The sequence below is a fragment of the Hyphomicrobium sp. genome (assembly GCF_035572195.1).
Classification (GTDB): Bacteria; Pseudomonadota; Alphaproteobacteria; order Rhizobiales; family Hyphomicrobiaceae; genus Hyphomicrobium_B.
Genome location: NZ_DATNBA010000056.1, coordinates 1 through 57,124, shown reverse-complemented (window position 1 = coordinate 57,124; position 57,124 = coordinate 1). Strand labels below are relative to the sequence as shown.

55 protein-coding genes (1 of these 55 cut by a window edge) are annotated in these 57,124 nt (G+C 61.2%); 34 read left to right on the top strand and 21 right to left on the bottom strand.

The window, feature by feature from the left end; all coding sequences use genetic code 11:
• From VN623_RS05730 to VN623_RS05695, 8 genes are all read left to right on the top strand, one after another.
• Positions 1-541 carry the final stretch of a M3 family oligoendopeptidase gene (locus VN623_RS05730; RefSeq protein ID WP_414653172.1) on the top strand. Its footprint begins 1,223 nt before the window's first position, so 541 of the gene's 1,764 nt are visible here — the last part of the coding sequence; its start codon lies off the left edge, out of view; its stop codon occupies positions 539-541.
• 182 nt (positions 542-723) lie between these two features.
• Complete coding sequence (locus VN623_RS05725) at positions 724-2,637, top strand: potassium transporter Kup (protein ID WP_325569029.1); 1,914 nt, start codon at positions 724-726, stop codon at positions 2,635-2,637.
• Positions 2,638-2,786: 149 nt separating this feature from the next.
• Positions 2,787-2,930 carry an aa3-type cytochrome c oxidase subunit IV gene (locus tag VN623_RS05720; protein ID WP_325569027.1) on the top strand — a complete coding sequence of 48 codons (144 nt, stop codon included), beginning with the start codon at positions 2,787-2,789 and terminating at the stop codon, positions 2,928-2,930.
• A 116-nt stretch (positions 2,931-3,046) separates the two neighbouring features.
• Positions 3,047-4,186, top strand: a complete 1,140-nt coding sequence (locus tag VN623_RS05715; protein WP_325569025.1) for a Re/Si-specific NAD(P)(+) transhydrogenase subunit alpha — start codon at positions 3,047-3,049, stop codon at positions 4,184-4,186.
• Between the two features lie 11 nt (positions 4,187-4,197).
• Positions 4,198-4,596 carry a proton-translocating transhydrogenase family protein gene (locus VN623_RS05710; protein WP_325569023.1) on the top strand — a complete coding sequence of 133 codons (399 nt, stop codon included), beginning with the start codon at positions 4,198-4,200 and terminating at the stop codon, positions 4,594-4,596.
• Positions 4,597-4,661: 65 nt separating this feature from the next.
• A complete protein-coding gene (locus VN623_RS05705; RefSeq protein ID WP_325569021.1) occupies positions 4,662-6,080 on the top strand; it encodes an NAD(P)(+) transhydrogenase (Re/Si-specific) subunit beta in 1,419 nt (472 codons plus the stop codon).
• A 117-nt stretch (positions 6,081-6,197) separates the two neighbouring features.
• The gene (locus tag VN623_RS05700) at positions 6,198-7,604 is read left to right on the top strand and encodes a YiiX/YebB-like N1pC/P60 family cysteine hydrolase (RefSeq protein ID WP_325569019.1); all 1,407 of its coding nucleotides are present in this window, start codon (positions 6,198-6,200) and stop codon (positions 7,602-7,604) included.
• A gap of 64 nt (positions 7,605-7,668) precedes the next feature.
• Complete coding sequence (locus tag VN623_RS05695; RefSeq protein ID WP_325569017.1) at positions 7,669-8,475, top strand: alpha/beta hydrolase; 807 nt, start codon at positions 7,669-7,671, stop codon at positions 8,473-8,475.
• Positions 8,476-8,667: 192 nt separating this feature from the next.
• On the opposite strand, the gene rpsU is transcribed toward VN623_RS05695, so the two are convergent.
• The 3 genes from rpsU to purE all read right to left on the bottom strand — a co-directional run bounded on the left by rpsU (position 8,668) and on the right by purE (position 10,837).
• Positions 8,668-9,030 (bottom strand): 30S ribosomal protein S21, encoded by a 363-nt coding sequence (gene rpsU, locus VN623_RS05690; RefSeq protein WP_325569015.1) that lies wholly within the window; start codon positions 9,028-9,030, stop codon positions 8,668-8,670.
• A 206-nt stretch (positions 9,031-9,236) separates the two neighbouring features.
• Positions 9,237-10,346 (bottom strand): 5-(carboxyamino)imidazole ribonucleotide synthase, encoded by a 1,110-nt coding sequence (locus VN623_RS05685; RefSeq protein ID WP_325569013.1) that lies wholly within the window; start codon positions 10,344-10,346, stop codon positions 9,237-9,239.
• Entirely contained in the window at positions 10,343-10,837 is a 495-nt protein-coding gene (gene purE / locus VN623_RS05680; RefSeq protein WP_325569011.1) for a 5-(carboxyamino)imidazole ribonucleotide mutase, read from the bottom strand. Before purE ends, VN623_RS05685 begins: the two co-directional genes overlap by 4 nt.
• Before the next feature lie 150 nt (positions 10,838-10,987).
• On the opposite strand from purE, the gene VN623_RS05675 reads away from it, so the two are divergent.
• Positions 10,988-11,662 (top strand): hypothetical protein, encoded by a 675-nt coding sequence (locus VN623_RS05675; protein WP_325569009.1) that lies wholly within the window; start codon positions 10,988-10,990, stop codon positions 11,660-11,662.
• Positions 11,663-11,672: 10 nt separating this feature from the next.
• On the opposite strand, the gene VN623_RS05670 is transcribed toward VN623_RS05675, so the two are convergent.
• The 3 genes from VN623_RS05670 to VN623_RS05660 are packed head-to-tail and all read right to left on the bottom strand — an operon-like array spanning position 11,673 to position 14,692.
• Entirely contained in the window at positions 11,673-13,406 is a 1,734-nt protein-coding gene (locus tag VN623_RS05670; RefSeq protein WP_325569007.1) for a cisplatin damage response ATP-dependent DNA ligase, read from the bottom strand.
• A gap of 2 nt (positions 13,407-13,408) precedes the next feature.
• On the bottom strand, positions 13,409-14,428 hold the full coding sequence (locus VN623_RS05665) for a ligase-associated DNA damage response exonuclease (RefSeq protein ID WP_325569005.1): 1,020 nt from the start codon (positions 14,426-14,428) through the stop codon (positions 13,409-13,411).
• Positions 14,429-14,485: 57 nt separating this feature from the next.
• Positions 14,486-14,692, bottom strand: a complete 207-nt coding sequence (locus VN623_RS05660) for a YdcH family protein (protein ID WP_325569003.1) — start codon at positions 14,690-14,692, stop codon at positions 14,486-14,488.
• Between the two features lie 265 nt (positions 14,693-14,957).
• Between VN623_RS05660 and VN623_RS05655 the strand changes: the two genes are divergently transcribed.
• The 5 genes from VN623_RS05655 to VN623_RS05635 all read left to right on the top strand — a co-directional run bounded on the left by VN623_RS05655 (position 14,958) and on the right by VN623_RS05635 (position 17,300).
• The gene (locus VN623_RS05655; RefSeq protein WP_414653171.1) at positions 14,958-15,134 is read left to right on the top strand and encodes a YdcH family protein; all 177 of its coding nucleotides are present in this window, start codon (positions 14,958-14,960) and stop codon (positions 15,132-15,134) included.
• Between the two features lie 219 nt (positions 15,135-15,353).
• On the top strand, positions 15,354-15,710 hold the full coding sequence (locus VN623_RS05650; protein ID WP_325569001.1) for a metalloregulator ArsR/SmtB family transcription factor: 357 nt from the start codon (positions 15,354-15,356) through the stop codon (positions 15,708-15,710).
• Positions 15,688-16,188, top strand: a complete 501-nt coding sequence (locus VN623_RS05645) for an SRPBCC domain-containing protein (RefSeq protein ID WP_325568999.1) — start codon at positions 15,688-15,690, stop codon at positions 16,186-16,188. The genes VN623_RS05650 and VN623_RS05645 overlap by 23 nt, the downstream gene beginning before the upstream one ends.
• A 58-nt stretch (positions 16,189-16,246) precedes the next feature.
• On the top strand, positions 16,247-16,726 hold the full coding sequence (locus tag VN623_RS05640; RefSeq protein ID WP_325568997.1) for an SRPBCC family protein: 480 nt from the start codon (positions 16,247-16,249) through the stop codon (positions 16,724-16,726).
• Positions 16,727-16,763: 37 nt separating this feature from the next.
• Complete coding sequence (locus tag VN623_RS05635; protein ID WP_325568995.1) at positions 16,764-17,300, top strand: SRPBCC family protein; 537 nt, start codon at positions 16,764-16,766, stop codon at positions 17,298-17,300.
• An 83-nt stretch (positions 17,301-17,383) separates the two neighbouring features.
• On the opposite strand, the gene VN623_RS05630 is transcribed toward VN623_RS05635, so the two are convergent.
• Positions 17,384-18,364, bottom strand: a complete 981-nt coding sequence (locus VN623_RS05630; RefSeq protein ID WP_325568993.1) for a catalase family peroxidase — start codon at positions 18,362-18,364, stop codon at positions 17,384-17,386.
• A 114-nt stretch (positions 18,365-18,478) separates the two neighbouring features.
• Complete coding sequence (locus tag VN623_RS05625) at positions 18,479-19,579, bottom strand: HWE histidine kinase domain-containing protein (protein WP_325568991.1); 1,101 nt, start codon at positions 19,577-19,579, stop codon at positions 18,479-18,481.
• Between the two features lie 148 nt (positions 19,580-19,727).
• Here VN623_RS05625 and VN623_RS05620 point away from each other — a divergent pair, with 148 nt between their 5' ends.
• Positions 19,728-20,081, top strand: coding sequence for a response regulator (locus VN623_RS05620; RefSeq protein ID WP_325568990.1), 354 nt, complete (start codon positions 19,728-19,730; stop codon positions 20,079-20,081).
• 207 nt (positions 20,082-20,288) lie between these two features.
• Positions 20,289-20,561 (top strand): hypothetical protein, encoded by a 273-nt coding sequence (locus tag VN623_RS05615; RefSeq protein ID WP_325568988.1) that lies wholly within the window; start codon positions 20,289-20,291, stop codon positions 20,559-20,561.
• 70 nt (positions 20,562-20,631) lie between these two features.
• Here the strand turns inward: VN623_RS05615 and VN623_RS05610 are convergent, their stop codons facing one another.
• Both VN623_RS05610 and VN623_RS05605 read right to left on the bottom strand, forming a co-directional pair.
• Positions 20,632-22,260 (bottom strand): acyl-CoA synthetase, encoded by a 1,629-nt coding sequence (locus VN623_RS05610; protein WP_325568986.1) that lies wholly within the window; start codon positions 22,258-22,260, stop codon positions 20,632-20,634.
• A 186-nt stretch (positions 22,261-22,446) separates the two neighbouring features.
• On the bottom strand, positions 22,447-23,202 hold the full coding sequence (locus tag VN623_RS05605) for a DUF1013 domain-containing protein (protein ID WP_325568984.1): 756 nt from the start codon (positions 23,200-23,202) through the stop codon (positions 22,447-22,449).
• Positions 23,203-23,445: 243 nt separating this feature from the next.
• Between VN623_RS05605 and VN623_RS05600 the strand changes: the two genes are divergently transcribed.
• The 9 genes from VN623_RS05600 (at position 23,446) to mutL (ending at position 35,658) form a co-directional block, all read left to right on the top strand.
• Positions 23,446-23,883, top strand: a complete 438-nt coding sequence (locus VN623_RS05600) for a MaoC family dehydratase (protein WP_325568982.1) — start codon at positions 23,446-23,448, stop codon at positions 23,881-23,883.
• A 24-nt stretch (positions 23,884-23,907) separates the two neighbouring features.
• A complete protein-coding gene (locus VN623_RS05595; protein WP_325568980.1) occupies positions 23,908-24,861 on the top strand; it encodes a bifunctional riboflavin kinase/FAD synthetase in 954 nt (317 codons plus the stop codon).
• Between the two features lie 232 nt (positions 24,862-25,093).
• Complete coding sequence (gene ileS, locus VN623_RS05590) at positions 25,094-28,222, top strand: isoleucine--tRNA ligase (RefSeq protein WP_325568978.1); 3,129 nt, start codon at positions 25,094-25,096, stop codon at positions 28,220-28,222.
• A gap of 5 nt (positions 28,223-28,227) precedes the next feature.
• Positions 28,228-28,728, top strand: a complete 501-nt coding sequence (gene lspA, locus VN623_RS05585; RefSeq protein WP_325568976.1) for a signal peptidase II — start codon at positions 28,228-28,230, stop codon at positions 28,726-28,728.
• Positions 28,729-28,792: 64 nt separating this feature from the next.
• Positions 28,793-29,263: a hypothetical protein gene (locus VN623_RS05580; RefSeq protein ID WP_325568974.1), complete on the top strand. Its 471-nt coding sequence runs from the start codon at positions 28,793-28,795 to the stop codon at positions 29,261-29,263.
• Between the two features lie 265 nt (positions 29,264-29,528).
• Positions 29,529-30,947, top strand: coding sequence for a M16 family metallopeptidase (locus tag VN623_RS05575; RefSeq protein ID WP_414653170.1), 1,419 nt, complete (start codon positions 29,529-29,531; stop codon positions 30,945-30,947).
• Positions 30,948-30,952: 5 nt separating this feature from the next.
• On the top strand, positions 30,953-32,371 hold the full coding sequence (locus tag VN623_RS05570; RefSeq protein ID WP_325568970.1) for a pitrilysin family protein: 1,419 nt from the start codon (positions 30,953-30,955) through the stop codon (positions 32,369-32,371).
• A gap of 101 nt (positions 32,372-32,472) precedes the next feature.
• Entirely contained in the window at positions 32,473-33,828 is a 1,356-nt protein-coding gene (locus VN623_RS05565) for a glucose-6-phosphate isomerase (RefSeq protein ID WP_325568968.1), read from the top strand.
• Between the two features lie 30 nt (positions 33,829-33,858).
• A complete protein-coding gene (gene mutL / locus VN623_RS05560) occupies positions 33,859-35,658 on the top strand; it encodes a DNA mismatch repair endonuclease MutL (protein ID WP_325568966.1) in 1,800 nt (599 codons plus the stop codon).
• A 157-nt stretch (positions 35,659-35,815) separates the two neighbouring features.
• Here mutL and bfr read toward each other — a convergent pair whose 3' ends face one another.
• From bfr to VN623_RS05540, 4 genes are all read right to left on the bottom strand, one after another.
• Positions 35,816-36,307 carry a bacterioferritin gene (gene bfr / locus VN623_RS05555; protein WP_325568964.1) on the bottom strand — a complete coding sequence of 164 codons (492 nt, stop codon included), beginning with the start codon at positions 36,305-36,307 and terminating at the stop codon, positions 35,816-35,818.
• A gap of 150 nt (positions 36,308-36,457) precedes the next feature.
• Complete coding sequence (locus tag VN623_RS05550) at positions 36,458-36,793, bottom strand: hypothetical protein (protein WP_325568962.1); 336 nt, start codon at positions 36,791-36,793, stop codon at positions 36,458-36,460.
• A gap of 269 nt (positions 36,794-37,062) precedes the next feature.
• On the bottom strand, positions 37,063-37,641 hold the full coding sequence (gene rsmD, locus VN623_RS05545) for a 16S rRNA (guanine(966)-N(2))-methyltransferase RsmD (protein WP_325568960.1): 579 nt from the start codon (positions 37,639-37,641) through the stop codon (positions 37,063-37,065).
• Positions 37,638-38,435: a pseudouridine synthase gene (locus VN623_RS05540; RefSeq protein WP_325568958.1), complete on the bottom strand. Its 798-nt coding sequence runs from the start codon at positions 38,433-38,435 to the stop codon at positions 37,638-37,640. The genes rsmD and VN623_RS05540 overlap by 4 nt, the downstream gene beginning before the upstream one ends.
• Positions 38,436-38,540: 105 nt before the next feature.
• On the opposite strand from VN623_RS05540, the gene VN623_RS05535 reads away from it, so the two are divergent.
• The gene (locus tag VN623_RS05535) at positions 38,541-39,005 is read left to right on the top strand and encodes a nucleoside deaminase (RefSeq protein ID WP_325568956.1); all 465 of its coding nucleotides are present in this window, start codon (positions 38,541-38,543) and stop codon (positions 39,003-39,005) included.
• Between the two features lie 3 nt (positions 39,006-39,008).
• Here the strand turns inward: VN623_RS05535 and VN623_RS05530 are convergent, their stop codons facing one another.
• Together VN623_RS05530 and purD are read right to left on the bottom strand one after the other, a co-directional pair.
• Entirely contained in the window at positions 39,009-40,004 is a 996-nt protein-coding gene (locus VN623_RS05530; protein WP_325568954.1) for a patatin-like phospholipase family protein, read from the bottom strand.
• A gap of 45 nt (positions 40,005-40,049) precedes the next feature.
• Positions 40,050-41,327 carry a phosphoribosylamine--glycine ligase gene (gene purD, locus VN623_RS05525; protein ID WP_325568952.1) on the bottom strand — a complete coding sequence of 426 codons (1,278 nt, stop codon included), beginning with the start codon at positions 41,325-41,327 and terminating at the stop codon, positions 40,050-40,052.
• Positions 41,328-41,467: 140 nt separating this feature from the next.
• Here purD and xseA point away from each other — a divergent pair, with 140 nt between their 5' ends.
• Both xseA and VN623_RS05515 read left to right on the top strand, forming a co-directional pair.
• A complete protein-coding gene (xseA, locus tag VN623_RS05520) occupies positions 41,468-42,877 on the top strand; it encodes an exodeoxyribonuclease VII large subunit (RefSeq protein WP_325568950.1) in 1,410 nt (469 codons plus the stop codon).
• Positions 42,878-42,984: 107 nt separating this feature from the next.
• Positions 42,985-43,215: a DUF2093 domain-containing protein gene (locus tag VN623_RS05515; protein WP_325568949.1), complete on the top strand. Its 231-nt coding sequence runs from the start codon at positions 42,985-42,987 to the stop codon at positions 43,213-43,215.
• A gap of 5 nt (positions 43,216-43,220) precedes the next feature.
• Here the strand turns inward: VN623_RS05515 and lpxK are convergent, their stop codons facing one another.
• Together lpxK and VN623_RS05505 are read right to left on the bottom strand one after the other, a co-directional pair.
• Positions 43,221-44,255 (bottom strand): tetraacyldisaccharide 4'-kinase, encoded by a 1,035-nt coding sequence (lpxK, locus tag VN623_RS05510; RefSeq protein ID WP_325568947.1) that lies wholly within the window; start codon positions 44,253-44,255, stop codon positions 43,221-43,223.
• A complete protein-coding gene (locus tag VN623_RS05505; protein ID WP_325568945.1) occupies positions 44,252-46,255 on the bottom strand; it encodes a glycosyltransferase N-terminal domain-containing protein in 2,004 nt (667 codons plus the stop codon). The genes lpxK and VN623_RS05505 overlap by 4 nt, the downstream gene beginning before the upstream one ends.
• A 335-nt stretch (positions 46,256-46,590) precedes the next feature.
• Between VN623_RS05505 and VN623_RS05500 the strand changes: the two genes are divergently transcribed.
• Positions 46,591-47,199: a fused DSP-PTPase phosphatase/NAD kinase-like protein gene (locus tag VN623_RS05500; RefSeq protein WP_325568943.1), complete on the top strand. Its 609-nt coding sequence runs from the start codon at positions 46,591-46,593 to the stop codon at positions 47,197-47,199.
• A 12-nt stretch (positions 47,200-47,211) separates the two neighbouring features.
• Here VN623_RS05500 and VN623_RS05495 read toward each other — a convergent pair whose 3' ends face one another.
• From VN623_RS05495 to ubiA, 3 genes are all read right to left on the bottom strand, one after another.
• On the bottom strand, positions 47,212-49,014 hold the full coding sequence (locus VN623_RS05495; protein WP_325568941.1) for an ABC transporter ATP-binding protein: 1,803 nt from the start codon (positions 49,012-49,014) through the stop codon (positions 47,212-47,214).
• Entirely contained in the window at positions 49,011-49,289 is a 279-nt protein-coding gene (locus VN623_RS05490) for a DUF4170 domain-containing protein (RefSeq protein ID WP_325568939.1), read from the bottom strand. Before VN623_RS05490 ends, VN623_RS05495 begins: the two co-directional genes overlap by 4 nt.
• 298 nt (positions 49,290-49,587) lie before the next feature.
• Positions 49,588-50,535, bottom strand: a complete 948-nt coding sequence (ubiA, locus tag VN623_RS05485) for a 4-hydroxybenzoate octaprenyltransferase (RefSeq protein WP_325568937.1) — start codon at positions 50,533-50,535, stop codon at positions 49,588-49,590.
• 120 nt (positions 50,536-50,655) lie between these two features.
• On the opposite strand from ubiA, the gene VN623_RS05480 reads away from it, so the two are divergent.
• From VN623_RS05480 to VN623_RS05460, 5 genes are all read left to right on the top strand, one after another.
• Complete coding sequence (locus VN623_RS05480) at positions 50,656-51,402, top strand: 16S rRNA (uracil(1498)-N(3))-methyltransferase (protein WP_325568935.1); 747 nt, start codon at positions 50,656-50,658, stop codon at positions 51,400-51,402.
• A gap of 100 nt (positions 51,403-51,502) precedes the next feature.
• On the top strand, positions 51,503-52,885 hold the full coding sequence (locus tag VN623_RS05475) for a glutamate--cysteine ligase (RefSeq protein WP_325568933.1): 1,383 nt from the start codon (positions 51,503-51,505) through the stop codon (positions 52,883-52,885).
• 635 nt (positions 52,886-53,520) lie between these two features.
• Positions 53,521-54,993: an FAD-binding oxidoreductase gene (locus VN623_RS05470; RefSeq protein WP_325568931.1), complete on the top strand. Its 1,473-nt coding sequence runs from the start codon at positions 53,521-53,523 to the stop codon at positions 54,991-54,993.
• 14 nt (positions 54,994-55,007) lie between these two features.
• Positions 55,008-56,231, top strand: coding sequence for an FAD-binding protein (locus VN623_RS05465; RefSeq protein ID WP_325568929.1), 1,224 nt, complete (start codon positions 55,008-55,010; stop codon positions 56,229-56,231).
• Positions 56,232-56,272: 41 nt separating this feature from the next.
• The coding region (locus VN623_RS05460) for a 4Fe-4S dicluster domain-containing protein (protein WP_325568927.1) at positions 56,273-57,124 on the top strand (852 nt) is incomplete at its 3' end.

Genomic DNA, 57,124 nt, shown 5'->3' with positions numbered 1-57,124 from the left:
GGCGTCCGTCTTCGGCGAGATGCTGACGTTCAAGGCGCTTCTTGCAGAAACCAAGGACAAACGCGAACGCAAAGCGATGCTCGCTGGCAAGGTCGAGGACATGATCAATACGGTCGTGCGCCAGATCGCCTTCTATAGCTTCGAGCGCAAGGTGCATGAGGAGCGGCGCAACGGTGAGCTGACGTCCGACCGGATCAACACGATCTGGCTGGAGGTACAGGGGGAAAGCCTCGGCCCGGCCATCGATTTGAAGTCCGGGTACGAAGTGTTCTGGACATACATCCCACACTTCATCCACTCGCCGTTCTATGTTTACGCCTACGCCTTCGGCGACTGTCTCGTGAACTCGCTCTATGGGCTCTATGCCGAGGCGGATCCCGGCTTCGTCGCGAAATATTTTGACCTATTGAAAGCCGGGGGGTCGAAGCACCATTCTGAGCTTCTGGCGCCGTTCGGCCTCGATGCTCGCGATCCCCAGTTCTGGAACAAGGGTTTGAAGGTCATCGAAGGTATGATCGACGAACTCGAAACGATGGGCTGACGGCCTATCTGACACGCCGCGGCTAAATAGCGACGAGGCGGCGCAACGAATCCGCTGGCTCTCGCATTGTCAAGCTGCTCCGGGGCATTTGGGGCCGATTTTGCCGCTTCCCAACGGCGTGTCCGGGGAGTAGAAGCCCGCCACTTTGCTGCATTGCAGCTTCGATAATTCGAGGTGCCTGAATGGCACAGCCGCAGGCCTCGCTTCAGACCGCCGATTTCGGCGCTGGAGAGGGGCAAGACAGCAAGAACTTCTGGGCGCTGGCGTTAGGCTCGGCTGGTGTCGTCTTCGGCGACATCGGGACGAGTCCTCTCTATGCGTTCAAGGAAGCGATTACGGCGGCAACGCAACGGGGGCTGACGGCCGCCGAGGCGACGCTCGGTGTCCTGTCTCTGATTTTCTGGAGCATGACACTCGTCGTCACGATGAAGTACGTGCTGCTTCTGCTCAGAGCCGACAACAAGGGAGAGGGCGGCATGTTCGCTCTCATGGCTCTCGGCCAGACCGTCGCGAAGCGCAGCGCCCCGCTGTTGGGCGCGCTCGGCATAGCGGGCGCATCGTTCTTCTACGGCGACGCGGTCATCACACCGGCAATTTCTGTCTTATCAGCGGTCGAGGGCCTCAAGCTCGTGGCGCCGCAATTTGAACAAGCCGTCCTTCCGGTGTCGATCGTCATTCTGACGATCCTGTTTTGGATGCAGGCGCGCGGCACGGACCGGGTCGCAAAATTTTTCGGTCCCGTCATGTGCGTCTGGTTCACCGTGCTTGCCCTCGGCGGGCTGATGCACATCTCGGACAATTTTCACGTGCTGAAGGCGTTGAATCCGCTGCACGGCATCTTGTTTGTTTACCACCACGGCATGATCGGGCTGACGGTCATGGGCCTCGTGTTTCTGGCCTGTACCGGCGCCGAGGCGCTCTATGCCGACCTCGGACACTTCGGCCGCCGCCCGATTACGACGGCCTGGCTCTATTTCGTCATGCCGGCGCTGGTGCTGAATTATTTCGGCCAGGGCGCGCTGGTGATGAGCAATTCGAATGCGATCGAGAATCCCTTCTATCTGCTCTATCCCGACTTCGCGCTGATCCCGATGCTCATTCTCTCAACCTTCGCAACGGTGATCGCCAGCCAAGCCGTCATTACCGGGGCTTTCTCGCTGACGCGGCAGGCCATTCAGCTTGGCTTGGTTCCACGATTTGAAATACGCCATACCTCCGAAAGCATCGCCGGCCAGATCTATATGCCGAGGGTCAACTGGCTGCTGTACGTTGCGGTCCTCGTGGCCATCTTTTCGTTCCGCACCTCCACCAACCTTGCCGCCGCCTACGGCGTGTCGGTCACCGCGGCGATGGTCATCGATACGATGATGGCCTTCTTCGTTATCTGGAAGTGTTGGCAATGGCCGCTCTGGCGCGTCTTCGCCGTCGTCGTTCCGCTACTGTTGATTGAGCAGGCCTTCTTCGCGGCAAACATTCTGAAGTTGCTCGAAGGCGGTTGGGTGCCGCTCGTGATCGCGGGATTTCTGGCTCTCATCATGTTTACCTGGGTGCGAGGAACGCGGGTTCTCGCCAAGGTAACGAAGCGCAACGAGGCGGACCTCGACTGGCTGGTGCGTAAACTCGAGGCGAAGCCTCCGCATCGCGTGCCGGGAACAGCAGTGTTCCTCACGGGCGATCCTTATGCGGCGCCGACGTCGATGCTCCATAATCTGAAGCACAATCGCGTTATGCACGAGCGCAACGTCATCTTGTCGATTCGCACCGAAGACACCCCGCGCATCGCCCGGCATGAACGCATAACGATCGATCGCATCTCGGATCGCTTCTTGCGCATCGTGGCGCGCTACGGGTTCATGGAAACACCGAGCGTTCCGAAAATTCTCGAGCATGCGCGGCGCAAGGACTGCAATATCGACATCGGCGCGACATCGTTCTTCGTGTCACGGCGGTCGCTGCGGATGACCGCCAAGTCAGAGCTGCCCCGCTGGCAGGAACGTCTCTTTATCGCGCTTGCGGCCAGCGCCGAGGACGCCACCACGTACTTCCAGATCCCAACCGACCGTGTCGTCGAGGTTGGTACGCAGGTCGCGATCTAGCTGGCACTTCATGCCCATTGTCTATCTTGGCTCGGGTAGCGCCGAGGGTCTCCGGCCCGGTGCATCAGTGTCAAATTGACCCGGAACACGTCTTAGGATACCTAGCCGTGCAGGAATTTTCGCAAACGACCTAATGGGGAGAAACAATCGTGAGTGTCGACACGTCAAACGGGCATCCCGCCATGGACTACGCAGAGCATACGAGGACCTACGCCGGTTTTCTGCGCGTCACGAAAATCGTCATCGTTTGTCTGGTTGTCTTGCTCGTCGGCATGAAGATCTTCTTGATTTGAGGCCCGGCTGGTCCAGGCCGCATCGGTGATCTCAAGCCAGTGCACCTCCTCCGCAGGGCCTGCCTCTTTCGTTCCGCCAGCGCCCGCTGACGGAAGTCACTCAATCGGACTGAGAAATGGTCACGATAGCTGTCACCAGTGAATCGGCGGACGAACCGCGTGTCGCGGTTTCACCCGATACGGTCAAGAAGTTCACCGGGCTTGGCGCCAAGGTCCGCGTCGAATCGGGAGCCGGCCTCAGATCGCGCTTTTCCGATGAGGCTTATCGCGCCGCGGGTGCGGAAACCGTCGGCCGCGCCGAGGCCCTCGCCGGTGCCGATATCCTTTTGAAGGTTCGCCGGCCAAGTATCGATGAACTGACAGCTTTGAAGCCCGGCGCCATCGTCGCCGGCATGATCGACCCCTTCGGCGATCGCGAGGCTCTCGATGCGCTTGCTGCAACGGGAACGACGGTTTTCTCGATGGAGTTCATGCCGCGCATCTCTCGTGCGCAGTCGATGGACGTGCTCTCGAGTCAGGCAAACCTTGCAGGCTACAAAGCCGTCGTCGATGGCGCGGCTATGTTCGGACAAGCGTTGCCGATGATGATGACGCCAGCCGGAACGGTCCCGGCGGCCAGAGCCTTCATCATGGGCGTCGGCGTTGCCGGCCTCCAGGCGATTGCAACGGCGCGCCGGCTCGGCGCGCAGGTCACCGCGACCGACGTTCGCCCCGCGACGAAAGAGCAGGTGCAGTCGCTCGGTGCCAAGTTCATCGCCGTCGAGGATGATGAGTTCAAGCAGGCACAGACCGCGGCCGGCTATGCCAAGCCGATGAGCGCCGAGTATCAGGCGAAGCAGGCCGAGCTCATCGCGAACCACATCAAAACGCAGGATATCGTCATCACCACCGCGCTGATTCCCGGCCGTCCCGCGCCGAAGCTCATCACGCGCGCCATGATCGAAAGCATGAAGCCCGGCTCGGTCATCGTCGATCTGGCGGCCGAGCGCGGCGGCAACACCGAACTGACGGAGCCCGGCAAGACGGCCGAGACGCCGAACGGCGTCAAGATCTATGCCCCCCTCAACCTCGCCGGTACGATCGCCGTCAACGCCTCAAGCCTCTATGCCAAGAACCTATTGGCTTTCCTCGACACGATGATCGACAAAAAAGAAAAGACGCTGGCGGTCAACTGGGACGACGATCTGATCAAGGGCACGCTGATCGCCAAGGACGGCCGCATCGTCCATCCAAATCTCGCAACCAAGAGCCCATAAGGAGCATCGTCATGCGCTTCGTTCAGCCGCTCTCGGCAGCGCTCGCGATCTTGCTGTTCACCGCGTCGACGGCTTTTGCCGCGGATGGCGAAACGATCAGCCCCTTCGTCTACGAGTTCATGGTGTTCGTGATCGCGGTGTTCGTCGGTTATTTCGTCGTCTGGTCGGTTACGCCCGCGCTACACACGCCGCTGATGAGCGTCACGAACGCCATCTCCTCGGTCATCGTCGTCGGTGCGCTGCTGGCGGTCGGAGTGGCCCTGACATCATCCGACAGCGGCGTTGCAAAGGTCTTCGGCTTCCTGGCGCTGACGATGGCATCGGTCAACATCTTCGGCGGCTTCCTCGTCACCAACCGCATGCTCTCTATGTACAAAAAGAAGGACGCGCCGCCGAAGAAATCCGGCTGACGCGCCGCCGCGTGCCGACCCCGATTTGAGACTTCGAAGCAGAACCAAGGCCCGGGAACGATCCAATGTCCGCAAATGTCGCCGCACTGCTGTATCTCGCCGCGGGCGTGCTTTTCATCCTGGCGCTTAGAGGCTTGTCGAGCCCGGCCACCTCGCGTCGCGGCAATATCTTCGGCATGGTCGGCATGACGATCGCCATCCTGACGACACTCGGGTTGGCGCAGCCGACGGCGATGTCGTGGATATTGATCCTAGCGGGCCTCTCTATCGGTGGGTTCATCGGCGCCAAGACGGCGCGCGAAATTCCGATGACGATGATGCCGGAACTGATCGCCGCGTTTCACTCGCTCGTCGGCCTCGCAGCTGTATTTGTCGCCGCAAGCGCACTTTACGCGCCATCCGCCTTCGGCATTCTCGCCAATCCGACTGAACCGTCACTCGGGATCAAGGGCGGTAGCCTGTTTGAAATGGCGCTTGGCGTCGCCATCGGCGCCATCACGTTTACCGGCTCCGTCATCGCGTTCGCGAAGCTCTCGGGCCGGATGTCCGGCAAGCCGATCCTGCTGCCGATGCGCCACGTCATCAATGCGGCGTTGGGATTATTCCTGATCTTCCTGATCTATAGCTTCATCCAGTCCGGCGGCTCGGCGTGGCTGTTCTGGTTGATTACGCTCTGCTCGCTGGTGATCGGCGCGCTGATCATCATTCCGATCGGCGGCGCCGATATGCCGGTCGTCATTTCGATGCTGAACTCGTATTCGGGATGGGCGGCCGCCGGTATCGGCTTCACGCTCGGCAACATCGCGCTCATCATCACCGGCGCGCTCGTCGGCTCGTCTGGCGCCATTCTCTCCTACATCATGTGCAAGGGTATGAACCGCCAGTTCCTGTCGGTCATCGCAGGTGGCTTCGGCGGCGAAGCAGCGGCAGCCGCTGCCGGTGGCGGCGAGCAGAAGCCGGTCAAGCTCGGCTCTGCGGAAGATGCGGCTTACGTGCTGAAGAACGCCGCCAAGGTCATCATCGTGCCGGGTTACGGCATGGCCGTCGCACAGGCCCAGCACGCGCTTCGCGAAATGGCCGACGCGCTGAAGAAGGCCGGCGTCGAAGTGAAGTACGCCATCCATCCGGTTGCCGGCCGCATGCCCGGCCACATGAACGTGCTTTTGGCGGAAGCCAACGTCCCTTACGATGAAGTCTTCGAACTCGACGACATCAACAGCGAATTCGCCCAGGCCGATGCCGTCTATGTCATCGGCGCCAATGACGTCGTCAATCCCGCCGCCGAGGACGACAAAACCTCGCCGATCTATGGCATGCCGGTGCTGCAGGTCTGGAAGGCCGGAACGGTGTTTTTCAATAAACGCTCGCTGGCATCGGGCTACGCCGGAATCGACAACCCGGTTTTCTACCGGGACAACACCGTCATGGTGCTCGGCGATGCCAAGAAAATGACGGAAGAGATCGTTAAGGCATTGGCGAATTAGCCGTCCCGACACCCCTTTTGGGGCTCGGATGCAACAGTCGGCCAGCCATCGTTGGTCTGGCGCGCGATCCGGGGCACGGTCTGTTATAACCGCGAGACATCGTGTCGAGGATCTTCCGTGCTGGCTCCTGTCGCGTCCGCGTCTTTTGAAAATGATCTGGAACGCATCGAGATTCTGGCTGCAACGCCGGTAACGAGCACGGCGCTGCTGGTCCGCAATCTCAGCGCCATCTACGAACGCGCCGCCAAGGCACGGTTCGCCGACTACGACGTCGCGGCAGTCGCCAAAGCTGCGCCAGCCCTGATGTACCGTCTCTTCGATCTTCGGGTCGCGTTACGGGGTCAGCTTGCCCATTACGAGATGCTGGGTCTGATGACGCCCGAGGTGGCGCAGAGCTTCCGCGATGTTTTCCGCGTCCTGCGCTACGTCTCCGATATGCTGGGGGAAATAGCGAGCGGCCATCCGCTTGCAGAGGGCAGCTACCCGCTGAGGGGCTTCACGGGACGTGATCACAATACTCTGATCAACTACGCCTATTACAGGAACAGCGCCGCGTTGGCGTTTCAATCGGGTGATGTTGTCCTGGTGCGTGGCCAAGCCCACAACAGCGCCGCCATCGCCCGCATCGGCGATGTCGACAGCCAGTTCAGTCACATCGGCATAATCCATATCGACGATGCCGGTGAGCATTCGATGGTCGAAAGTCTGATCGAAGACGGCGCCATCATCAATCCGCTCGCCAAGGCGCTCGAACATGGCATCGTGCGCGCCGTGCTCTATCGCAATCGTGATCGCGAACTTGCGGCGCGGGCGGCAAAGTGCATTTTCGATTACGTCGCCGCGTCGCGCAGTAAGGGCGGCAAGCGCATCCTCTACGATTTCTCGATGTGCGCCGACGATGGCAGCCGCAATCTCTTTTGTTCGAAGCTTGTCAGGCTGGCGTATCAGCAGGCGAGCGACGGCAAATATATACTCCCGGCCTATCCGACGCGGATCCTGATGAAAAACCGTGATTTCATCGATCGGGTCGGTGTTGCGACCGAATTGACGTTTGCACCGGCCGACATCGACATGGAGCCGGGCTTCGACCTCGTCGCGGAATGGCAGGACTACCGCGAAACGGCGAACATCCGGCTGCAAGACTTCACGATGGACAAAATCTTCGATTGGATGGATCGTTACAACTACCACTTCGAGGAAACCACCGCGATCAGGCTGGTGTCAGTTCTCGGCAGGTTCGCGTCTTATTTTTCCGATAGCGCCAAGGACATGCTGTCCTCCGCGTTCCCGCGCGTGCCGAGAAACATGCCGAGGAAAACGGTCGCCGTGGTCGCGATGCTGCACAAGACGGCCGAACCGATCTATCACGAGCTGCAGCAGCTCAATCAGGACTCCGTTGCCGAGACCGGCCTGCCGATGCACGGGCTTGAAATTTTGGCGGCGCTGGAAAAAATTCGCGAGCGGGAAGGCAACCGCATCGGTTACCTCGTTCGGCATCGGCTATTGGGCAAGCAGGCAGCCTGATCTTTTGGGCGAGCGATAATCGGCGGCATCGTCGGCTCCAGCAGCACCTCACGGGCTAGATCAGTTGCTCAAGACGCTCATCATCCTTGCTGTCGTCTTCTATGCGATCGCTGTCGCCGTCATGTATTTCGCGCAGCGGCGCTTCATCTATTTCCCCGATCCGACGCGCACCACACCGCGCGCCGCCGGGCTTGCGAACGTCGTCGAGCGCATCATCGCGACGCCCGACGGCGAAAAGATCGTCGCCTGGTACGGTAAGGCGGCGGTCGGCCAGCCGACGCTGCTTTACTTTCACGGCAACGGCGGAGCGCTTGAATTGCGTGCAGGGCGTATCGCCAGATACCTCGACCGCGGGCGCGGTATATTCATGATGTCGTATCGCGGCTACAGCGGCTCGACGGGGTCGCCGTCGGAGGCCAAAAACATCGCCGACGCCAAGCTCGCATATGAGGCGCTGGTTGCGGACGGCGTCAGCCCCGATGACATCATCCTGTACGGAGAATCGCTCGGCACCGGCGTTGCGATCGAGGTTGCTGCAGAAAAGAAGGTGGCTGGTGTCATCCTCGATAGCCCGTTCACGTCGATCGTCGAGCGAGCCGCGCAGCTCTATCCGTGGTTGCCCGTCCGCCTATTGCTGCAGGATCGCTACGAGTCGATCCAACGCATCCGTGACGTTCACGCGCCACTCTTCATCCTTCATGGCGAAGCCGACAACATCGTGCCTGTCGAGATGGGACGAGAGCTGTATGAGGCTGCCAATGAGCCGAAGGAGATCAAGACGCTACCCGGCGCTGGGCACGCCGATCACAATGACTTCGGGTCGTTCGAAATTATCAATCGCTGGATCGACAGGCTTCGAGCCGCACGTTGAAACTCCCGTCGTCATCCTCGGCCGAGCGGGCCAGTGGCGCGTCGAAGGCCGGGAATCCAGCGCAAGGGTCGCCGAAGGCGCAAGCGTCTCTCTTCACCGCAACATGACGCTACGTGAGATCGCAAAACAAAAGGCCCGCGACGTTTCGCAGGCCTTTTAAAAATCTCATGAGTAGAGCTTAGCGCGAACGCCTCAGAAGCCGCTGCCGCCGCCGCTACGGAATCCGCCACCGAAGCCGCCGCCACCCGTGCTGCCGCCTGCGGCACCACCTGCGCCACCGCCCGGACCGCGACCGCCACCAGGGCCACCTCTGCCGCCGGGACCACCACGCGCAACGACCGGCTTGCTTGGCAGCAGGCCTTCACGCTGCAATTTCTTGCGAGCCAGCTTGCGGGCGCGGCGGATGGCCTCGGCCTTTTCGCGCGCTCTCTTTTCAGATGGTTTCTCGAAATGTCCGCGTAGCTTCATCTCGCGGAATACGCCCTCGCGCTGTAGCTTTTTCTTGAGCGCTTTGAGTGCCTGATCAACGTTATTGTCGCGAACGAGAACCTGCAAGCGGTTGTATCCTCTCAAAAAATCCGGTGATTTGAATGCACAAAAACACCAGCTCCGATGGCCATGCCTTCGGAGCCCGCGTTCATATCTTGCTCCGCTTGTAGCAAACACAGTGAAGATTGGCAATCGGGGGAAGATGTTAATGCGGTAGCGGTCGGCCCGATGCCGTGGACGATCACAAGCCCAGAAAGCCGAGACGCGCCGGCTCAGCGCGGTGTTTTCGTCAGAAGCCGGTTGACGTGGCCCATTTTGCGGCCGGGCCGGGCGACCTTCTTGCCATAGTGATGCAGAAACGCCCCGGGCTCCGCCGCGATTTTCTGCCAAGCCAGAATATCGTCGCCGATCAGATTTATCATTTCTGCCCCTGGCGCCTTGAGCTGCGTCGATCCCAGCGGCCAGCCGGCGACAGCGCGAATGTGCTGCTCGAATTGCGACGTCAGCGCCCCGTCCATGGTCCAGTGGCCGGAGTTGTGAACGCGCGGGGCCATCTCGTTGACGTAGAGGCGATCGCGGCCATTTTCGGGGACGACGAAAAATTCGATGGCGAAGACACCGATGTAATCGAGGCTCTCGGCGATTTTTTGCGCAGCCGCGATGGCTTCAGCCGCCACGTCGGCCGCCAACCGGGCCGGCGCGACGGAGCGGTGCAGAATATGATCGCGATGCTCGTTTTTGGTCACGTCGAAAGCTTTGAAAGTACCATCGCTCGCACGCGCCGCGACGATTGAAACTTCAGCGCGGAAATTGACGAAGCTTTCGAGGATCGAGGGTCGATCGCGCATCGCCGCCCACGCGGCCTCAGCGTCGCTGCGCTTCAGAATTTTTGCCTGACCTTTGCCGTCGTAGCCGAAGCGCCGCGTTTTCAACACTGCGGGAACTGCGAAACCGCCGTCGAGAGCTTTGATAAGTGCTTCGAGACTATCGATCGGCGCGAACTCGGCGGTCATGGCGCCGAGCTGGCGCGCCAGCATCTTTTCGTTGATCCGATCCTGCGCGCATGCGAGCGCTTTGGCGCCGGGCCGAACCGGAACCCGCTTCGACAAGAATTCAACAGTTGGGACCGGAATGTTTTCGAATTCGTAAGTCGCCACCCCGATTGCTTCCGCAAACGCCGCGAGCCGCACTTCGTCTTCGTAGGCGCCAATCGTATGCGCCGCGGCGACATCGAAGGCCGGGCTATTCGCGTCCGGCGCATAGATGTGTGATTTGAGGCCGAGTCGCGCTGCTGCCATCGCAAGCATGCGGCCGAGCTGTCCGCCACCCAGAATACCGATGGTCGAGCCGGGAGGAAGCGCCGTCATCGCCTTTTCGGTCATCCTTGAACTGGCGTTTCTGCGACTTCCGACGAATGTCGCCGTCGCCAATCCTCGAGCCGGTCGGAAAGGGCGTTGTCGGATAGCGCCAGGATTTCGGCCGCAAGCAGCCCGGCGTTCTTGGCTCCGGCTTCACCGATCGCGAGCGTGCCGACAGGTACGCCGGCCGGCATCTGTACGATCGAATAGAGGCTATCCTGACCTTTGAGGGCTTTGCTTTCGACCGGCACGCCGAGCACGGGCAGCGTCGTCATCGAAGCAGTCATGCCGGGAAGATGCGCCGCGCCGCCGGCGCCTGCGATGATGACTTTCAACCCCGAGCCCTTGGCGCCCTTGGCATAGGTATAAAGCCGCTCGGGCGTTCGGTGCGCGGAGACGATCTTGGTTTCGTAGGCGACGCCGAGCTCGGTCAAGATATCGGCCGCGTGCTTCATCGTCGGCCAATCCGACTGGCTGCCCATGATGATACCGACGAGGGGTTTGGCGGTGGCCATGTGAATCGGGCGCTTTCCCGTGAGAAACGCGGGATTTAGATGGTTGAGAGGCGAAGCGCAAGGGCGGCTTGTTCGCCTTAAGCATTATCAGTTGACGATGGATTTACTCTGGCTACGTACGAATTCATCGATCAGTCGGAGAGTTATGCGATGGGTCACGAGAAATATCGACGGCGTTTGGCTCATTGGTTGGGCGGGCTTGTTGCCTTCATTCTGCTATTTCCCTTCTTCGTCTATGCTTTGGTCACGTTGACGTGCCACCCCGGGACGGGTGCCTGCGGTGCCTTAGCCGCGGTTGTCGGCATGACCATAAAACCGCTAGGAATTGCCGTTATCTTGGTCGGACTGACAGTAATCGCTTGGAAGCGGATGCGCGCCGCCGATCTCGGCGTCCCGTGGTTCATCGCAATCGTTCTCTGGTCGATCGCATCGGTCAGCTTCCTTGTCGGTTTCGGGAATTTCTGGGGCGCGAATTTCGGCATGGGGCTCCTCTTTGGTGGCTTTCCCATCATAATTCTTTTTCTCCTCGCGTTCCTGATGCTCCTCGCAACGAATTTCGATAGCGCGCCTATTCGGGTCGAGATGACCGGGGCTGCGTGGAAGGTCGCGGCAGGCGCCGCCGCACTCGGTCTGCTGCTTTCGGTGCATCAAATCGTCATGGGGATCAGACTGCTCCCTTACGTCGGATGGTGGACTGCTGACCTGTTCTTCAGTGTGATCAGAGCCATGCCGCCAGCGGCGAGAGATTTGGTGTTCGGAATGCCCCGGGCGGATTATTCTTTGGGCCGACTTGGCAATCTTCATAGCGGCTCTATTCGCCATTAGCCGAGGTTCGTCATCTGATGCTGACGCTTGCGCCGATGTCGGCGCCCCCAATTAATCGCTTGACCGTCTCGAGCGTTTCGGCTTCCGCGGCGGGCTTGTCCCAACGGATGCGGTGGATACGTGGGAACCGCATCGCGACGCCTGACTTGTGCCGCGTCGAGGTCTGCACGGCGTCGAAGGCGACTTCGAAGACGAGGCCTGGCTCGACGGCGCGAACCGGACCGAATGTTTCGGTCGTGTGGTTCCTGATCCAGCGATCGAGCAGCAGTAGCTCTTCGTCCGTGAAGCCGGAATAGGCCTTGCCGACCGGCACAAGCTCCGGCTCGCCGCCATCGCCGGCACGCCAGACGCCGAATGTGTAATCGGAGTAGTAGGACGAGCGTTTGCCCGAGCCGCGCTGAGCGTACATCAGCACGCAGTCGAGCGTCAGCGCCGCACGTTTCCATTTGAACCATTCGCCTTTGATTCGGCCAGCCTGATAGGTGCTGTCGCGTCGCTTCAGCATCAAACCTTCAATGCCCTCGGCGCGGGCCGAAGACCAGAGCGTGCCCAGTTCGCCGAACGTCGCAAACGAAACGAGCGGCGACACGTCGGTCAACGGAGGATGATGTTCGGCGTGCCACGCCTCGAGCCGGGCGCGGCGCTCGCTGAAGGGAAGCGCGCGCAAGTCCTCGTGGTCGTCGAAAAGAAGATCGTAGAGGCGAACATGCGGCGGATATGCCGACATCATTTTCGCCGTCACCGTCTTGCGGTTGAGGCGCTGCTGCAAGTCGTTGAACGGCGCGATCTCGCCATTGCGCATAACCAGCAGCTCGCCGTCGGTAACGCAATCCGCGCCGATAAACGCCGCGCGGATTTCCGGAAAAGCCGCCGAGATATCGTCGCCCTGGCGCGAGAACATGCGCACGTCACTACCGCGCGCGGCAACCTGGACGCGGATGCCATCCCATTTCCATTCCGCCATGAAGTCTTCAGGCAAAAGCCGCGGCCAGTCATCTTCCTCGATAGGATGCGCCAGCATCACCGGTCGGAAAACGGGTTTGGAGCCTGGGTCGGGACGGTCGGACTTGCCGTCGAGCCACGCGAAAAGCTCGAGGTAGGGTGGCTCAAGCGCGTGCCAGATCTCTTCGATTTCGGAGACGTCTCGGCCGTAGCACTCGGCCAACGCAGTACGAGCGAGACGCGCCGAAACGCCGACGCGCGGCGCTCCGCCAAGAAGTTTCAAAAGTGCCCAGCGGCCAGAGGCATCGAGCTGATCGAGAAGCCGGCCCAAGCGTTCCGTGCGCTCAGCGGTGGTGCCGTCCGACATTGCGTTGATGACCCGGCCGAGGGTAAGCGCGGTCGGCTGGCACTCTCCATTGCTTATTTGCGACGGCGGGAGGGCAGGGGGGGTAAGGTCCAGGCTCAGCGTTTCGGACTTATCGCCGACGTCTTCATCGCTCCGCGTCGAGACGAGGGAAGAGACGGACGAGTCATCAGGCCAGAGCAGCGCCACGGTCTCGGCCGTGTCACCGACGTAATCACGCGACAGGCGATAAAGAACCGGATCGATGAAGCGGCTGACGAGGTCCATCAGCATGCGCCGAAGAGGCAGCCGCACCGGAACGCCGTCGGTCAACGCCGCCAGCGCCCATCCGCGATCCGGGTCCGGTGTCGCTCTGAAATAGCGGCCGAGTAGCGCCACCTTGCGATTGCGGCTTTGCGTGTAAACGAGACAGTCTAGGAGACGGGCGAAGGCACGCATCGCTATTCGCTCCCCTCGTCGCGGCCGACGAGCGCCAGCGCCCGCGCCTTGCGTCCGAGCGTCGCGAGATAGTGGACAAGCGCGTCCTCGCGCCCGTGCGTCACCCAGATTTCTTCGGCGCCGGTTTCGGAAATGGTTTGGATCAGCTCCGGCCAATCGACGTGATCGGATACCACAAGCGGCAGTTCGATGCCGCCCTGGCGGGCCCGGCCGCGAATGCGCATCCAGCCGCTGGCGAACGCGTTGACCGGATCGCCGAAGCGGCGCGACCAGCGATCGCCAAGCGCCGAAGGTGGACACATCACGATGCCGCCGAGCATCGATTTCTGGTCGGTGCCGGCAACCGGGCGCACGTCGCCGAGATCGATGCCGAGCTTCTGGTAAAGTTCAGTCAACGCCATGACGGCGCCGTGCAGATAGATCGGCTTGTCGTAACCGGCGTCGCGGATGACGCGGATCATCCGCTGGCACTTGCCGAGACCATAGGCGCCGATCAGATGCGTACGGTCCGGTTCGGCGGCCATCGAGGCCAGAAGTTTCTCAACCTCGTGGTGGGCTTTCTCGTGCCGAAAGACAGGAAGCGCAAAAGTCGCCTCGGTAACGAACACATCGCACCTCACAAGCTCGAACGGCGCGCAGGTCGGGTCGCTGGCGCGCTTGTAATCGCCGGAGACGACGGCCCGGCGGCCCGCCCACTCGATCACGACCTGGGCCGAGCCCAGAATGTGCCCGGCCGGCACGAGACGCACGCCGACGCCGTTGATCGACAGAGTTTCCCCGAGCGGCCGCTGTTCGAATGTGCCGGCGCAGTCGGCGCCATAACGCACTTTCATGATTTCGATTGTCTCGCGCGTCGCAAGCACGGCGCGGTGGCCCGATCGCGCGTGATCGCCGTGGCCATGCGTGATCACGGCGCGGTCAACCGAGCGATGCGGATCGATGTAGAAATCGCCTGGCTCGCAATAGAGTCCGGCTTCGGCCGGGTAGAGCCAGGTATCGACGGTGGGTGCCAGCGAGGTCATAGGCTACTAACGCGCAAGGTCCGGAAACGGTCTTGCGAGCCAGTGCCGCAATGCCGATCAGGCAATGATATCGGGAAGCAGCTTGTCCTCGATCTGCGTGATGCGATCTTTCAGGGCGAGTTTTTTCTTTTTAAGCCGCTTGACGAGAAGTTGGTCAGCCGAAGGGTCGGCTTCAAGAGCCACGATCTCGCAATCGAGCTGGCGATGCTGCGCCCGCAAGCTCACCAATTCGTCTCTGAACTCGCGCTCGTCGCGCCGTTCCATCGCAATGCCTACCCCACTGCCCGGCCCAGTGACCGATCGATTGCAGCGTTTTGAAAGATTGCCCTTAATCTGGCAACAGGCAAAAGCGCCATCGGCGATAACCTCTCTAATCGTATGCTATTCCTTGAAAAAGTTCTAATGCGAGCAATTTGGGCCTGCGGTGCAATGTAGCTGAAACCCGGCCAAAATGCCGTTCGGCGTGTTGGACAATGCCTTAAACGTGTGGCACGATTTCAATGTCTGCAATCTCTTTAGGAGGCAACTGATGGCAATTACGGCTCATCTTGCAGAACTCGCAGAAAAGCACCGGGCGCTGGAAGAACGGATCGGTAAAGCAGCGGCCCAACCCGGAATTGACGACATAGAGATCCGGCGGTTGAAACAAGAGAAGCTGAAGCTGAAAGACGAGATCGAGCGATTGAGGCGAGAGACGCGCCACTAGATTTTCATAGACGAAGTTCAGATCGAGAGCCCTGCCCGCGCGCATCGTGATTGCCGCAGAGCGGGGCTTTTATGTTTGCAGCTCGAGTTGCCCGGGCCGGCCATTCCCGTTTCACGTTCATTCGTTTTCATCGGCAATCGCCTCGCGAGTCGGGCTTGACTCGCCACCCCGCCGCCTGTATTTAACCAAAAGGTTATTTAACCAACGGGCTTAATTCAGATGCCAGCCGATCGTCTCAGCGAAACATTCGCCGCCCTCGCGGATCCGACGCGCCGCGCCATCCTGGCGCGACTGGCGCTTGGCGAAACGTCTGTCACCGAGCTCGCCGAGCCATTCGACATGAGCCTGCCGGCCGTCTCGAAGCATCTCAAAGTTTTGGAACGGGCCGGTCTTGTCGCGCGTGGCCGTGAGGCGCAGTGGCGGCCATGCCGCCTGGCGCCGGCGCCGCTCAAAGACGTCGACGATTGGGTCGAGCAATACCGCAAATTCTGGGAGCAGAGCTTCGATCGGCTCGAAGAGTACCTACGTGAGTTGCAGGCGAAGGAAAAAAAGCGTGGCCCAAAGAAAGGCAAGTAAAGCGCAAGCCGGTGGCGCAGCGACGCAGCTCGAAATCGTCCGTATTTTCGACGCGCCCCGCGCCCGCGTCTTCGAAATGTGGAGCACGCCGGCGCATTTGCAAATGTGGTCGGCGCCGAAGGGTTTCACGATACCCGAGGCGCGAATGGATTTTCGCGAGGGCGGAAGCTGGTACGCCCATATGCGCTCTCCTGACGGTGAGGATCACCGCGTGCAGGGCATGTATCTGGAGATCGTTGACGGCACGCGGATCGTCATGACTCACGCCTGGCTCGATGAGCACGGCGATGCCGGTCCCGAGACAACCGTGACCGTGACGTTCCAAGATCACGGCAATGAAACCTACCCGAAGACCAAAATGACGTTCCTGCAGGAAGGCTTCGCGTCGAAAGCGTCGCGCGATGGCCATGCCGGCGGTTGGAGCCAGTGCTTCGACCTTCTCGAAGCATATCTTTCAAGCGTTGCGAAATCACTCTGAGGTGCGCCGACACGTTCACCTGCCCTCGCCGACCGCTGATATTGAAAAGGACATTCGCATGGTTGCCAAAAGCACGATCGCCGACACTTCTCCGGAACTGGAATTCGCATTCACGCGCCTGATCGATGCGCCGCGCGAACTTGTCTTCGCGGCGTTCAAGGATCCGCATCACATCAGCCAATGGTGGGGGCCGAACGGCTTCACGACGACGACCTACGAGATGGACGTGCGCGTCGGTGGTCAGTGGCTCTTTACGATGCACGGGCCGGATGGCACCAACTATGAAAACCGGGTCCGATATACCGAAGTCAAAGAGGCGGAACTTCTAGCCTACGATCATGACGGCGGCGACGGCGCCGATCGCATGCACAGTTTTAAGGCGGTCATCACGTTCGCGGACGAAGCACGAAAAACCCGCGTGACCCTGCGGCTCGTCTGCTCAACGAAGGAACAGCGCGAGATGATGGCGAAGTTCGGAGCCATCGAAGGTGGCCATCAGACGCTGAGCCGGCTCGACGATTACCTCACCAACGCATGACCGCATGGACCGGCCCCGTCGAGACCAGGAGGAAACTATGTCAGCCACCGAACGAAAGCCGGCGATCGAGCCCTTCGTCATTTCGCGCGTATTCGATGCGCCGCGCGAACTCGTCTTCAAGGCGTTCACCGAGCCCGAGCGGTTGAAGCAGTGGTGGGGCCCGAAAGGCTTCAAGGTGGTTGCCCAGAGCATGGATCTGCGTCCGGGCGGCATGTACCATTTCGAGCTCCGGGCGGCGGACGGCAACACGATGTGGGCCCGGTTCGTCTATCGCGAGATCGCGGCGCCAGAGCGTATCGTCTACGTCAATTCCTTCTCCAATGAAAAGGGGGGCCTGACGCGCCATCCGATGAGCCTCGATTGGCCACTCGAAATGCTGACGACGCTTCTTTTCGAAGACGTCGGCGAAGGCCGCACCAAATTGACGGTCACATCGATCGCGATCAATGAGAGCGATGACGAGCGCGCGACGTTCGATGCGGCTCACCCCAGCTTGACGCAGGGTTGGACCGGCCAGCTGGACAAGCTGGATGTCTATCTCGCAGACGTCAAAAATCAGAAAGCAACGGTTTGAGGCTCAGCAAGAGACCCGGGACCCAGCGGTGAAACTGGGTCCCGGGTCTCGCGAGAAAGCTCGCGCGGAATGACAAGTCCCGGTTACTTGGCGCGCCGCGAAAACGACACGGCGTAAGCCTGCGAGCGCATCGGGAAGATCTTGTCGTTCTCCGGGCCTTCGATGCCATCGACGACGTTGGTCGGATCGAACACGCCGGCGTCACAGGTCGCGTTGTCTTCTAGAGCCGAAATCGAGATCGTGCCGAGCTTGACCGATTTGCGCTGGTCTTCGGGCCAAAGTGTCGTCGGATTGTCGGTCGGATCGCCGGGTTCGCCGAGGATCGCCGTCAGCGTGAATTCCGCCGGACCTTTGGCCAGCCGGTCCTTGAGTTCGGGGCTGTAAAAATCCGGCGCTTTGGCTTTGGCCTCGTCATCCGAAAGCCCGGTTTCGCCGCCGACAGGAAGCGCCTTGTATTTCACGACGTGCTTTTCGCCCTTGGCGTTCGTGAACGTGAAGGCATGAACGCCCCAATAGTTCACGCTTGTGTAGCTCGCAGGAACCGGGCGCGCATTGAGGAAATTCGCCTGCCCCGTCGATTCCGGATTGGCTTTGAAGAATGCGCCGATCTTGTCCTTGTCTTTCGTCGCGACAGCCGTCAGCAGGGCGAGAAACTGGTCTGGATCTTTGGCGACGAAAATCGGCGCTGAAATCATGACGAGATCCGTTGTGTTGTCCTTGTCGAAGTTGAAATGCAGCGCCAAGCCGCGCACGTTATCTTTCTGCGTGTTGGGCGCGGCCGGGTCACCGCCACCCATGGAGAAGCGGCCGATGACGGGAAACGGACCGGGGCGTGAAAAGTGCGGAGCTTTGGACAGGCTCGCCGCTTCTGGCGTCGGCGTGAAAGAACCTTTGACGCAAATGCCGTTGGTGTGGGCGGCGCGCACGCCCTCGTGCTTGCCGAAGACGGAGTTCAAGGCATTGATGAGGCTTTCCGCGTCGGCCTCGGCGTAGGCGCTCGAGACAGGCACGACGAAGGCAGCAGCGACGAAGGCTGCAGCAGCGATGAGCCGGGTGGGAACCATGGGCAATTCCTTCAGATGAATTGACTGACTGCCGCGAAGCTGCAGAAGCTTCAGGGGGCGCTCGTCTTTTAGCGGCTATGCCGTGGTATATTCAAATATTGCATTTGAAGACATTCAATCCACCAAAGAAAACCCTAGTGTGACGGTTAATCCATCGGTCGCCCACGCCGTCGAAGTTTGGCCGCCGAGTTGACGTGCAGCTAATTCCAGCAGTCTGCTGCCGAAACCGGCGGGTGCCGACTGTGTGACGACGGCCAGCGGCTCGTGCCAATTCAATAGAATTTGCTGATTACCGGCATAGTCCCATCTGATGGAGACGCGCCCGTCGTTTCGGAAGGCGCCGTACTTCGCGGAGTTGGTCGCCAGCTCATGCAGGAAGAGGCAGACCGGCGTGACCTGTTGGTGGCGCAAACTTATCGGCGGACCCGAGACGTCGGCAGTCGAGCCGGGTTGGCAGTAGGGCTGCAGTAGTCGCGCAGCGAGGCCTTCCAAGTCGACGTCATCACTCGTCGCGATCAGCGCGTCGTGTGCGCTGGCAAGAGCCGACAAGCGGTTGCTTGCTTTGGAGATGACATCGTCGATCGATGTCGCGTCCCTGCCGGAGAGATTGACCAGCGCCGCCGATACGGCCAGGGCATTCTTGACCCGATGATGATATTCGCGAGCCAGGACCGCATTTTCTTGGGCCAGCGTCGTCGCCTTACGCGCCTGCTCTCGCAATGCGATCTCGTCCTCGACGATGCGGGCGAGATCGATCATCAACGCGACGTCGCTCTCCGACCATTCCCTCGGCTCCAGGTTGGTGGCGCAGAGCGAGCCGATGACTTCGTCACCCGTGCCTCGCACTGGAATTCCGAGATATGAAATCACGCTCAAATCGGAGACCGCACCGTTATCCGCGAGCATCGGTATCTTGCGGGCATCGCTTACGATAAGTGGCTGCTTGGAAGAAACGACATGCTTGCAGAACGAATGAGATAAGGGCGTTTCGCGGCTGGTCGCGTAGGGTTCGCCGAGACCGCACTGGCTTTTGAAGAATTGGCGATCGGCGTCGACCAAACTCAGCAGCGTCGTCTTGCTGCAGAGCAGACGAGCCGCAAGTCGCGTGATGCGATCGAAATAGCATTCGGGGTCTGTGTCTAGGAGCGCGGCGCGTCCTAGAGCAAATAATCGAGCAGGCGAACGGATTTCGGAATCGTCGAACGCTGAAACCATGCGTGCTGTGATACTTAACTCGGGCGTTGTGGGGAGTTCACTTTGTGTTTCATAGAACAAGCACAGATTTTACGCAACGATCGCGACCTTCGGCTGTTCTTCTATCGGACGAGGAGCCCCGACATTGCGTAGATCCATCCCGGTACTGGTGGTTGAAGACGATTTGATCGTTCGAATGGACATCGTCGATAGTTTGGAAGAAGCGGGGTTTAAAAGCGTCGAGGTAGGGTCGGCCACGAAAGCCATTAGCGTGTTGGAGAGCAGATCCGACATCAGGGTCGTTTTTACCGACATCGAGATGCCGGGAAAGATGGATGGATTAGCATTGTCCCATTACGTCCGGCGTCGCTGGCCGCCGACGATCGTTGTGATCAGCTCGGGTCAGCAAAAGCCACGCCGGGATGAAATGCCCGCGAACGTCGAATTCATCTCCAAGCCTTATCATTCGACGCAACTGGCCAATATCCTGCAGGGCATCAAACGCCAGTTGGGCCAAGCATAGACGGCTGGTAACGGCGCGCTCCAAGCGCCTTCACCTCGCGCACTTCGCATCGCAGCAAATTAATTCAATCGCCGCCTCGGCGATCGCGGGCGGACTTACGCTGTCGTTGGCAGGTTCAATTCTTTTTGCGGAAGGCATCGTTTGTCTTGTCATCCAATGAGTCGCAGCTTAGCTTAATTACAAAGACGTTATCCCACGGTGAGTGCGATGACAGAAATCGCTACCCAAGAAATATCGAAGGCCGAAGTCGACAAGTTTTTATTCGGCAAACACATCACAGGCTGTCCCGTCTGCGGACGGTTTCGCTCCCAATGCGACGTTGACGTGCACACGCTGACTTGCCAGCGGACAGATCCGTCATCCACCGCGCCGGTCCACGTTCTGATGATCGTCTGCCAGAATTGCGGGGCGATCCAGTTCCACGACCGCAGCGTTATTGCCCAGTGGCTGTTGTGCCAGAAGCGCGTCTGGGTGAAGTAAGAACGCCGCCGGTCGGATCGTGATTGGCCGGCGTCGGCTTGTCTCGTGGCCGCTTGCGAACCTGCGCCGGTCACACTTCTTTCGCCATTTCACGCAGCTTGAACTTCTGAATTTTTCCCGTCGATGTTCTCGGTACATCGGCAAAAACGACATGCCGCGGAACCTTGAAACGCGCCAGCCCCGAGCGGCACCATGCGATGATGTCTTCCGCCGTCGCGCTCGTGCCGGGCTTCAACTCGATGAATGCGCAGGGGGTCTCGCCCCACTTCTCGTCGGGTTTCGCGACGACGGCGCAGAACCCGACCGAAGGATGCTTATAGAGCACCTCTTCGACCTCGATCGACGAGATGTTCTCGCCGCCGGAAATGATGATGTCCTTTGAGCGATCCTTGATCTGGATGTAGCCATCGGGATGCATGACGCCGAGGTCGCCGGAATGAAACCAGCCGCCGGCGAAGGCTTCCTCGGTCGCCGTCGGATTCTTGAGATAGCCCTTCATTACGATGTTGCCACGGAACATGACCTCGCCCAGTGTCTCGGCGTCAGCCGGAACCTCGGTCATCGACTCGGGCTCCATTACGGTCAGGCCCTCGAGCGCCACGTAGCGAATACCCTGTCGAATTCTTTTGGCGCTGCGCTCGGCGGCGGGAAGATCGTCCCATGCCGCGTCCCATTCGTTGATCGTCGCGGGACCGTACGTTTCGGTCAGACCGTAGAGATGCGTCAGGCTGAATCCCGCGTCCGTCATGGCGGCGATGACGGCTGCCGGCGGTGGGGCGGCGGCATGGTTGAACGCCACGACGTGCGAGATCGGCCGCTTCTCGTCTTCGCTGGCGTTCAAGAGGGCCGCCATCACGAACGGGGCGCCCGAAAGATGCGTGACCTTGTGGTCGACGATCGCATCGTACATGGCCTTGGCGCGCACCCAGCGAAGGCAGACGTGCGTACCGGCGGCGAGCGTCACCGACCACGGGAAGCACCAGCCGTTGCAGTGAAACATCGGCAGCGTCCAGAGGTAGACGGGAAAGCGCGTCATGCCGGTTGAGATCGTGTTCGCGTAGCACATCAGCGCGGCGCCGCGATGATGGTAGACGACGCCCTTGGGATTGCCCGTCGTGCCCGACGTATAGTTTAGCGAGATCGCTTCCCATTCGTCTTCCGGCCATCGCCAATCGAAACCTGGATCGCCGTTGGCGATGAAGGCTTCGTAGTCTGTCGATGATAGTGGCTTGCCGGTCTGCGGAAATTCCGGGTCGTTGTAATCGATGACGGCCGGCTTCACTTTTGCAAGCTCCAGCGCGGCCTTCATATTGTCCGAGAATTCGCGATCAGTGATCAGCAGCTTGGTGTCCGCGTGATCGAGCTGGAAGGCGATGACGGCCGGATCGAGACGCGTGTTGATCGTGTGCAGCACGGCGCCGGTCATCGCGACGCCGAAATGTGATTCGAGCATTGGCGGCGAATTGGCGAGCATCACCGATACGGTATCGCCCGGACCAATGCCGGCGAGGCTCAATGCCGAACCGAGCCGCCGGCTGCGGGCGTAGAATTCGGCATAGGAATAACGCGCGTTCCCATGAATGATCGCCGTGTGATCGGGTGAGGCGAGTGCCGTGCGCGAAAGGAACGACAGAGGCGTCAGAGGTTGATAATTGGCCGGGTTCTTCGCGAGGTTTTCGTCGTAAGGATTCGACACCATCGCCTTGCCTGCCTCCAGCTATCGAGCGCTCCGCCGTTTGAGCCTCCGACGCTAGCGAATGCGAACTAACCCAGCAACCGCCGATTTGATACTCGCCGATTGGCCGTTAGTCGCCCCGCGCGCCGGCATCGTTTCGCGCCGGCGCTTCGCCCCCAGGGCTGGTTGAGCCTGTGCCGGACCAGAATTCTATTTCGTCTCGCCGTCTTCGTCTTTGTCCTTGGAGGTCATACCCTTCAGCTTCGCAAGCACGCGCGCCTGTTCCTGCTCGGGCGTTTCCTCCGGAGCTTCTTGGGCGGCCTTCGGAGCCAGAATCTCGGCCATCGCCGGAGCCGCCGCCGTCGTCTCGGCAGTGGATAGCAAAGTCCCAGCCTTGTCGTGATCCTTGCCGCTTTCCTTGCGCTCACGTTCCAGGCGCCGCGCCGCTTTCTTAACCTCGGCGTCGAGGTCGGTCTGCGAGCAAAGTCCGAGTGTCACCGGATCCTGGGGCGTCAGCTGTGCCGAGTTCCAGTGCGTGCGGTCGCGAATCTGCGCGATCGTCGGCTTCGTCGTTCCAACGAGCCGCATCAGCTGGCTGTCCTTCAGCTCCGGATGATTGCGCAGCAGCCACAGCACGGCATTCGGCCGGTCATGACGACGCGAAACCGGCGTGTAGCGCGGACCCTTGCGGGTCTGCGGCAGCGGCGGCAGCTGAACTTTGCTCTCGGCCAGCTGGAGCTTCTGGGACCCGTCCTTCTCGGCGCGGGCGATCTCCTCGCGCGTCAGCTGACCGTTGGACACCGGGTCCATCCCCTTGATGCCCTGCGCGACCTCGCCATCGGCGATACCTTTGACTTCGAGTGGATGCAGTCCGCAGAACTCGGCGATCTGGTCGAAGGACAGCGCCGTATTTTCCACAAGCCAGACGGCTGTGGCTTTCGGCATCAGGGGGCGGCGATCGCTCATGGGGGTCCTCTTTCGGTCTTCGCGGGCGCGCCGCGAAAGCCACTGCAAACGATAAATTAAGGGAATAACGCCTTATAACGCGTCGACCAGTCGGTGCGCAAGGCTTAGGCGCTGGCTCATCCTGCAACTAGGCCGCAGCCGGAACCGGGTCGCTGCGGTTGCAGCCAGTTCTTATGAGGGTTTAGTGTTAAAGGTATAGGCCGGATGGCACTTCCGGCTGGGGGTGACGCATTGAGGACGACTATGCTTGCAACTGCCGGTAGGACCAAGTATTTCGAGGACTTAGAGGTAGGCCAGGAAGCCTCTATGTCGCGCATTGTCAGCGAGGCCGACATCGTCGCCTATGCAGCCCTCTCGGGTGACTACAACCCGGTGCATCTCGACTCCGAATATGCCGCCAAAACGATATTCAAAGAGCGAATTGCTCACGGCATTCTGTCCGCCGGATATATCTCGGCGATCTTCGGAATGAAGCTGCCGGGGCCCGGCGCCATCTACGTCTCGCAGACACTATTCTTCAAAGGCCCGGTCAAGATCGACGACCGCGTCGAAACGATCGTGCGGATCGTCGAACTCATTCCCGACAAGAAGCGTGCTCGGTTTGATTGCATGTGTACGGTCGTGGGCAAGCCCGTGCTGACCGGCGAAGCAGTGCTGATGGTTCCACCGCGGCCGAGATAAGCGCAACATCGGCGTAAGCGATTCTTGAAGACCGACGAGGTCCGCGCCGGCATGAATGTCATCCACGGCCACACGCACGTACCACTTGAATTTCGCGGCTCAGCCGTAGCCATTGGCAATTTTGACGGCGTCCACCGCGGTCATCGCGCCTTGATCGCGGAAGCCAAGGCGCAGAGCCGCGCAAGGCGCGTACCCTCCGCGGCCATGGTGTTCGAGCCGCACCCCCGCGAATTTTTCCAGCCCCATGAGCAGCAATTTCGATTGACGCCGTTGACGCGAAAGCTGGTGCTGTTCGAGGAACTCGGGCTCGATGTGGCGTTCGTCGAGCCGTTCAACGCCGAGCTGGCGGCCATTCCCGCGCAAGCCTTCATCGAGCGCGTGCTCGTAGCGGGGCTCGGAGTCGGACACGTCGTCATCGGCTACGATTTCTATTTCGGCAACAAGCGTGGCGGCAATCCGGAACTGATGGTGCGGGCAGGCGAAGAACTGGGCTTCGGCGTAACCGTGATGCCGCCGGTCGCCGAGAGCGGCGAAGCATTTTCATCTTCCGCCATACGCTTGCATCTTGCACAAGGCGACGTCAAAGGAGCGGCTTATATGCTTGGCGAGCCCTGGCGCGTGCGAGGCAAGGTCGTCGGCGGTGCGAAGCGTGGAACGAATCTCGGTTTTCCGACCGCAAACATCCCAATGCCGAAGGGCACGACGCTCGGGCATGGCATCTACGCTGTTCGCGCCCACTTCGACGGCAGCGCTCACGACGCCGCCGCCTACCTCGGCACGCGTCCGACGTTCGACGACGGCATGCCGGTGCTGGAAATATTCCTGTTCGATTTCACAGGCGATCTTTATGGCCGCGACATCCAGATCGAGTTCATCGACTTCATACGCGGCGACCGCAGGTTTGGCTCGGTCGAGGAACTGGTTGCGCAAATGGACAAAGACATCGCCAAAGCGCGAGCGATTTTGGCGAAGAACTAATTCACCGTCGTCATCCCGGCCAAAGCGAAGCGGAGAGCCGGGACCTAAAGGCAACGTCCCAGGATGAATCCTGGGTCCTGGGTCTCACCGCGAGCGCGGCTCGCCCGGGATGACAAGGGGGCGTCATCCCAGCCTTCGACGCACTCGACCGAGGAGGCGTCTTCTCCGGACTTTGCTAACCGACAGGGCAATTGCTAGAACGCCCCAAGATTTGAGGACGAAAGATCACCTGATGTCGAAAGACCCTAAGGCTTCGGCCAAGTCGAGCGTCGCCGAGGCTGCGCATCCGGCCGTCGCCAGTGGCCGCGACTGGAGCAAGACGCTTTTCCTGCCGCAAACGGAGTTTCCGATGCGCGCTGGATTGCCGGAACTCGAGCCAAAATTGCTGAAGCGCTGGGACGAAATCGGGCTCTACGAGAAGCTGCGAACCCAGTCGAAAGGCCGCGTGAAATTCACGCTGCATGACGGGCCGCCCTACGCCAACGGCAACATCCACATTGGGCACGCGCTGAACAAGATCCTGAAGGATCTCGTCGTCAAGTCGCAGCAGATGCTCGGGCACGATTCAAACTACGTGCCGGGCTGGGACTGCCACGGCCTGCCGATCGAATGGAAGATCGAGGAGCAGTACCGCGCCAAGGGCAAGGAGAAGCCGAACTTCCTCGATCCGGTCGCTATCAACGCGTTCCGCGACGAGTGCCGGAAGTTCGCAGGCCACTGGCTCGACGTGCAGCGCGAGGAATTCAAGCGCCTCGGCGTCATCGGCGACTGGGCGCATCCCTATTCGACGATGGACTACAATGCCGAAAGCATCATCGCGCGCGAACTGATGAAGTTTGCAGCCACGGGGCAACTCTATCGCGGCTCGAAGCCGGTCATGTGGAGCGTCGTCGAGAAGACCGCGCTGGCCGAAGCCGAGGTCGAGTACCAGGACTACCAGTCGGACATGATCTGGGTGAAGTTCCCAATCAAGAAGCTGGGAGATTTCAAGGTCCCAACGTCGATCAATAATTTTGACCTTTGGTATGATGCACTCGTGAACGCATCGGTCGTCATTTGGACCACGACGCCATGGACGATCCCCGGAAATCGCGCGATCAGCTTTTCGTCCAGGATCCAGTACGGTCTATACAAGGTCACGGCAGCGCCGGAAGGTAACTGGGCGAAGGTCGGCGACTGTTATCTACTCGCCGAAAAATTATCCGCCGACGTCTTGAAGGCCGCAAAGGTCGAAGCCGCCGAGTACCTCGGTGAAGTTTGGCACGATACGCTTTCGCAAATGGTTTGCGCGCACCCGCTCGCCGACCTTGGCTACGACTTCAATGTTCCGTTGCTCGACGGCGATCACGTTACCGACGACACGGGCACCGGCTTCGTGCACACCGCCCCCGGTCATGGTGCCGACGACTACAACATCTGGACCAAGAACCAAAAAGCGCTGCGTGACCGCGGCATCGACACGGAAGTCCCTTTCACCGTCGATGCCGACGGCGTCATGACGAAAGCCGCGCCGGGCTTTGAAGGCAAGCGTGTGCTGAAGGAGAACGGCGACAAGGGCGACGCCAATGATGCGGTCATCAAAGCGCTTGCCGCCGCCGGCAACATCATCGCGCGCGGACGCCTGAAGCATCAGTATCCGCACTCGTGGCGCTCGAAGAAGCCGGTCATCTTCCGCAACACGCCGCAATGGTTCATCAGCATGGATCGCGCGCTCGGCGGCCGGCTCCCCGCGGGGGAGTCGCCGAGCGCCAGCAAAAGAGGGGGCAATTCCCCAACTCTTCGCCACATCGCGCTCGACGAAATCAAACGCACCGAATGGGTGCCCCCAGCAGGCGAAAACCGCATCACCGGCATGATCGAAAACCGGCCCGATTGGGTCGTGTCGCGTCAGCGTGCCTGGGGCGTGCCGATCACCGTTTTCCGCAACCTCGAAACCGATCAAGTCATCCCGGGCCCGGACTTCGGCAAGTCGGAGGAACTCGCCGCGCGCATCGAAAAGGCGTTCGCCGAAAGCGGTGCCGACGTCTGGTTCGAGGCGGGTGCGCAAGAACGCTTCCTGAAAGGCATCGTGACCGACGCCGAACTTCCAAAGTGGGAGCAGGTCAAGGACGTGCTCGACGTCTGGTTCGATTCAGGCTCGACGCACGCCTTCACGATCGAAGACCCGGTCGCGTTTCCAGGCTTCAAAGGGCTTCGCCGCAAACGCGACGGCGGCCAGGATCGAGTAATGTATCTCGAAGGTTCCGATCAGCATCGCGGCTGGTTCCATTCCTCGCTGCTCGAAAGTTGCGGCACGCGCGGCGAGGCGCCCTACGATGTCGTGCTGACGCATGGCTTCGTCCTCGACGAAAAGGGGCAGAAGATGTCGAAGTCGCTCGGCAACGTCGTCGCGCCGCAGGACGTGATGGCGAAATCCGGCGCCGACATCCTGCGGCTTTGGGTGGCGGCCTCCGATTATTCCGACGATCTGAGGATCGGTGCCGAAATCCTCAAGACCTTTTCGGAAACGTACCGCAAGCTGCGTAACACGCTCCGCTGGATGCTTGGCGCACTGGCGCACTTCAAGCCGGGCGACACCGTTGCGTTCAACGATATGGGACCGTTCGAACTCGAGCGGCTGATGCTGCACCGGCTCGCCGAACTCGATCACGAAATCCGCAAAGCCTACGAGACTTACGATTATCGCAAGGTGGTCGGCCTGCTCACGCAATTCATGAACACCGAGCTCTCGGCGTTCTATTTCGACATTCGCAAAGACGCGCTTTATTGCGAACCGCCGTCGAGCGTGAAGCGTAAGGCGGCGCTGACGGTGATCGATCGGCTATGCGATGCGCTGCTGAAATGGCTCGCGCCGATCCTGTCATTCACGGCCGAAGAAGCCTGGCTGCTTTATCGTCCGGAGGATGACGACAGCGTGCATCTGACCGGGCTTCCGAAAATTCCGCACGAATGGCGCGACGACAATCTTGCGGCCAAATGGGATCGCGTGCGCGAGGTTCGCGCCGTCGTAACCGGAGCGCTCGAGATCGAGCGCGCCAACAAGAAGATCGGCTCGTCGCTTGAAGCCGCACCGGAAGTCTACATCACGGATGCCGATCTGATGGCCGGTCTCGACGGTGTCGACATGGCCGAGGTGTGCATCACGTCGGATATTTCGGTTCGTGGCGACGCCGCGCCGGCGGGCGCCTTCATGCTGCCGAACGAGCCGGGTGTCGGCGTCGTCGTCAAGCGCGCCGAGGGCATGAAGTGCGCGCGCTCGTGGCGCATCACGAAGGATGTCGGCTCTGATCCGGCCTACCCTGATTTGTCGGCGCGCGACGCCGCGGCCGTTCGCGAAATCGACGCGGCGGTGGCGGCATGATGACAATGGCAAAGCCTCGCAGCCTCGTTTGGAGCCGGTGGGCGCCGCTCGCGCTTACTATTGTTGTCGCGACCGTCGCCATCGACCAGGTGAGCAAATGGTGGATGCTGTCGGTCTACGACATTGCGAGCAAAGGGCGCGTCGAGGTCTTGCCGTTCCTCGATCTTGTGTTCGTGAAGAACATCGGCATCAGCTATTCGCTGTTCAATCAAGAGAGCGTTCTCGGCCAATATCTGTTGGCGGCCTTCGCGTTCGTCGCGAGTCTGGCGCTCTGGGCCTGGCTCAACCGGTCGAGTGCCAACCGATTGATGGCCGTCAGCCTGGCGCTGATCATCGGCGGGGCCATCGGTAACGCCATCGACCGCCTCAGAATTGGCGGCGTCGCCGACTTTTTCTCACTGCACGCCTATGGATACTATTGGTACGTCTTCAACATCGCAGATGTGGCCATCGTTGCTGGCGTTGCAGGGCTATTGTATGAGTCCCTGCTGGGCGAGTCGCAATAGCGCCGTAAATTTCGGCGTATTATCGGCTTCGGGGGCGTGTCACGTTGAAGGCACGGGGAATTTGATGTCGTTGAAAACAATCGCGAAAAGCGCGTTGCTGGCGGTTCTCGCCGTGGCATTGCCGGGGCTTGCGGGCTGCAGCATGGACGACATCCAGCTCAACGGCAAAGTTTTCGATGCCATGGGCATGAACACAACCGGCTCCGTGAAATCGGGCGATCCGAAAATGGCGGTTCGTGAGCCTCTGGTCGTACCGCCGGGCCTCGACTCGTTACCGCCTCCAGGAAGCGGCAAGGACGCACAGCCGACACTGGCCGAAATTCAGGACCCGGATCACAAGCTGAAGGTCTCAAAGGCCGAACTCGAGAAGCAGCAAGCCGAATATTGCAAAGTCCATTATGATCAGGCCTCCGCTCAAGGCGATAACAACGCCGATTTGGCAGTTGGACCGCTAGGGTCGTGCCATCCTTCGATATTCTCGGCGGTCAAGAAGTGGAACAGTGGCGACGAAGGCGAAGACGGCCAGACCGAGTGACCGCCCGGCTAATTGCCCGATAATCAAAACTTTTCGAGCACATAAAAGTGTTGATCGGCCCGCAGCTTACATGGGTCGAGATGAACGCCTTGTCATTTGACTTTTGCTTCCCACGTCCGCTGATAGCGCTGACTTCCCGCGATGGCGCTCCGGCTTGCCGAAGCGCTTTTTTAGCGAAGAGTAGTCCCCGCGCTTCGGCCTCGGGCTATCATCCCAACGGGTAGGCAGCCCAAGTGACGCTGCCTACGGTTCAAGGACCGACGACATGCGTCTCATGACGTTGACCCGACTTAGTCTTTTAACCATTTTGGCGCTCCTCATGCTCGCAGTGAACCCCCAAGCCAACGCTACCGATACGGGCGTCCGCGCCTCCGAGTTCAAGCTGTCCAACGGCATGGATGTCGTGGTCATTCCCGACCACCGCGCCCCCGTCGTCACCCACATGGTGTGGTACCGGGTCGGAGCCGCCGACGAGAAGCGCGGAAGTTCCGGCATCGCCCACTTCCTCGAACATCTGATGTTCAAGTCGACCGACAAGATCCCGGTCGGCGAATTCTCCAAAATCGTCGGACGCCTCGGCGGCCAGGACAATGCCTTCACCGGCCAGGACGCGACCGCATACTTTCAGCGCGTCGCCAAGGATCGGCTTGGCACGATGATGGAGATGGAAGCCGATCGCATGGTCAATCTGCGGCTCGACGAAAAAGAGGTGCTGACCGAGCGCGACGTCATTCTGGAAGAACGCCGTTCGCGTATCGACAATAATCCGGCCGCTTTGCTGAACGAGCAAATGAACGCGGCGCTGTATCTCAACGATCCCTACGGCGTGCCGGTCATTGGCTGGTACCACGAAATGCAGAAGCTCTCGCGCCAGGACGCGTTGACGTTCTACAAGCACTATTACGCACCGAACAACGCCATCCTCATCGTTTCTGGGGATGTCACGGCAGATGAAGTAAAAAAGCTCGCCGAAGCGACTTACGGCAAGATCCCCGCCAATCCGGATATCAGCCCGGTCCGTCACCGGCCCACCGATCCGCCGGCGATTGCTCCCCGGCGCATCGAACTCAAAGACCCGCGCGCCGGCAATTTTTCGCTGCAGCGCTATTACATCGTGCCGAGCTACGTCACCGCAAAACCGGGCCAGGCGGAAGCACTCGATCTGTTGATGAAGATCGCGGGCTCGGGCTCGACCAGCCGGCTCTATAAAAAGCTGGTGGTCGCATCGAAACTCGCATCGAGTGCCGGCGGCGACTATTCCGGATCCGGATTGGACGGCGGCAACATCTCGCTCTACGCGGTGGCCGCCGACGGTGTGCCTCTCCCCAAGGTCGAGGCGGCGATAGATGAGGTCCTCGCCGATATAGCCAAAAACGGCGTCACGGACGCAGAACTGGCTCGGGCAAAAAGCAGCTTCCTCGCCGATTACATCTACGAAAGCGACAACCAGGCGACGCTGGCTCGTCGCTATGGCTGGAGCTTGGCGGTTGGCCGCACCGTCGCCGATGTTGAATCATGGCCGGATGCGATTTCGAAAGTTACGGCGGACGACGTGAAAAAGGTCGCGGCCCAGTACTTCGATTTGCGCCTGTCGGTTACGGGCTATCTCGTTCCCGACCAGACGGGTGTGGCGCAAAGCGAAGAAGACCTGCCTCCTCCCTCATCGGACAGCGTATTGAGGTGACGTCGATGCACAGTTTTTTTTGCCGGATCGCCGCGGCGTCTAAAGTCGCGAGCCGATCGGCACTTGCCGTGACTGTAGCAGCGCTCAGTCTCATTCTCACCATTTCAACCAGCAATCCGGCCGCCGCTATGAACATTCAGAAGATCAAGACGCCCGGCGGAATTGAAGCTTGGCTCGTCGAAGAGCACAGCGTTCCGATGATGGCATTGCGATACGCTTTCGACGGCGGCAGCAGTCAGGACCCTGTCGGCAAGGAAGGCGTCGCCAACTTCCTCACCGCGATGATGGATGAGGGCGCCGGCGATCTCAAATCCGAAGACTATCAGGAGCGCATGGAAGAACTCGCCATGCGCATGCAGTACGAGGACAGCAAGGACGCCATCTACGGGTCTTTCGAAACGCTGAGCGTCAACCGCGACAAGGCGGTCGAGCTGTTGAAGCTCTCGGTGCAGAGCCCACGCTTCGATACCGACGCGGTCGTCCGCATCCGTCAGCAGCTGTTGGCAAATCTCGCCTATGCCGACAAGGACCCCGATAAAGTCGCGCAGCGCGAATGGTATGCGCAGGCCTTCGCCGGCCACCCCTACGCCCGTTCGTCGAATGGGACGATGACGACGGTCTCGAGCATCACGCACGATGATCTCGCGGCCTATCACAAGCGAACGTTTGCCCGCGATAACCTCAAAATCGTTGCCGTCGGCGATATCACGCCGGCCGAACTCGGAAAGCTCGTCGACGACGTCTTCGGCGGCCTGCCTGCAAAAGCCGATCTCATTCCCGTCACCAAAACGCAGCCGTTGACCGGCGGCGGTCAGCAGGTGATCGAGATGGGCGTGCCGCAGTCCGTGGCCGTGTTCGGTCTCGGCGCCATGCCGCGCAAGGACCCGGACTTTCTGACGGCTTTCGTCGTCAACCACATCCTCGGCGGTGGCGGGTTCTCGGCCAAGCTGATGGAGGAGGTGCGCGAGAAACGCGGCCTTGCCTATTCGGTCTACACGTACCTTCAGCCTTATCAGCACACCTCGATCATGCTCGGCAGTGTCGCGACGAAAAACTCAGCGATGGCCGAAAGCCTCGATATCATCCGCAAGGAATTGAAAAAGATGGCCGACGAGGGGCCAACAGCCGACGATCTCGCTGCCGCCAAATCGTATCTTACAGGGTCCTACGCATTGCGTTTCGATACCGACTTGAAGATCGCCGCGCAGCTCCTGGGTCTCATGCAGGAAGGCTTCGGCCCCGAATACGTCGAGAACCGCAACAAGCTGATCGATGCCGTTACGCTCGAAGACGCAAAGCGGGTGGCGGCTCGGTTGCTGAAGCCCGATAACCTGATCGTGACGATCGTCGGCAAGCCACTTGGACTGAAGTCGGCGAGGCCGGCGACGGTGCAGCCGGCGATGGCCGTACCAGGGCGCGGCTAAGCGTCTCCGGCCTGAGCTTTTCGGATCGGCCCACAGCCCTTGGCCGTTGCGGTCAAATGGGCTAGGCCGGAGCCTGGATTTTCCAGGAGCGTTTGTACGACATGCAGGACGGCCAGAAGCACGATGGCAGCGTGTTCAATCAGAATATCGACGGCTGTCTGGAATCGGCGATCGGCAAATACGGCCTGTCGCGTTCGCAATACGACGCTTGGATCGAGCGCGCCGGTCCCCACGTCGAGGCGCTGAAAGGCGATTACCGCAACAATCGTCTCGCATTGCTCCGCATCGCGGAAGAGGTTTCCGACATAGCCGAGGCGGAAGCCGCGCTGGCTCGGCTTAGCGTTGGGGCCAACACGCTTGTATTCTACGGCACCGGCGGTTCTGGCCTCGGCGGGCAAACGCTGGCGCAGATCGCCGGCTGGAAAATTCCAGGCGTCGCCAATGAGGCGCAGCGGGCCCGGCCGCGAACGCGCTTCTACGACAATCTCGATGGCGGCACGCTCGAAGGCGTGTTGAAGACGCTCGATCTTGCAGAGTCACGTTTCATCGTCACGTCCAAATCGGGCGGCACGGCGGAAACTCTCGCGCAGGTGATCGCGACGCTGTCGGCCGTCAAGGCGGCGGGCCTCGAAGCTCAAATCCCGAAACTCTTTCTCGGCATCACCGAGCCGGCGCAGCCCGGCAAAAGCAACGGCCTAAGGACGCTGTTGGCGAAGTTCGCCATCCCGATGCTCGAGCATCACACGGGCATCGGCGGCCGGTTCTCGTGCCTGACCAATGTCGGCCTGATGCCGGCACTGGCACGCGGCCTCGACGCGCGCGCAATCCGCGCCGGCGCGAAAACCGTCATCGATGCGCTTCTCGCAGCCAAGACGCCGCAAGACTTCGCTCCGGCCGTCGGCGCCGCAACGGCCGTCGCCCTCGCCAAGGAGAAGGGCATCAGCAATCTCGTGATGATGCCTTATGCCGACAAGCTGGGCCGGTTCTCTGCTTGGTTCGTGCAACTCTGGGCCGAAAGCCTCGGCAAGGGCGGCGAAGGCACGACTCCGATCGGCGCGGTCGGGCCGCTCGATCAGCACAGCCAGTTGCAGCTTTTCATGGACGGCCCGCGCCAGCACTATTTGACGATACTGCGCGTCGCCAGCGCCGGCACGGGCCCGAAGATCGACGCGGAACTGGCGGGCATCGCGGGCGCAGGGATGCTCGGCGGCCACACCGTCGGCGATGTCGTTGCAGCGCAGGCCCACGCAGTTCCGGAGGCTTTGGCGCGCGCCGGGCGTCCCGTGCGTACAATCGACGTTGCAAAACTCGACGAAAAGGCGCTGGGCGCGCTGCTGATGCACTTTATGATCGAGACGATTCTCGCGGGCCGCCTGCTCGGTGTCGATCCGTTCGACCAACCGGCGGTTGAGCTTGCGAAAGTTTTGACCCGGGAGCGCCTCGCCAAAGGCGCTTAACAGCGCTTTCAAGACGAGGAGACGGACGCCGTGGCGATCCGCCAGCTCAGCCCAGAGACGATCAATCGTATCGCAGCTGGCGAAGTCGTCGAGCGGCCGGCGAGCGTCGTCAAGGAACTCGTTGAGAACGCCATCGACGCCGGCGCGACGCAAATTGAAATCGTCGTCGTGGGCGGCGGCCTGTCGCTGATCCGGATAACCGACGACGGCTCGGGCATGAGCGCTGAGGACCTGACGCTTTCCGTCGAACGGCACGCCACTTCGAAACTCGACGAAGAAGACTTGTTCGCGATCCGCTCGCTCGGGTTTCGCGGCGAGGCGTTGCCGTCGATCGGCTCGATCGCGCATCTCGAAATCAGGTCGCGGGCGCGAGAGGCCGAGCAAGGTTTCGCCGTGCTGGTGATTCGGGGTGCGAAGTCGCCCGTTCGACCGGCCGCCGTCAATCCGGGGACCATCGTCGAGGTTCGCGATCTCTTTTCGGCGACGCCGGCGCGCCTCAAGTTTCTGAAATCCGAACGCTCCGAGGTCATGGCCGTCACCGATGTCGTGCGCCGCCTCGCCATGGCGCATCCCGATATCGGTTTCACGCTGCAGACCGGCGACAAGAAGCCCATGACCTACGCCCGTGGCGAGAGATCGTCTGCTGCGTGGCTCGAACGTATCGGCGCCATCATGGGCCGCGACTTCTTCGCGGATGCGCTGGAAGTGTCGGGCGGTGGAAGCGGCGCGTCGGCGCCGATGCGCGTCTTCGGCTTCGCAGGCCTTCCGACGCTGCACCGGCCCGACAGCACGCAGCAGTTCCTTTTCGTCAACGGACGGTCGGTGAAGGACAAGCTGCTGATCGGCGCCGTGCGGGCGGCCTACGGCGATCTTATTCCGCGCGGGCGGTCACCGCTTCTGGCGCTGTTCCTCGACGTCGCGCCGGGCGATGTCGACGTCAACGTGCATCCGGCGAAGGCCGAGGTTCGCTTTCGCGATGCTGGCCGCGTCAGGGCGCTGATGGTCGGCGCGCTGCGCCAGTCGTTGGAAGCGGCCGGGCACCGGGCATCGGCGCGCGGCGGCGTGCTGACGGTCGAAAATTTCTCAGCCGGAGTGCTGCCCAACGCCGAGGCGTCTTCGTCGTTCGGCTTCGACAGCGCTGGGCTTGTAAGCGGTTTCAGCGAGGCAGCGCAGGCGCCGTTTGCCGTTCTCGACGCGCCAAGCGGCGATGTTCGCGCGATGGAGGGGGCAGCGGCGGAGGCGAGCCTCGACCGCCCGCTGGGTGCTGTCCGCGCCCAGGTGCATGAGAACTACATCGTGGCGCAGACTCGCGACGGCCTGGTCATCGTCGATCAGCACGCTGCGCACGAGCGCCTTGTCTACGAAAAGCTGAAGGCGGCGCTGGCCAATGGTGGCGTCGCGACCCAAGGATTGCTCATCCCGGCGATCGTCACGCTCGATGCCGATGATGCCGAACTGCTTCAGGGCAGCGCTCAGGAGCTTGCCGAACTCGGGCTCGTTCTCGAAGGCTTCGGCGAAGGCGCAGTCGCGGTCAGAGCCACGCCGGCGCTGCTCGGTGAGACGGACATCGAAGGCCTCGTCAAAGACCTCGCCGCCGAATTGCGCGCTAACGGCACGGCGCGAACGCTGAAAGACCGTCTCGACAGCGTCGCCTCGCGTATGGCCTGCCACGGTAGCGTGCGCTCAGGCCGGCGCCTGACGGCCGAAGAGATGAACGCGCTGCTCCGGCAAATGGAAGCGACGCCCTATTCGGGTCAATGCAATCACGGACGCCCTACCTACGTCGCGCTGAAACTATCAGACATCGAGCGCCTGTTCGGACGGCGTTGAACGCGGCCGAGCAGGCCGTCGTCATTCTCGGCCGAGCGCGGGTGCGCGGCCGGGGATCCAGCGCAAAAAGCGCCGAGGGCTCAAAATCATCGACTCTCTCGTTGAATCCCCGAGCGGTCCCGCAGGCTCGTCCGCTCGAGGATGGCGATGTCTGTGCTCAGTGATCGTCGCCGTCGTTGGCGCTTTCGGCGTTGAGCTGGCCGTAGTTCTCGACGCCGATGCTGCCGAGAAGTTCGAGCTGCGTTTCGAGGAAATCGATGTGACCTTCCTCATCCTTCAACAGGTCTTCGAACAGCGCCATCGTCACGTAATCGCCGAGGTCGCGGCAGATTTCGCGTGACCGCTTGTAGTAGTCGCGCGCGATGTGCTCGCCCTTCAAATCGCACTCGAGAACTTCCTTGATGTGCTCGCCAATCATCAGCGGCGCGACATGCTGCAAATTCGGATGACCCTCGAGGAAGATGATGCGGTCGATCAGACGATCGGCGTGATGCATCTCTTCGATCGATTCTTTTCGCTCCTTCTTGGCGAGCTTTTTGTATCCCCAGTTGTCGAGTAGTCGAAAATGCAACCAATATTGGTTGACTGCGCCGAGTTCGAGTTTCAGTGCCTCGTTCAAGCGCGTAATAACGTCCGAATTGCCCTTCATGCGCCGCTCCAGCCTCTCATTTGCGATTGCCCCAGGCCTAAGGCCAAAGGCGGTCGAAACCAATGAGACACAACTAGCGGATTGGACAGCGGATCGCCAGGGCCCCGAGCATCATTCGGGATTCTTCTCGCAGGAATTCAGACTCTTGCGTTACGCGACGCGGCGCGCCGTACGGCTTTGACGGTTGTGCTGTGCCGCATCGATGCGGCGCTGGCGCTGCTCGCGCCGCTCCTCGATGCGCACGAGCTTGGCACGGGCTTCAGCAAGCGCAAACGGGCAGACGCGAGTGTCTTTGGCGAGCGTGTCCATGGCGGCATAAATCGCAGCCACAGTAACGGGAGCGCACGTGCAGCAGTTCATCTTTTTGTTGAGATGGCGGAAGACGACGCCCGGGGTCGGCAGCAGCCCGGGTCCGGCGCTCATGATCTCGGAAACGGCAATCTCGATATCCCGATCGGAGATAACGGCGCACTGGCAAAGAATCACGTCACGGCTCCAATCAATCGGGGTTCAAGGCCCCGGCATCGGACACTCAAGCGGGCAGGTCGGCATAGTTGTGCGAAAAAGTATACTTTCGTCAAGTGACCTTTTCGCACAATGGACATAGTACGTGCGGCAGCAAATTCCAAACCCCAGTAACGGCAATATTAATCTGCCGATTTTTGCGCGGCGATCAACCGATTTGCCGCAGTTAAACCTCAGCGGGGATATCGACCAGCGGCGGTGCCGGGCATCAGGTTAGAATTCTGAATTCGCTAGCGTTTTTCGTGAACCAAGGGTGTAAAGCGCAGGAAGCGCACTTCGGTTTCGCCCCAGGTTCGCGAATCGAGCGTGCTGAACTCGGGCGGAATGGCGCTGGTCGCACCGGCCTTTTCTTCGAAAATGGCGATCGCGCCGGGTATCAGCCAGCTGCCCGTAGCCAAGCCCGCGAGGGCCTTTTCGCCAAGCCCCTTGCCATAAGGCGGATCGAGGAACGCGAGGCCATAGGGCTCGACATTTCCGGCTGGACCGAGATCGGTCGCGTCGCGACGGAAGATGCGCGTTTCGCCGGTCAGGCCGAAGGCTTCGACGTTGCGTCGGATCAGTGCCCGGGCGTCCGCGGCTTCCTCGACGAACAGGCAGTAGCTGGCCCCGCGCGACAGCGCCTCGATTCCGAGAGCGCCCGTACCGGCAAAGAGATCGATCACCCGCCGCCCGGCGATCGAGAATTCTCCGAGGCCGTGAGCCAAAATGTTGAACACGCTCTCGCGGACACGGTCTGAAGTCGGGCGAATGCCCGCATCGTCCGGCGCTACCAGGGGGCGGCCGCGAAACCTACCGGCAACGACCCTCATGCGTCGCCGGCCTTGCTGGCGGCCTTGCCTCGGGCATGCCGCGCCTTGCGGTCGACCTGGCTCTCGGAAAGGCCGAACGTCTCGGCCGCTCGCGGGCCGAGCTGCGCGGCGAGCACGCGCCGCTTCACCGCTTCGACCGCGCCGGGTGAGAGATCGAGAAGCTGAAACGGGCCGAATGACACGCGGATCAGGCGGTTCACGACGAGGCCGAGGTGGGAGAGGACGTTACGGACTTCGCGGTTCTTGCCTTCGCGAATGGCGATGGTCAGCCACGTGTTGGCACCCTGTACGCTGTCGACGGCTGCCTCGATCGGCCCGTAGTTAACGCCGTCGATCGTGATGCCGTCCTTGAGCTTGGTGAGATCTTCCGCGGCCACCCGGCCCTTGGCTCTGACGCGGTACCGCCGTACCCAACCATTGATCGGAAGTTCGAGGTGGCGGGCCAGTTCGCCATTGTTGGTTAGCAGCAGCAAGCCTTCGGTATTGAAATCCAACCGGCCGACCGAAATGACGCGCGGCATTTCCGGCGGCATTTTTTCAAATACGGTCGGACGCCCTTGCGGGTCGGAATGCGTGGTGACGATACCTTTCGGCTTGTGGTAGCGCCAGAGCTGCGGAGGCCCGGCCGTCGGCAGCGGCTTGCCATCGACGAAGATTTTGTCACTCCCGCTGACTTCTACGGCAGGGGTTTTGAGCAGCTTGCCGTTGACGCTGACGCGGCCGTCGGCGATCCAACGCTCTGCCTCGCGGCGCGAGCAGAGGCCTGCGTGCGCCATCGCCTTGGCGATGCGCATCGGGCCGTCTCGACTTTCGGCTCGGCTTTCCAGGGCGCGCGGTTTGGAACTGACGGGTGATTTGGACATGAATGATCAGATGCCTTCGAACGACGGAGCGAGCTTATGACATCGACCGGCGCCGTAAGCCATATGGCGCTTGCGCTTGCTGAGGCCCGCGCGGCCGCGGCACGCGGCGAGGTGCCGGTCGGTGCGGTCGTCGTTTCACCCACGGGCGAGGTGCTTGCGGTCGCGGGAAACCGGACATTGGAGCTTCGCGATCCGACGGCGCACGCAGAAACGCTGGCAATCCGCGGCGCCTGCGCGGCCATCGGCTCGGAACGGCTTATCGGCTGCGACCTCTACGTCACGTTGGAGCCTTGCCCGATGTGCGCGGCGGCCATTTCATTCGCACGCCTGCGGCGTCTCTACTACGGCGCCAGCGACCCGAAGGGCGGCGGCATCGAGCAGGGCGCGCGCGTTTTCAGCCAGCCCACATGCCATCATGTGCCGGAAATCTATCCCGGTATCGCGGAGGTAGAGGCGGCATCGTTGCTCAAAACTTTTTTCGCCGAACGCCGCGAACTATGAGGCTTACTCCTGCTTGCGGCCTTTGCGTGCCCGCGCCAACAGGCCTCGCCGCCTCGGCTCTTGCGGTGGCACGTCGAGGCCGGACTGCGTGTCCGGCGACGCGAGTTGCGGCAGGGTTTCGACCGAAAGAACCCGCGCCAGCTGTTGCTTCAGCCGCTCCTTCGCCGGCTTCGACGCCGCAAGAATCTCGTCGAACTTCAGGAATTCGAGCGCCTGATATTTACTCGTGCCGGCTCTGATCAGGATATCGGGCTGGGCCGACTTCAGCTTTTCCTTGACGATCGTCGCTTCAAACAGGAATGCGCTGGCGAAGAGCGCTTCGAGAACCGTCGGCGTCGAACGCCTCGGATCGGGCACGGGCGCGCCCGAAACATCGATGGCGACGATAATGTCCGCCTCGCCAATGAGCAGATCGAACGGCAAGGGATTGGTCAAGCCGCCGTCGATCAACGCTCTTCCGCCGGTGACGACGGGTTGGAAGATGACCGGCAGCGCCATACTGGCCGCGACTGCCGGCCGAAGCAGACCTTCCGTGAACACCCTCGGCTCCTGATCGTAGAAATCGGAGGCGACGATCTTCAACGGAATGTCGCATTCGGCGAAAATGGTCTTTGCGTTTTTCGGCAGGATCAAGTCCAGCACGACGGCCGGGTCCAAGATGGCGCTGCGCGCCCCGAGCACGTTCATGATCCGCTGGAACGGCTGCCCCGTTGCTGCGAACAGGTTTCGAGCCAGTCCGAAACGCTGGGAGAGAATATCCCTCGTATGCGCGCGCAGTTCGCGCCCGGAAATTCCAGAGGCATAGGCCGCGCCGTAGATCGCGCCGATCGACGTGCCGGCGATGATGCTGGGTTTGACGCCGAGTTCGTCGAAGGCCTCGAGCATCGCGATATGCGCGAGACCGCGCGCCCCCCCGCCGCCAAGGGCGAGCCCGATTGTCGGCGTCCGCGCCAACGGCTCGCTGTGGATCGGCAATCGTTGAGGCGTGCGAGCGGTCATGGCTGATCTGCAATCCGTTGTCCGCTCAAACGCAGGAACATCCGTTCAGGCTTTACTTCGTTGCAAGGCGCGCCAGCCGATGTCGTTGCGATAAAATCCGCCCGGCCAGTCGATCTTGGCGATCGCGGCATAGGCGGCGGCCCGCGCCTCGGCAACATTGCGCCCGCGGCCCGTGACATCCAATACGCGTCCGCCGTCGGCAACAAGGCGCTCGCCGTCCCGGCGCGTACCGGCGTGAAAAATTTCGACATCTGGTGTAGCCCTCGCCGCGTCCAGACCTTTGATCTCGGTGCCTTTCATCGGTTTGCCGGGATAGCCGTTGGCCGCCATCACCACCGTCAATGCCGCGTCATCGCTCCAGCGAAGATCGAAATTCGAAAGAACGCCGTCGACGGTTGCCAGTAATGCGGCAAGCAGATCGGATTTGAGGCGCATCATCAATACCTGCGTTTCCGGATCGCCGAAGCGGACGTTGAATTCGATGAGCTTCGGCCCCGACGCCGAAATCATCAAGCCCGCGAACAGGACGCCTTTGAAAGGCATGCCGCGCGCGGCCATCGCCTTCACCGTCGGTATGATGATCTCGCGCATGACTCGGTCTGCCATTTCGGGCGTGACGATCGGTGCCGGTGAATAGGCGCCCATGCCACCGGTATTCGGGCCAGTGTCGCCGTCGCCGGCGCGCTTGTGATCTTGCGCCGAGGCGAGCGGCAGCGCCGTCACGCCGTCGCAAAGCGCGAAGAAGCTCGCTTCCTCGCCCTCTAGAAATTCTTCGATGACTATCTCGTTGCCAGCCGTGCCGAAGACGCCAGAGAGACACGCTTCGACGGCGGCCTCGGCTTCTTCCCGTGTCGTCGCTATGATGACGCCCTTGCCGGCCGCCAGTCCGTCGGCCTTGACGACAATCGGCAGGCCTTGCGACGCGAGGTAGGTCTTGGCGGCTTCTGGGTCCATGAAGCGGCCGTAGGCGGCCGTCGGAATGTTGGCCGTGCGGCAGAGGTCCTTGGTAAATCCTTTCGAACCTTCGAGCTGAGCAGCGGCGCGCGTCGGGCCGAAATACTTGATGCCGGCCTCGCCGAGCGCGTCACCCAGTCCCGCAACGAGCGGCGCCTCGGGACCGATGACCACCAGCTCGATGCGTTCGTCGCGGCAAAACGTGATGATGACGTCGTGATCGGCAGGATCGATCGGGATGCACTGGGCGACCTCGGCGATCCCGGGATTACCGGGCGCGCAGAAGAGCTTGGTCAAGAGAGGGCTTGCGCTCAACGCCCAGGCGAGCGCGTGCTCGCGGCCGCCCGCGCCAATCAGCAAGACATTCATCAGGTCGCCTGTTGCAATTCGTGCTTTGGTGTAGCATCGAACGCGAAACAGACAAGTCGCTCAAACAAAACAGCAAGCCATTGAATTCAACCAACCAAGCAAGTGACAACCGGCCGGGTGCCAACGCCCCGGAATTTTCGGTGTCCGAACTTTCGGGCGCCATCAAGCGCGCGCTCGAAGACGGGTTCGGCTACGTCCGCCTGCGCGGCGAAATCTCGGGCTATCGCGGGCCGCACTCGTCCGGCCATTGCTATTTCGCTCTGAAGGACGACAAGGCCAAGATCGATGCTGTGATCTGGAAGGGCGCTTTCGGTCGGCTGCGTTTCAAGCCTGAGGAGGGCATGGAAGTCGTCGTCCACGGCCGCATCACGACGTTTCCTGGGTCTTCGAAATATCAGATCGTCATAGAGGCGCTCGATCCGGCCGGCGCCGGCGCGCTGATGGCGTTGCTCGACGAAAGAAAGCGCAAGTTCGCCGCCGAAGGGCTTTTCGAGGAGGCGCGCAAGAAGCCCCGCCCGTTCCTGCCGAAAGTCGTCGGCATCATCACATCCCCGACCGGCGCAGTGATCCGCGACATGCTGGCTGGATTCCACGAACGCTTTCCGACATGCGTGCTGCTTTGGCCGGTGCGGGTACAAGGTGAAGGCAGCGCCGCAGAAGTGGCAGCGGCGATCCGCGGCTTCAACGCGCTTCAAGCGGACGGGAAAATTCCGCGACCCGACGTACTGATCGTAGCGCGTGGCGGCGGCAGCCTCGAGGATTTGTGGAGCTTCAACGAGGAAATCGTCGTGCGTGCGGCGGCCGAGAGCCATATTCCGCTGATTTCCGCTGTCGGACACGAGACGGACTGGACGCTGCTCGATCTCGTCGCGGATGCTCGCGCCCCCACGCCGACCAAGGCCGCCGAGTGGGCAGTGCCGAAATATTCCGAACTGATCGAGACGCTCGACAAACTTCAACTGCGCAAACGGACGGCCGTGCGACGCCTGCTCGAAAGCGTTCGCACACATCTGAAGGCGGCCTCCCGCGGCCTGCCAACGCTCGATGATCTGGTCGCCATGCCGCGTCAGCGTTTCGATGCGATCGACCGGCGTCTGTCGCGGGCGCTTCTTGCCAATGCGCGGGCGCATGCGACGAAATTGGCGCGCATCTCGGGGCGTCTATCGACGGCGCCTCTGGCCCAGAGGTTGGCCCGCCTCCGCGAACGCCTCGTCGCGGTCGAGAGGCGCGCCGGGCAAGCGTTGCTCAATCGCGTGGCGGTGCGCCGCAGGGTGCTTGATGGAAAGAGCGCACTCCTCAATTCCTTGGGCTACCAAAGCGTTCTATCGCGCGGCTTCGCACTCGTGCGCGACGAGGCAGGACTTATGGTCAGGCACGCGCGATCGGTTGCTGCCGGTGCCGCGTTGAGCGTTGAGTTTTCGGACGGCCGGGTCGGCGTTGTGGCGGACGGCGGCGGAACGGCTGAGCCGGGCGAGGCGGCAACCGGCGGCGGGTCCAAAACGCCGCGCCCCAAGGAAAGTAGGCGCGGCGGACAGGGCTCTCTTTTTTAGTGATTTTGGGCTAGAAGGATAGCAATAAGCCTGCCGAGTTCTTATGCAGTGCGTGGCATGAACCGCGCATATCGGCGGGTCTAGGGAACGGCGTCCCGGGAAGCTTTATGAATCGTATTGAGAAATTTTTTGGCGTTCGTAACGAAGCCAAGCTTCGATTTTTGGATGGCGAATTCGAAGTGCTGTCGCCCGGCGAGTACGTCCGTTGCGCCGTCACCGGAGAGCCGATCGCGCTTGCGGATTTGCGCTACTGGAGTGTCGACGCGCAGGAGGCTTACGCTTCCGCTGCAATCTCGGTGCAAAGGTATTTGGATTTGCGGGCACGCCAGACGGGCTGATGCGATTAGCGCGCGATGGCGCGTGCGATCATGGTCGTCAGGATTTTCAAGTCCGCATCCTCGATCACCGTTTCAATCGCCAGCGCCGCTGATCGCTTTGCAAGTTCTGCGCGACGGCCGGATGCTCCCATAAGCCGGACGAGATCTTTTTCCGTGGTGACAAGACTTGCCTCGTTGCGGCTCGCGGCGTCGAGAAGACTCTCGGCTTCGGCATTGCTGAAGGCGTGATGATCGGCGAACGTGTGGCGCTCGACGATGTCGGCGCCGAGGTTGTTGAGCATTGAAAAAAAGCGCTGAGGGTTGGCAATCCCCGCGTAGGCGACGACCCTCCGACCTTTCATCTCGGCGGCGGCAGCCGTTGCGCGCGTCTCGGCTTTGATGAATGGAGCATCCGTCATCCCGCGCAAGGCCATGATAGCCAGCGTGTCGCCGGAGTCCGCGCGGCCGGTCGTGACGATCAGGTCGGCAAGACTAATTTGCGCCGCGAGGGGTGCACGCAGCGGCCCGGCCGGAATCACGTAGCCGTTGCCGAAGCCGCGATCCCCATCGACGACGGCGATCGAAATGCTTTTTGCAAGCGCCGGATTTTGCAGTCCGTCGTCCATGATGATGACGGCGTCACGCGGGGCGCTGGCCTCGATCGCTTCGGCGCCTTTGCGGCGGTCGCGCGAAATGACGGTCGGCGCGTGACGCGCCAGCAGCAGCGGTTCATCTCCGACCTCACCAGCGGTGTGCATCGCCGGCTGGACCCGCAGCGGACCTTCGTGCGTTCCGCCATATCCGCGAGACAGAAACCAGGGCTCTCGTCCGAGGCCGGAAACGAAGCGGGCGATCAAGATGGCGAGCGGCGTTTTTCCCGATCCGCCGGCCGTGAAATTTCCGACGCATATGACCGGGACCAGCGCGCGATAGGGCTTCGCACGGCGCAATCTCGCCTTTGCGATCTCTCCGACGAGCGCCCCGATCGGGGAAAGTAGCGTCGCCTGCCAGTGCGGCGCGGTGCCATACCACCAATCGGGTTCGCGACTACGCAAGCTCACATCCTTTTCTTCTCGAGCAGCGGCTGGATGGCGTTGAGCGTTTTTTCGAGCGCGCCTCCGAGCGATTGCAACGCGCGTTCGGCCCCGGCGCGCATGCGCTTCGCGGCGATCTGATCCCTGAGAAGCATCGTGACGTGCCGCGCAATATCGTCGGACGAACGGACCTCGATGGCTCCGCCTTCGCGAAACAGCGCGGCATAGGCTTCGCGAAAGTTGTGAGTGAACGGTCCGGTCAATACGCAGGCGCCGTGACCGACAGCCTCAATGGGGTTTTGTCCGCCGTGCTCGACGAGCGATCCACCAACGAGGGCGACGGGTGCAATCGCATAAAACGTTCCGAGTTCGCCGATGCTGTCGGCGACATAAATTTCCGTCTCGGGTTCGGGGTCTGGCGACTTGGACCGCAGCTGCGTCTTGAGTCCAAGGCCCCCGAGCGTTGCGGCAAGCCCGCCGCCGCGTTCGGGATGGCGCGGCACGATGATCGTCAACAGGCCTTCGATGTTGCTGCGCATCAGCGTGTGTGCCGCCGCGATCACCGTGTCTTCGCCGGGATGCGTGCTGGCAGCCAGAAAGACGGGGCGTGCTCCGACCGCGCTCTTCAGGCGCGCGAGCACGGCATGATCGACGGGCGGTGGCGGGGAATCGATCTTGATGTTGCCCGCGATGATGATGTTCGGTGCACCGAGGCGTTTGATGGCACGCGCCACCTGGGCATTCTGCGCAAGCACGGCCGCAAAGCGCGAAAACAACGGACGGCCGAATTTCGCGAACTTGCGCCAGCGGCCGATGCTCCGCGGCGACATTCTGGCATTGACGAGCACAAGCGGAATTTGCCGCTCGGCAGTCCCGAGAACCAGGTTCGGCCAGATGTCGGACTCGGTGAATATCGAAAGCGCCGGCTTCCAATGATCGAGAAATCGAGAAACGTATTGCGGAATGTCGAGTGGGACGAATTGGTGAAACGCCCGATCCGGGAGACGGCTGCCCGCGACGCCAGCGGACGTTGTCGTGCCCGTCGTCAGCAGAACGTGGATGTGCGGATTGGCATCAAGCAAACCTTCGATGAGCGGAAGGATGGCGTTCGTTTCGCCGACGCTCGCCGCATGCATCCAGACGACCTGACCAGCGGGACGCGGGCGCCCCGCGAAGCCGAGGCGCTCTCCACGCCGGCTTACGTCCTCCTTGCCTTGGCGGCCGCGGACGTTGAGCAGCAGCGGCACGGCGGGCCTCAGTACGGAGGTCGCGGCGCGGTAGGTTTTGAGCGCCAGGCCCGGTTCGGGCGGAGAAATCGCTGCAAGTTGATCGAGCGGCGTGGCCCTGTGCAGATCGCCCCCAGAGAGTGCGTACGCTTTCGTGGTTGCGGTATTGAGCGCGGCTTCGAGTTCGAGACGTTTGGCCTCGAGTGTGGCGGCGTCAGCGTCGCGGGGAACCTCAATAGGATCGCCGACGACGAATGCGAGATTCGAATAGGGGAGGTTGACGGTAATCCGGCTCCACGTATCGAACGAGGCGAAATGCTTCGTAGAGACCGCCACCGGAACGATGGGCCGGCCCGACATGCGCGCGATCGTTACGATGCCGGCGCCCGCAACACGCGCTGGTCCCGGCGGAACGTCCGCGGTCATGACAAGTGAATACCCGTCCGCAAGCGCGCGGAGTGATGCGCGCAGCGCAGCTGCCCCTCCGCGATCACGTTTGCGCTTGCCCGCGCCGGCACCGCGTATCAGTTCGACGTCGATCGCCCGTAATGTTTCACTGATCAGTTCCGCGTCGCCGTGCCGAGCGACCATCGCCGCGACTTTGATGTTCTCGGGGCGAAGTTCGGAGATCATCATGAATTGGCCGTGCCAGCACCCCACGATGCAAGGATGGGCCTGGATAAGACGGTCGGCGAGATCTGGCGGGTCGTTGATGATATTGGACGAACTGGCAACATGGCGTACGAAACCCGCCAGCGCTTTTCCCCCGTATCGCAAAAGCGTCTTCTTAGTTTCGGCCATACGATGGCGCTGCCTTTTTGTAACTGTAGCAAGGCCTTGCGGCGCACGAAGCGGTCGCTATCCAAAGCCCTTGCGGCCTGTAGCTATAGTGAATACTTAGCAAGTTCAATTGGATTGGATCACGCGCTTTGGCGAACAAACCACTGAATAGCACCTTCTGCGCCCGCGCGGTCAGGCTCCGAATCGGGGCATTCTGACAGCCCCAAATGGCCAGCCTCATTAAACAAGCTAAGCGCGGTCTGCGCCGGAAGAGCGGTGCTCTGCTGCACCGGGTCGTCCATTCGTCCCCGTCCTGGGTGCGGTCGAGGTTCGCGCCTGTCCTATGCTATGCGGAAATGCTGTTCATAGATTACGGGTTTGTGCGGCTCGTTTATAATAACAGGCATCGCATCACGCAGGATGCCTGGCGCTCCGCTCAGCCGGCGCCTCATCACGTCCGCTGGCTCGCCAGACACGGCATCAAAACGATCGTCAACCTTCGCGGCGAACAAACGTTCGGAACACGCTGGCTGGAGCAGCAGGCGTGCGCGCGTCATGGCGTCAAGCTCGTCGATTTGGCCCTGAGGTCTCGTGCGGCGCCGACACGTGCGCAGTTCAAGGCCATCAGGAATTTGCTGGCGAACGTTGAATATCCAATCCTTGTACATTGCAAGTCGGGCGCCGATCGCGCCGGTGTGATGGGGCTGATGGTTCGCCATGTTCGCGACGGCGTGCCGATCCACGAAGCGAGAAACCAGCTATCGTTGCGGTACGGCCATTTCCGCAATGCCGACACCGGCATCCTCGATGCGGTATTCGATCGCTACCTGGAAGATTCGGCTATGACGGGCATCGAATTCTGGGACTGGGTCGACAAGGTCTACGATCCCGACGAGATCGCTCATTCGTTCAAAGCGCGTGGCTGGGCAAACAGGCTGGTCAACAACTTGTTGAAACGCGAGTAGACCGCCTTTGTCTCAACTGGCGAGCGCATGGCTCGAACGGTTCAAGCGCGAATAGGGGCCGTTACGGGTGAGAAGCTCGGCATGGGTGCCGCGCTCGACGATGGAGCCTGCTTCCATGACGCAGATCATGTCGGCGCTCTGCACCGTCGACAGCCGATGAGCGATGACGAGAGTCGTACGGGTGCGCGTGAACGTGGCGAGCGCTTCCTGTACGAGTTGCTCGCTTTCATTATCGAGCGCACTCGTGGCTTCATCTAGCAGCAGAATGGGCGCGTCCTTGAGTATCGCTCGTGCCAGCGCAAGCCGCTGACGCTGGCCACCGGATAGCCGGCCGCCCCTGTCGCCGATGATCGTCTGATAGCCTTGCGGTTGGGCAAGAATGAAATCGTGCGCCGCCGCCGCCTTCGCGGCTTCGATGATGTCGCTTTCGCTGGCGCGAAGTCGTCCGAGGGCGATGTTGGCGGCAATTGTATCGTCGAAGAGCGTGATGTCCTGACTGACGATCGCAACATGGTCGCGCAGTGAGGCGAGCGTCACGTCCTGCACATTTTGGCCGTCGATGACGATCGCCCCTTCGGTCAAGTCGAAGAGTCGCGGCACCAGATTGACGATGGTCGACTTGCCGCCGCCCGAGCGGCCCACGAGCGCGACGGTGCTGCCGCCCGGCACGTCGAGCGTGAAATTGGAGACGGCGCGCTCTTTCGAGTGCTTGTCGTAGCTGAACGCGACGTCGCGGAAGGAAATCGCGCCTTTTGAGATTTGAAGCTCTTTGGCGCCGGGCTTGTCGGTAATCGAAGGCTTTTCGTCAAGAAGACCATAAAAGCTTTCTGCCGCCGCGATGCCTTCTTTGACGCGGCCTGCGAGATTTCCGAGCGCGCGGATAGGCTGTGCTGCCATCAGCAATGCCGTTATGAAACCCATGAAATCGCCTACGGTCGAAATGCCGGTCGAAATCCGTAGAAAAGCGAATCCGACGACGCCCGCGACTGCGAGGCCTCCTAATGCTTCAAGGATAGGATCCATGCGGGCGCGTGTGCGCACCGATTTCATTTTTAGCCGGTAAAGATCCTCGAAACTTTTATCGAGCCGCGCCGCAGCGTAGTCCTCGAGGCGAAACGACTTGATGAGACGCGCGCCCGATAGCTTCTCCGACAACAGCGATGTCATGTCGCCGAGGCCGCTTTGCGTGCGCTTTGCAACGCGGCGCAGACTGTCGCTGATGGTCGCGACGGGAAGGGCTGCGATCGGATAAACGCCGAGGACGATGAGTGTCATCGCCCAGTCGAGATAGAACATAGCCCCGACGAGGGCCACGACGGAAAAGAGATCCCGCAAAAACGAATTCAGCCCGGAGGACAATGCGGTTTGGATAAATCCGATGTCGTTTGTCAGCCGCGACATCAGCCGGCCCGGCGTCTCACGCGAGAGACGTGAGAAATCCGAGTTGATAAGGTGCCTGAAGGCAACCTTCTGCATGTCCGAGGTGAGCCGCAGAATGACGCGGTTCGACGCGACAGCCTGCAAATAGAGCAGTGTTGCCCGTGCCAAGGTAATGCCGATGATTGCCGCAAGAACCCACGGCAACGCCCCCGAGTGCTTGCCGCCCATAAGCAAGTCGAATGATTTCTTGATGATCGCCGGATAACTGCCGGTCACACCGGCAAGACAGACCGTCAGAAACAGCGTCCAGACGAGTTCCAGCCGCCGTGGCCAAACCCAATCCATGACGAAGCGGTGGAGCAGCGCGCGCGAGGGCGCATCGAGCCGCAGCCGTGCGCGTGGTCGCTTCTCGGCTTTATGGGGATGCGAACTCACGATGTGGGCGTCGCTTGGCGGACCGGGCTCGAACCGTTCGGTTCGAGCAGGCGATGGAGGTGGACGATGAAATACCGCATCATCGCGTTGTCGACCGAGCGCTGGGCCGCTCCCTTCCAGGCGGCGTAGGCGCTTTGGTAGTCGGGGTAGATCCCGACCACGTCAACGCTGCCGAGATTGCGAAATTCGTGGCCGTCGAGCGACTTCAGCTCACCGCCGAACACAAGGTGAAGAAGCTGCGGCTGTGAGTCCGGGGAAGAGGCGGGCCGTTGCAATTAGTCTTCTCCTGAAAGATTGCCGCTGCGCTGTTGGCAGAAAGCCCAAGCCGCGAGTGACGTCAACCGCTTGAGAGTGCGGGAACTCGACGCCGGCCGTCCGAAGTTGAAACGTCACTTTAAGCATATTTTCACGATACAATTTAAGCCTATTGGAAGACAATCCTGTTAGGAATTGAAGCCAGGCTGCACCAATAGCCGCTCGAAAAAAGTCAACAGGCGAGACGTAACGGCGCGGCGCGAGTGGTTCAAACTCGCGCCGTTGCTGTGCGGCGAACTGTCGTCGTGTGACGTGTGTTCAGCCGAGGCCCGCGAACCACGAAAGCGCCTTATCGGCCAGCAATCCCAGGAATACCGCCAATCCCACATCACGATTGGACTGAAACCGTCTGAGGCAATTGGCGGAATCGTGAATGTCGAGCGTCGCGACCTGCCAGGACATCTGCAGAAAGACCAGTGCGACGGCGAGAAAATAGACGAGGTGGGCACCGGCCAGGGCTCCGGCGATCAGCCAGAAGATGGCGGCCAGCCCGTACAATGCCCCGACAAACGAAACTGTATTGTCTCCGAATTTCAGCGCCGTCGAGCCAAGCCCAAGTAGCGCGTCGTCCTCTTTGTCCTGATGGGCGTAGATCGTGTCGTAGCCGATGGTCCAGAGCACGCATCCAGTGAAAAGCACCAGCGCCGGCAAGCCGAGCGAGCCCTTGACCGCAGCCCAACCGACAAGCGCACCCCAGCTGAATGCGAACCCGAGGACCAGTTGCGGGTAGGGGATCAACCGCTTGGCAAAGGGATAAGCGGCGACGACCAGCAGGGACGAAATGGCCAGCCAGATCGTGAACCAGTTGAAATTGAGGACGACGGCAAGACCGACACAGGCCGTCGCTGCGACGAAAACTAGCGCCGCTTCCGGCGATACCTGTCCTGAAGGGATAGGCCGATTCGCAGTTCGGTAGACCTGCGCATCGATGTCGCGGTCGATATAGTCATTGTAAGCGCATCCCGAGGCGCGCATGGCCAGAGCGCCGATGGCAAACAGGACGAGATAACCGAAGTTGAGAAAAGTCTGGCCCAAATCGATCTGGGCGAGCGTTTGCGACCACCAGCACGGGAAAAGCAACAGCCAGGCGCCGATTGGCCGGTCGAAGCGGCCGAGCCTCAGATAGGGACGCCATGATTCGGGCGCCCACCGGTCGACCCAGTTCGACGGCGGCGCATCGGCAATCGGCGAAACCTCTATCTCCATAGTGGCGGACGTTCCTCGGCGGTTTATCGAAAACGCTATCCTGCGGTGCAGCGCTGTGCAACGCCGACCATCTCCAGCAAAGCCGTTTGACTGGATACAAAGCTCCGATAAGACCGGAACATGGCAATTCGCGACCTAGCATCGGAACGGCTCTTTGTAGAGAGCGGCCTTTCCGCCGGCCAAACAGTTGAGCTCACCGAGGCTCAGGCTCGCTATCTGACCACCGTACTGCGCCTCAGACAGGGCGCCGAGGTCCTCGTTTTCAATAGCCGGGACGGCGAATGGCTTGCGGCTCTCGGCGAAGTCAAAAAGCGTGGTGCGACGCTGCGGCTTGAGCGTCAGGTTCGCCCGCAGGAGGGCGGCCCTGACATTGACTATGTCTTTGCGCCGCTCAAGCGGTCACGCCTCGATTACATGGTGCAGAAGGTGACGGAAATGGGCGTCCGTCGTCTGCGGCCCGTCATCACGGAACGAACGATCGCGGAGAGGGTCAACACCGAACGGATGCGGGCCAACGTCGTCGAGGCGGCCGAGCAATGCGGCGTTCTTCGAGTCCCTGAGGTACATGAGCCCGTCCGGCTGCAGGATGCCCTGACCGGCTGGGATGCGACCCGAAAGCTCATCTATTGCGACGAACACGAAGACAACGCCGATCCCGTCGAATCGCTGGGCCGGATAGAGCCGGGCCCGCTCGCCGTCCTGATCGGGCCCGAGGGCGGGTTCTCGGCAGGCGAACGCCAGCGACTTCTCGGCAAGCCGTTCGTCGTTCCCATATCGCTCGGCCCGCGAATCATGCGCGCCGACACGGCGGCGGTCGCGGTGCTGGCGCTGACAAATGCCGTTCTTGGCGACTGGCGGCGGCGCTGAGGCGCACCGCCCTTGCCGTCGATGTCATGCCCCGCCATAAGGCTGAAGCCGTGCGGGCGCCGCCGCGGGTGCAATCAGGAATGGGCCGGGCCGGTCAAGCATGTCAACGCGAGAACAAGGGTCGCAAAGCGCGACGATCGAAACGCGCGATGATCTCGTGCGCTGGATCGCGGCCGGCGAGAAGCCCAGATCCGAATGGCGGATCGGCACCGAGCACGAGAAGTTCGTCTTCCGGACGGGATCGCTTGCTCCGGTTTCCTATGATGGCCCGGACGGCATCCGCGCGCTGATGCAAGAGCTGATCCGGCGTTATGGCTGGATCGCCATCCGCGAAGGCGACAACGTCATCGCGCTAAGACGGCCGGATGGAGAAAAAGGCGGCACGATCAGTCTCGAACCGGGCGGACAGTTCGAACTCTCGGGAGCGCCGCTCGAAACGCTGCACGAGACGGCGGCCGAGACGGACGAACACCTGCGCGAGGTCATCGACGTCGGCGAAGATCTCGCGATCGGCTTCCTCGGCATCGGATTTTCGCCGAAGTGGCGTCTCGACGAAGTGCCGCGAATGCCGAAAAAGCGTTATCAGGTGATGACGCGCTACATGCCGACCGTCGGCAGCCGCGGCCTCGACATGATGTACCGAACGGCGACGGTACAGGTGAACCTGGACTATGGTTCCGAAGCCGACATGGTCAAAAAGCTGCGCGTCTCGTTGGCATTGCAGCCGATTGCGACGGCGCTGTTCGCCTCCTCGCCATTTACGGAAGGCAAGCCGAACGGTTTTCAATCGATGCGCAGCGAAGTCTGGCGCGATACGGATAAGCGTCGAACGGGAATGCTTCCGTTCGTATTCGAACCGGGGATGGGGTACGAGCGCTACGTGGAATACGCGCTCGATGTGCCGATGTACTTCGTCTATCGCGGCGGCAACTACATCGACGTCGCGGGCGCGTCGTTCCGCGATTTTCTAAACGGACGCCTCAAGGGCTTCGAAGGCGAACGCCCAACCGCCGACGACTGGTCCGATCACCTGACAACACTTTTTCCCGAAGTTCGCCTCAAGCGATTCCTCGAAATGCGCGGCGCCGACGGCGGTCGATGGGGAACGATTACGGCGTTGCCGGCCTTCTGGACCGGCATTCTTTACGACGAGACGGCGCTCGACCAAGCCTGGGAGATGGTGCGAGACTGGACGGCCGACGAACGCGACAAGTTGCGCAACGACGTGCCGAAGTCGGGGTTCGGGACGCGCTTCCGATCGACGAGCGTTCGCGACCTCGCCCGACAGGCCCTTCGCATCTCGCGGTTGGGGCTCAAGAATCGCGGGCGCCTCAATTCGCGGAAGCAGGACGAAACGGTCTATCTGGCGCCGCTCGAACAGATTTCGGATAACGGCCGGACGTTGTCAGATGAGTTTCTGCGCCGCTATTCCGGCGACTGGAACGGCAACATTGACCATATTTTTGAGGAATTTGCCTTCTGAGTGCTTGCGAGCAGGCTGCATAGTCATGCGGTCCGGTTCAGCCATTGTTCATGGTCGAGTGGTTAGCACGCAACGTTTGACCCGGGCCCGCAGTCGGGAGTGAGGAGGCGGCACATGTCGCGCGTCGCATCGCTGTTGAAACGCGCGTCGGGTGCAGCCGTCTCCGGACTTGTCATGTTGGCCGCCTTCGGGGCGAGCCATGCGAACACCGATCCCTGCGTGGATGGGTGCCGCGGCGACCACAACTCTTGCCGAATGACGACGAAGCTCTTGTCGTCGCCAAGATGCGATGCGCAACTCCAATCCTGTATTACCCGGTGCTTCCGCCGAAGCGGACCTTCATCCCGTCGTGAGCCGATGGGCCGCGAGCCCATGGGTCATGAACCGCAGGGCCATCAACCATCCGGCCGCGATCGCGGTCGCCACTAGCGAGATTTTCGTAAGAAGGCGATGCAACGGCCTCGGCCCGTATTGCGGGCCACCACCGCACATGCGAAAATGCTTAACGGCAGCGGTCCTCTGCCGCGACCCGCGTCCGGGCCCTTTGTCTGGCGGTTCCGTCGAGCCGTTCTGAAATCGAGAGAGACCTGGGACGCAAGGTCAATACCGGGCGACCGGCGCTAAGAGGTCGGGCGATGCCGTACATTGAATTCCCTGAGCCCGAAGTCGGCGTTCTTCGCCGGCGGCCACTCATCATCGAGGGACTGCGGAACCGTGTCGGCATGGATGTGCTGATCGTCGACGAGGATGGCCGGCGCGCCTACGAGACGGATGCGTTCACGGCCTACAGCTGCATGCCGATGCTGGTCGTCCTTCCGCGTACGACCGAAGAAGTCTCGAAGATCCTCAAATACTGCCACGAGAACGATGTGAAGGTCATTCCGCGCGGAGCCGGAACGTCGCTCTGCGGCGGAGCGCTGCCGAGCGAGGACGCGGTCGTCCTTTGCATTTCGAAAATGAACCGCGTGCTCGAGATAGACTTCGCCAATCGGTTCGCACGTGTCGAAGCCGGCATCACAAATTTGGAGATTACGGCGCGCGTCGCGGTGCAGGGCTTTTTCTACGCGCCCGATCCATCCTCGCAGCTAGCCTGCACACTTGCGGGTAATCTCGCGATGAATTCGGGCGGCGCCCACTGCCTCAAGTACGGCGTGACGACTCACAACGTTCTCGCCGTGAAGATGGTGTTGATGGATGGCACTATCGTCGAAATCGGGGGAACGACACTTGATCGTGGCGGATACGACCTCCTGAGCTTTGTCATTGGGTCGGAGGGCCAACTCGGCGTCATCACCGAGGCGACCGTCAAGATCATCCGGTCCGCCGAAGCCGCAAGGCCGATGCTGATCGGCTTCCGGTCGCCGGAGGCTGCCGGCAGCTGCGTCGCGGCGATCATTGCGGCCGGCATCATTCCCGTTGCCATCGAATACATGGATCGCGCCGCGACCGAAGTCTGTGAGGCGTTTGCCGGCGCCGGATATCCGCTCGACGCTGAAGCCTTGCTGATTGTCGAGGTTGAAGGCTCTGAAAACGAAATCGGCGTTCTGCTCGGTCGCATCGCGGAAATTGCTGCGAGGTTCGATCCGAAAACCGTGTCGATCAGCTCGAACGCGGAACAAAGCGCGCGCATTTGGGCCGGGCGCAAGGCCGCGTTCGGAGCCATTGGCCGTATTTCAGATTATCTCTGCATGGACGGCGTCATTCCGCTGAGCCAGCTGCCGCACGCGCTGACGCGCATAAGCCAGATCTGCGCCGAGCACGGCCTGAGAGTTGCGAACATCTTCCACGCCGGCGACGGCAATCTCCACCCGCTCGTTCTCTACGATGCCAACAGCCCCGATGAAGCCGACCGGGCGGAAATTGCGGGCGCCGCTATTTTGCGGCTCTGCGTCGAGCTTGGTGGCTGTCTCACCGGCGAGCACGGCGTCGGCATCGAGAAACGCGAGCTGATGGCGACGCAATTTACGGCAACCGACCTCGACGTGCAGATGCGCATCAAGAGCGTGTTCGATCCGGGATGGCGGCTGAACCCGGCCAAAGTTTTTCCACTAGACGCTAGCGAGAGCCTGCGCGCCGGGCTCGCCGCACGTGCACCCGAGGCGGCGTAACGCATGGTGCAATCGTGACGGAACTCTTGCGACCCGCAGCCGAATGGGAGCTGCAGTCGATGATTGCCAAGCTCGCCAGTCAGAAGCGGGACATGGAGGTCGTCGGCCACGGCGCGTTGCGCAATGCCGGCCGCACCTCCAAGGCCGATGTCGTGTTGTCGACGTCCGGGCTCAAAGGCGTGACGCTTTATGAGCCGACCGAAATCGTCATGTCGGCGCGTGCTGGAACCGCCGTCTACGAGATCGAGGCCATACTCGCGGCCCGTGGACAGATGCTCGCCTTCGAACCGGTCGATCTCGGACCGGCGACCGGTGCTCCGGGTGGCGCGTTGTCGATCGGCGGCGTCTTTGCGACGAATTTTTCGGGCTCCAGACGCATCGCGGCGGGAAGCGCGCGGGATAATTTTCTGGGCGTCAGGGCGGTCAACGGCCGTGGCGAGCTTTTCAAATCAGGCGGGCGCGTGATGAAGAACGTCACCGGCCTCGACGTAGCACGCGGCTTGACCGGCAGCTGGGGAACACTTGCGGTGATGACCGAGGTGACATTTAAGGTCGCGCCTTTGCCGCAAACGATGGTGACGCTTGCGTATACCGGACTGCCGGACGACCTTGGCATCGAAGCCTTGACTGTGGCGATGGGAACGCCGCTTGAAGTCTCGGGCGCCGTGCATCTGCCGAAGAACTGCGCATCCCGACTGAGGCAGGCGAAGCTCAAAGGCATAGATGAGCCGGTGACACTATTGCGGCTCGAAAATTTTTCGGCGGCCGTCGATGAGCGCAAAGAGAAGCTGAAAGCCGCGCTGAAAGTTTACGGACATCCGATTGAACTCGATGCGGAGCAAACCTGGAGTTTGTGGAGCGAGTTCAGGGCGCTTTCTGTCATGCCCTTTTCCAACGAAACGAGCCTGTGGCGAATTTCGGCGCTACCGACAAAAGCGGCCGAGATCGTTTTCGCGATCCAGAAGTTCATGGACGTCGTTGCGTTCTACGACTGGGCGGGAGCGCTGATATGGCTTGAAGTTCCGGTAGCGGCCGATGCCGGGGCCGCCGACGTGCGCCGAGCTGTATCGGTCCGCGGAGGTCATGCAACCTTGATCCGGGCGCAGCCGGAGGTCAGAGCCAGCGTCGACGTCTTTGAGCCGTTGAAGCCGGAAATCGAACGATTGACACGCGGTATCAAGTCCGCGTTCGATCCGGACGGACTTTTGAACCGCGGGCGTATGTACGCCAACATCTAGACGTAAGGCCCGCAGGCAACGAACCCGCACAGTTAGGCGCGATGCACACCAGCTTTTCCAAAGCGCAGCTCGAAGATCCGCAGATAGCGGAGGCAGACAGCATTTTGCGCCGCTGCGTTCATTGCGGACTGTGCACGGCGACGTGCCCGACCTACGTCGTCCTCGGCGATGAGCGCGACAGTCCGCGCGGTCGCATCTATGCCATCAAGGACATGCTCGAGCGGGGACTGGATTCCAAGCCCGAAGTCTCGACGCATATCGATCGCTGCCTTTCGTGCTTCTCTTGCATGACGACATGCCCGTCCGGCGTCGACTACATGCACCTGGTCGAGATCGCGCGCGAGCACATCGAAAAGACCGGCAGCCGTAGTCTCAAGGATCGTATGATCCGACGGGCGCTGACGGCGATCGTGCCCCATCCGCGCCGCTTCCGATTGGCTATGCGGGCGGCGCCGCTTGGACGGCGACTGTCCAAGACACTACGGGCCCTGAAGCTTCCGGAACTCGCCGCGATGATCGACTTGGCACCGATCGAGGGGCCGCACGCGGGGCGTTTTCGCGGACCGGGTACGGCAAAGCCGACAGGAGTACGCACGGGCCGTGTCATACTGCTCGCGGGTTGCGCGCAACAGGTTCTGAGACCGGAGATCAACGACGCGACGATCCGACTCTTCGCCCGTGGCGGCATCGATGTTGTTGTCGCGGCGGGCGCCGGCTGTTGCGGAGCTTTGAGCCAGCACATGGGCCGCGGGGCCGAGGCGATCAAGGCCGCGAAGATTAACGTCGACGCCTGGAGCAAGGAAATTGCCAAGGGCGGCATCGACGCCGTCATCATCAACACGTCGGGTTGCGGCACGACGGTCAAGGACTACGGCCATCTTCTGGCGCATGAT

What these genes read in the sequence shown, in the direction of transcription:
- VN623_RS05725 (WP_325569029.1), top strand. Translation starts at nt 724, where the DNA reads ATGGCACAGCCGCAGGCCTCGCTTCAGACCGCCGATTTCGGCGCTGGA.
- VN623_RS05715 (WP_325569025.1), top strand. Translation starts at nt 3,047, where the DNA reads ATGGTCACGATAGCTGTCACCAGTGAATCGGCGGACGAACCGCGTGTC.
- VN623_RS05710 (WP_325569023.1), top strand. Translation starts at nt 4,198, where the DNA reads ATGCGCTTCGTTCAGCCGCTCTCGGCAGCGCTCGCGATCTTGCTGTTC.
- VN623_RS05705 (WP_325569021.1), top strand. Translation starts at nt 4,662, where the DNA reads ATGTCCGCAAATGTCGCCGCACTGCTGTATCTCGCCGCGGGCGTGCTT.
- VN623_RS05685 (WP_325569013.1), bottom strand. Translation starts at nt 10,346, where the DNA reads ATGACCGAAAAGGCGATGACGGCGCTTCCTCCCGGCTCGACCATCGGT.
- purE (WP_325569011.1), bottom strand. Translation starts at nt 10,837, where the DNA reads ATGGCCACCGCCAAACCCCTCGTCGGTATCATCATGGGCAGCCAGTCG.
- VN623_RS05675 (WP_325569009.1), top strand. Translation starts at nt 10,988, where the DNA reads ATGGGTCACGAGAAATATCGACGGCGTTTGGCTCATTGGTTGGGCGGG.
- VN623_RS05670 (WP_325569007.1), bottom strand. Translation starts at nt 13,406, where the DNA reads ATGCGTGCCTTCGCCCGTCTCCTAGACTGTCTCGTTTACACGCAAAGC.
- VN623_RS05665 (WP_325569005.1), bottom strand. Translation starts at nt 14,428, where the DNA reads ATGACCTCGCTGGCACCCACCGTCGATACCTGGCTCTACCCGGCCGAA.
- VN623_RS05660 (WP_325569003.1), bottom strand. Translation starts at nt 14,692, where the DNA reads ATGGAACGGCGCGACGAGCGCGAGTTCAGAGACGAATTGGTGAGCTTG.
- VN623_RS05655 (WP_414653171.1), top strand. Translation starts at nt 14,958, where the DNA reads ATGGCAATTACGGCTCATCTTGCAGAACTCGCAGAAAAGCACCGGGCG.
- VN623_RS05650 (WP_325569001.1), top strand. Translation starts at nt 15,354, where the DNA reads ATGCCAGCCGATCGTCTCAGCGAAACATTCGCCGCCCTCGCGGATCCG.
- VN623_RS05640 (WP_325568997.1), top strand. Translation starts at nt 16,247, where the DNA reads ATGGTTGCCAAAAGCACGATCGCCGACACTTCTCCGGAACTGGAATTC.
- VN623_RS05635 (WP_325568995.1), top strand. Translation starts at nt 16,764, where the DNA reads ATGTCAGCCACCGAACGAAAGCCGGCGATCGAGCCCTTCGTCATTTCG.
- VN623_RS05630 (WP_325568993.1), bottom strand. Translation starts at nt 18,364, where the DNA reads ATGGTTCCCACCCGGCTCATCGCTGCTGCAGCCTTCGTCGCTGCTGCC.
- VN623_RS05625 (WP_325568991.1), bottom strand. Translation starts at nt 19,579, where the DNA reads ATGGTTTCAGCGTTCGACGATTCCGAAATCCGTTCGCCTGCTCGATTA.
- VN623_RS05615 (WP_325568988.1), top strand. Translation starts at nt 20,289, where the DNA reads ATGACAGAAATCGCTACCCAAGAAATATCGAAGGCCGAAGTCGACAAG.
- VN623_RS05610 (WP_325568986.1), bottom strand. Translation starts at nt 22,260, where the DNA reads ATGGTGTCGAATCCTTACGACGAAAACCTCGCGAAGAACCCGGCCAAT.
- VN623_RS05605 (WP_325568984.1), bottom strand. Translation starts at nt 23,202, where the DNA reads ATGAGCGATCGCCGCCCCCTGATGCCGAAAGCCACAGCCGTCTGGCTT.
- VN623_RS05600 (WP_325568982.1), top strand. Translation starts at nt 23,446, where the DNA reads ATGCTTGCAACTGCCGGTAGGACCAAGTATTTCGAGGACTTAGAGGTA.
- ileS (WP_325568978.1), top strand. Translation starts at nt 25,094, where the DNA reads ATGTCGAAAGACCCTAAGGCTTCGGCCAAGTCGAGCGTCGCCGAGGCT.
- lspA (WP_325568976.1), top strand. Translation starts at nt 28,228, where the DNA reads ATGGCAAAGCCTCGCAGCCTCGTTTGGAGCCGGTGGGCGCCGCTCGCG.
- VN623_RS05580 (WP_325568974.1), top strand. Translation starts at nt 28,793, where the DNA reads ATGTCGTTGAAAACAATCGCGAAAAGCGCGTTGCTGGCGGTTCTCGCC.
- VN623_RS05575 (WP_414653170.1), top strand. Translation starts at nt 29,529, where the DNA reads ATGCGTCTCATGACGTTGACCCGACTTAGTCTTTTAACCATTTTGGCG.
- VN623_RS05570 (WP_325568970.1), top strand. Translation starts at nt 30,953, where the DNA reads ATGCACAGTTTTTTTTGCCGGATCGCCGCGGCGTCTAAAGTCGCGAGC.
- VN623_RS05565 (WP_325568968.1), top strand. Translation starts at nt 32,473, where the DNA reads ATGCAGGACGGCCAGAAGCACGATGGCAGCGTGTTCAATCAGAATATC.
- bfr (WP_325568964.1), bottom strand. Translation starts at nt 36,307, where the DNA reads ATGAAGGGCAATTCGGACGTTATTACGCGCTTGAACGAGGCACTGAAA.
- rsmD (WP_325568960.1), bottom strand. Translation starts at nt 37,641, where the DNA reads ATGAGGGTCGTTGCCGGTAGGTTTCGCGGCCGCCCCCTGGTAGCGCCG.
- VN623_RS05540 (WP_325568958.1), bottom strand. Translation starts at nt 38,435, where the DNA reads ATGCGCATCGCCAAGGCGATGGCGCACGCAGGCCTCTGCTCGCGCCGC.
- VN623_RS05535 (WP_325568956.1), top strand. Translation starts at nt 38,541, where the DNA reads ATGACATCGACCGGCGCCGTAAGCCATATGGCGCTTGCGCTTGCTGAG.
- VN623_RS05530 (WP_325568954.1), bottom strand. Translation starts at nt 40,004, where the DNA reads ATGACCGCTCGCACGCCTCAACGATTGCCGATCCACAGCGAGCCGTTG.
- purD (WP_325568952.1), bottom strand. Translation starts at nt 41,327, where the DNA reads ATGAATGTCTTGCTGATTGGCGCGGGCGGCCGCGAGCACGCGCTCGCC.
- VN623_RS05515 (WP_325568949.1), top strand. Translation starts at nt 42,985, where the DNA reads ATGAATCGTATTGAGAAATTTTTTGGCGTTCGTAACGAAGCCAAGCTT.
- VN623_RS05505 (WP_325568945.1), bottom strand. Translation starts at nt 46,255, where the DNA reads ATGGCCGAAACTAAGAAGACGCTTTTGCGATACGGGGGAAAAGCGCTG.
- VN623_RS05500 (WP_325568943.1), top strand. Translation starts at nt 46,591, where the DNA reads ATGCTGTTCATAGATTACGGGTTTGTGCGGCTCGTTTATAATAACAGG.
- ubiA (WP_325568937.1), bottom strand. Translation starts at nt 50,535, where the DNA reads ATGGAGATAGAGGTTTCGCCGATTGCCGATGCGCCGCCGTCGAACTGG.
- VN623_RS05480 (WP_325568935.1), top strand. Translation starts at nt 50,656, where the DNA reads ATGGCAATTCGCGACCTAGCATCGGAACGGCTCTTTGTAGAGAGCGGC.
- VN623_RS05475 (WP_325568933.1), top strand. Translation starts at nt 51,503, where the DNA reads ATGTCAACGCGAGAACAAGGGTCGCAAAGCGCGACGATCGAAACGCGC.
- VN623_RS05470 (WP_325568931.1), top strand. Translation starts at nt 53,521, where the DNA reads ATGCCGTACATTGAATTCCCTGAGCCCGAAGTCGGCGTTCTTCGCCGG.